Annotated in this window: 57 protein-coding genes, 1 other RNA gene and 1 pseudogene (1 of these 59 running past the window's edge); 34 read left to right on the top strand and 25 right to left on the bottom strand. The window is 34.2% G+C overall.

The features are described 5' to 3' along the window. The 3 genes from ES676_RS10370 to ES676_RS10380 form a co-directional block, all read left to right on the top strand. A partial coding sequence (locus tag ES676_RS10370) for a gliding motility-associated C-terminal domain-containing protein (RefSeq protein WP_148370262.1) occupies positions 1-2,188 on the top strand: 2,188 nt, incomplete at its 5' end. Positions 2,189-2,198: 10 nt separating this feature from the next. Continuing rightward, positions 2,199-3,143, top strand: coding sequence for a PorP/SprF family type IX secretion system membrane protein (locus tag ES676_RS10375; protein WP_148370263.1), 945 nt, complete (start codon positions 2,199-2,201; stop codon positions 3,141-3,143). A 9-nt stretch (positions 3,144-3,152) separates the two neighbouring features. Beyond that, entirely contained in the window at positions 3,153-5,096 is a 1,944-nt protein-coding gene (locus tag ES676_RS10380; protein WP_148370264.1) for an OmpA family protein, read from the top strand. A gap of 609 nt (positions 5,097-5,705) precedes the next feature. On the opposite strand, the gene ES676_RS10385 is transcribed toward ES676_RS10380, so the two are convergent. From ES676_RS10385 to rpsA, 9 genes and pseudogenes are all read right to left on the bottom strand, one after another. After that, positions 5,706-6,200, bottom strand: coding sequence for a CAP domain-containing protein (locus ES676_RS10385; RefSeq protein ID WP_148370265.1), 495 nt, complete (start codon positions 6,198-6,200; stop codon positions 5,706-5,708). 211 nt (positions 6,201-6,411) lie between these two features. Further along, positions 6,412-7,057, bottom strand: a pseudogene (gene pdxH / locus ES676_RS10390) (pyridoxamine 5'-phosphate oxidase). 325 nt (positions 7,058-7,382) lie between these two features. Further along, positions 7,383-7,877 carry a CAP domain-containing protein gene (locus ES676_RS10395; protein ID WP_148370265.1) on the bottom strand — a complete coding sequence of 165 codons (495 nt, stop codon included), beginning with the start codon at positions 7,875-7,877 and terminating at the stop codon, positions 7,383-7,385. A 211-nt stretch (positions 7,878-8,088) separates the two neighbouring features. Continuing rightward, on the bottom strand, positions 8,089-8,736 hold the full coding sequence (pdxH, locus tag ES676_RS10400) for a pyridoxamine 5'-phosphate oxidase (RefSeq protein WP_148370266.1): 648 nt from the start codon (positions 8,734-8,736) through the stop codon (positions 8,089-8,091). Between the two features lie 40 nt (positions 8,737-8,776). Then, positions 8,777-9,682 (bottom strand): ribonuclease Z, encoded by a 906-nt coding sequence (locus tag ES676_RS10405; protein WP_148370267.1) that lies wholly within the window; start codon positions 9,680-9,682, stop codon positions 8,777-8,779. Between the two features lie 54 nt (positions 9,683-9,736). Next, positions 9,737-10,069: a ribonuclease Z gene (locus ES676_RS10410; RefSeq protein ID WP_148370268.1), complete on the bottom strand. Its 333-nt coding sequence runs from the start codon at positions 10,067-10,069 to the stop codon at positions 9,737-9,739. 4 nt (positions 10,070-10,073) lie between these two features. Next, on the bottom strand, positions 10,074-11,003 hold the full coding sequence (locus ES676_RS10415; protein WP_148370269.1) for an aspartate carbamoyltransferase catalytic subunit: 930 nt from the start codon (positions 11,001-11,003) through the stop codon (positions 10,074-10,076). Positions 11,004-11,067: 64 nt separating this feature from the next. Then, positions 11,068-11,607 (bottom strand): bifunctional pyr operon transcriptional regulator/uracil phosphoribosyltransferase PyrR, encoded by a 540-nt coding sequence (gene pyrR, locus ES676_RS10420; RefSeq protein ID WP_148370270.1) that lies wholly within the window; start codon positions 11,605-11,607, stop codon positions 11,068-11,070. A 123-nt stretch (positions 11,608-11,730) separates the two neighbouring features. Continuing rightward, entirely contained in the window at positions 11,731-13,563 is a 1,833-nt protein-coding gene (gene rpsA / locus ES676_RS10425; protein ID WP_148370271.1) for a 30S ribosomal protein S1, read from the bottom strand. Positions 13,564-13,829: 266 nt separating this feature from the next. On the opposite strand from rpsA, the gene ES676_RS10430 reads away from it, so the two are divergent. Beyond that, a complete protein-coding gene (locus ES676_RS10430) occupies positions 13,830-14,210 on the top strand; it encodes a LysM peptidoglycan-binding domain-containing protein (RefSeq protein WP_148370272.1) in 381 nt (126 codons plus the stop codon). A gap of 134 nt (positions 14,211-14,344) precedes the next feature. On the opposite strand, the gene cmk is transcribed toward ES676_RS10430, so the two are convergent. The 3 genes from cmk to lon all read right to left on the bottom strand — a co-directional run bounded on the left by cmk (position 14,345) and on the right by lon (position 18,772). Next, a complete protein-coding gene (gene cmk / locus ES676_RS10435; protein WP_148370273.1) occupies positions 14,345-15,031 on the bottom strand; it encodes a (d)CMP kinase in 687 nt (228 codons plus the stop codon). 54 nt (positions 15,032-15,085) lie between these two features. Then, on the bottom strand, positions 15,086-16,105 hold the full coding sequence (gene porQ, locus ES676_RS10440) for a type IX secretion system protein PorQ (RefSeq protein WP_148370274.1): 1,020 nt from the start codon (positions 16,103-16,105) through the stop codon (positions 15,086-15,088). 219 nt (positions 16,106-16,324) lie between these two features. Beyond that, positions 16,325-18,772, bottom strand: a complete 2,448-nt coding sequence (gene lon, locus ES676_RS10445) for an endopeptidase La (RefSeq protein WP_148370275.1) — start codon at positions 18,770-18,772, stop codon at positions 16,325-16,327. A 271-nt stretch (positions 18,773-19,043) separates the two neighbouring features. Here lon and ES676_RS10450 point away from each other — a divergent pair, with 271 nt between their 5' ends. The 4 genes from ES676_RS10450 to ES676_RS10465 all read left to right on the top strand — a co-directional run bounded on the left by ES676_RS10450 (position 19,044) and on the right by ES676_RS10465 (position 22,026). Then, positions 19,044-19,595, top strand: a complete 552-nt coding sequence (locus tag ES676_RS10450; RefSeq protein WP_148370276.1) for an RNA polymerase sigma factor — start codon at positions 19,044-19,046, stop codon at positions 19,593-19,595. Between the two features lie 11 nt (positions 19,596-19,606). Beyond that, positions 19,607-20,167 (top strand): hypothetical protein, encoded by a 561-nt coding sequence (locus ES676_RS10455; protein WP_148370277.1) that lies wholly within the window; start codon positions 19,607-19,609, stop codon positions 20,165-20,167. Next, complete coding sequence (locus ES676_RS10460; RefSeq protein ID WP_148370278.1) at positions 20,151-21,233, top strand: hypothetical protein; 1,083 nt, start codon at positions 20,151-20,153, stop codon at positions 21,231-21,233. The genes ES676_RS10455 and ES676_RS10460 overlap by 17 nt, the downstream gene beginning before the upstream one ends. A gap of 67 nt (positions 21,234-21,300) precedes the next feature. Beyond that, positions 21,301-22,026: a head GIN domain-containing protein gene (locus ES676_RS10465; RefSeq protein WP_148370279.1), complete on the top strand. Its 726-nt coding sequence runs from the start codon at positions 21,301-21,303 to the stop codon at positions 22,024-22,026. A 99-nt stretch (positions 22,027-22,125) separates the two neighbouring features. Here ES676_RS10465 and ES676_RS10470 read toward each other — a convergent pair whose 3' ends face one another. The 3 genes from ES676_RS10470 to ES676_RS10480 form a co-directional block, all read right to left on the bottom strand. Beyond that, positions 22,126-22,968: a hypothetical protein gene (locus ES676_RS10470; RefSeq protein WP_148370280.1), complete on the bottom strand. Its 843-nt coding sequence runs from the start codon at positions 22,966-22,968 to the stop codon at positions 22,126-22,128. Between the two features lie 49 nt (positions 22,969-23,017). Beyond that, positions 23,018-24,310 (bottom strand): MFS transporter, encoded by a 1,293-nt coding sequence (locus ES676_RS10475; RefSeq protein ID WP_148370281.1) that lies wholly within the window; start codon positions 24,308-24,310, stop codon positions 23,018-23,020. Positions 24,311-24,383: 73 nt separating this feature from the next. Beyond that, positions 24,384-25,214, bottom strand: a complete 831-nt coding sequence (locus ES676_RS10480) for a M48 family metallopeptidase (RefSeq protein ID WP_148370282.1) — start codon at positions 25,212-25,214, stop codon at positions 24,384-24,386. Positions 25,215-25,444: 230 nt separating this feature from the next. On the opposite strand from ES676_RS10480, the gene msrB (ES676_RS10485) reads away from it, so the two are divergent. The 19 genes from msrB (ES676_RS10485) to lpdA all read left to right on the top strand — a co-directional run bounded on the left by msrB (ES676_RS10485) (position 25,445) and on the right by lpdA (position 41,294). Beyond that, positions 25,445-25,927: a peptide-methionine (R)-S-oxide reductase MsrB gene (gene msrB / locus ES676_RS10485; protein ID WP_148370283.1), complete on the top strand. Its 483-nt coding sequence runs from the start codon at positions 25,445-25,447 to the stop codon at positions 25,925-25,927. Continuing rightward, positions 25,920-26,315 (top strand): peptide-methionine (R)-S-oxide reductase MsrB, encoded by a 396-nt coding sequence (msrB, locus tag ES676_RS10490; RefSeq protein WP_148370284.1) that lies wholly within the window; start codon positions 25,920-25,922, stop codon positions 26,313-26,315. Before msrB (ES676_RS10485) ends, msrB (ES676_RS10490) begins: the two co-directional genes overlap by 8 nt. 34 nt (positions 26,316-26,349) lie before the next feature. Beyond that, complete coding sequence (locus tag ES676_RS10495; protein WP_148370285.1) at positions 26,350-26,778, top strand: hypothetical protein; 429 nt, start codon at positions 26,350-26,352, stop codon at positions 26,776-26,778. Between the two features lie 313 nt (positions 26,779-27,091). After that, positions 27,092-27,499 carry a hypothetical protein gene (locus ES676_RS10500; protein ID WP_148370286.1) on the top strand — a complete coding sequence of 136 codons (408 nt, stop codon included), beginning with the start codon at positions 27,092-27,094 and terminating at the stop codon, positions 27,497-27,499. A gap of 156 nt (positions 27,500-27,655) precedes the next feature. Further along, positions 27,656-28,192, top strand: a complete 537-nt coding sequence (locus ES676_RS10505; protein ID WP_148370287.1) for a protein-disulfide reductase DsbD domain-containing protein — start codon at positions 27,656-27,658, stop codon at positions 28,190-28,192. Positions 28,193-28,195: 3 nt separating this feature from the next. Beyond that, a complete protein-coding gene (locus tag ES676_RS10510) occupies positions 28,196-29,002 on the top strand; it encodes an SDR family oxidoreductase (RefSeq protein ID WP_148370288.1) in 807 nt (268 codons plus the stop codon). Positions 29,003-29,038: 36 nt separating this feature from the next. Then, positions 29,039-29,803, top strand: a complete 765-nt coding sequence (locus ES676_RS10515) for a hypothetical protein (protein WP_148370289.1) — start codon at positions 29,039-29,041, stop codon at positions 29,801-29,803. A 149-nt stretch (positions 29,804-29,952) separates the two neighbouring features. Then, positions 29,953-30,453, top strand: a complete 501-nt coding sequence (locus ES676_RS10520; RefSeq protein WP_148370290.1) for a GreA/GreB family elongation factor — start codon at positions 29,953-29,955, stop codon at positions 30,451-30,453. Between the two features lie 152 nt (positions 30,454-30,605). Next, the gene (locus ES676_RS10525; RefSeq protein WP_148370291.1) at positions 30,606-31,166 is read left to right on the top strand and encodes a helix-turn-helix domain-containing protein; all 561 of its coding nucleotides are present in this window, start codon (positions 30,606-30,608) and stop codon (positions 31,164-31,166) included. 176 nt (positions 31,167-31,342) lie between these two features. Then, the gene (locus ES676_RS10530) at positions 31,343-31,876 is read left to right on the top strand and encodes a hypothetical protein (protein ID WP_148370292.1); all 534 of its coding nucleotides are present in this window, start codon (positions 31,343-31,345) and stop codon (positions 31,874-31,876) included. Between the two features lie 273 nt (positions 31,877-32,149). After that, on the top strand, positions 32,150-32,800 hold the full coding sequence (locus ES676_RS10535) for a hypothetical protein (RefSeq protein ID WP_148370293.1): 651 nt from the start codon (positions 32,150-32,152) through the stop codon (positions 32,798-32,800). A gap of 125 nt (positions 32,801-32,925) precedes the next feature. Beyond that, positions 32,926-33,762: a hypothetical protein gene (locus ES676_RS10540; RefSeq protein WP_148370294.1), complete on the top strand. Its 837-nt coding sequence runs from the start codon at positions 32,926-32,928 to the stop codon at positions 33,760-33,762. Positions 33,763-34,241: 479 nt separating this feature from the next. Continuing rightward, positions 34,242-34,847 (top strand): hypothetical protein, encoded by a 606-nt coding sequence (locus ES676_RS10545; RefSeq protein ID WP_148370295.1) that lies wholly within the window; start codon positions 34,242-34,244, stop codon positions 34,845-34,847. 60 nt (positions 34,848-34,907) lie between these two features. Next, positions 34,908-35,267, top strand: coding sequence for a lipocalin family protein (locus ES676_RS10550; protein ID WP_148370296.1), 360 nt, complete (start codon positions 34,908-34,910; stop codon positions 35,265-35,267). 148 nt (positions 35,268-35,415) lie between these two features. Then, a complete protein-coding gene (locus tag ES676_RS10555) occupies positions 35,416-35,892 on the top strand; it encodes a cytosolic carboxypeptidase N-terminal domain-containing protein (protein WP_148370297.1) in 477 nt (158 codons plus the stop codon). Next, positions 35,882-37,288 (top strand): golvesin C-terminal-like domain-containing protein, encoded by a 1,407-nt coding sequence (locus ES676_RS10560; RefSeq protein WP_148370298.1) that lies wholly within the window; start codon positions 35,882-35,884, stop codon positions 37,286-37,288. The genes ES676_RS10555 and ES676_RS10560 overlap by 11 nt, the downstream gene beginning before the upstream one ends. A gap of 503 nt (positions 37,289-37,791) precedes the next feature. Beyond that, positions 37,792-38,526 carry a flavodoxin family protein gene (locus ES676_RS10565; protein WP_148370299.1) on the top strand — a complete coding sequence of 245 codons (735 nt, stop codon included), beginning with the start codon at positions 37,792-37,794 and terminating at the stop codon, positions 38,524-38,526. 198 nt (positions 38,527-38,724) lie between these two features. Further along, entirely contained in the window at positions 38,725-39,519 is a 795-nt protein-coding gene (locus tag ES676_RS10570; protein ID WP_148370300.1) for a cation transporter, read from the top strand. Positions 39,520-39,917: 398 nt separating this feature from the next. Next, positions 39,918-41,294, top strand: a complete 1,377-nt coding sequence (gene lpdA / locus ES676_RS10575) for a dihydrolipoyl dehydrogenase (protein ID WP_148370301.1) — start codon at positions 39,918-39,920, stop codon at positions 41,292-41,294. A 281-nt stretch (positions 41,295-41,575) separates the two neighbouring features. On the opposite strand, the gene aroQ is transcribed toward lpdA, so the two are convergent. The 4 genes from aroQ to ES676_RS10595 all read right to left on the bottom strand — a co-directional run bounded on the left by aroQ (position 41,576) and on the right by ES676_RS10595 (position 44,397). Next, positions 41,576-41,992 (bottom strand): type II 3-dehydroquinate dehydratase, encoded by a 417-nt coding sequence (gene aroQ / locus ES676_RS10580; RefSeq protein WP_148370302.1) that lies wholly within the window; start codon positions 41,990-41,992, stop codon positions 41,576-41,578. Between the two features lie 125 nt (positions 41,993-42,117). Continuing rightward, a complete protein-coding gene (locus ES676_RS10585; protein ID WP_148370303.1) occupies positions 42,118-42,726 on the bottom strand; it encodes a porin family protein in 609 nt (202 codons plus the stop codon). A 332-nt stretch (positions 42,727-43,058) separates the two neighbouring features. Next, positions 43,059-43,703 carry a porin family protein gene (locus ES676_RS10590; protein ID WP_148370304.1) on the bottom strand — a complete coding sequence of 215 codons (645 nt, stop codon included), beginning with the start codon at positions 43,701-43,703 and terminating at the stop codon, positions 43,059-43,061. Between the two features lie 184 nt (positions 43,704-43,887). Further along, a complete protein-coding gene (locus ES676_RS10595; protein WP_148370305.1) occupies positions 43,888-44,397 on the bottom strand; it encodes an outer membrane beta-barrel protein in 510 nt (169 codons plus the stop codon). A gap of 178 nt (positions 44,398-44,575) precedes the next feature. Here ES676_RS10595 and xerD point away from each other — a divergent pair, with 178 nt between their 5' ends. Both xerD and ES676_RS10605 read left to right on the top strand, forming a co-directional pair. Further along, positions 44,576-45,472, top strand: coding sequence for a site-specific tyrosine recombinase XerD (xerD, locus tag ES676_RS10600; protein WP_148370378.1), 897 nt, complete (start codon positions 44,576-44,578; stop codon positions 45,470-45,472). Positions 45,473-45,609: 137 nt separating this feature from the next. Next, entirely contained in the window at positions 45,610-46,743 is a 1,134-nt protein-coding gene (locus ES676_RS10605; RefSeq protein ID WP_148370306.1) for a sensor histidine kinase, read from the top strand. 37 nt (positions 46,744-46,780) lie between these two features. Here ES676_RS10605 and rny read toward each other — a convergent pair whose 3' ends face one another. The 4 genes from rny to ES676_RS10625 all read right to left on the bottom strand — a co-directional run bounded on the left by rny (position 46,781) and on the right by ES676_RS10625 (position 49,195). Continuing rightward, positions 46,781-48,355 (bottom strand): ribonuclease Y, encoded by a 1,575-nt coding sequence (gene rny / locus ES676_RS10610; protein ID WP_148370307.1) that lies wholly within the window; start codon positions 48,353-48,355, stop codon positions 46,781-46,783. Between the two features lie 56 nt (positions 48,356-48,411). Next, positions 48,412-48,537, bottom strand: a non-coding RNA gene (gene ssrS / locus ES676_RS10615) — 6S RNA. A 55-nt stretch (positions 48,538-48,592) separates the two neighbouring features. Then, positions 48,593-48,886: a cell division protein ZapA gene (locus ES676_RS10620; protein ID WP_148370308.1), complete on the bottom strand. Its 294-nt coding sequence runs from the start codon at positions 48,884-48,886 to the stop codon at positions 48,593-48,595. 18 nt (positions 48,887-48,904) lie between these two features. Further along, entirely contained in the window at positions 48,905-49,195 is a 291-nt protein-coding gene (locus ES676_RS10625) for a hypothetical protein (RefSeq protein WP_148370309.1), read from the bottom strand. 177 nt (positions 49,196-49,372) lie between these two features. Between ES676_RS10625 and ES676_RS10630 the strand changes: the two genes are divergently transcribed. Beyond that, positions 49,373-51,058, top strand: a complete 1,686-nt coding sequence (locus ES676_RS10630; protein WP_148370310.1) for a M23 family metallopeptidase — start codon at positions 49,373-49,375, stop codon at positions 51,056-51,058. Positions 51,059-51,069: 11 nt separating this feature from the next. Then, complete coding sequence (locus ES676_RS10635) at positions 51,070-53,532, top strand: TonB-dependent receptor plug domain-containing protein (protein WP_148370311.1); 2,463 nt, start codon at positions 51,070-51,072, stop codon at positions 53,530-53,532. A gap of 93 nt (positions 53,533-53,625) precedes the next feature. Here ES676_RS10635 and ES676_RS10640 read toward each other — a convergent pair whose 3' ends face one another. Beyond that, positions 53,626-54,471: a DUF2911 domain-containing protein gene (locus ES676_RS10640; protein ID WP_148370312.1), complete on the bottom strand. Its 846-nt coding sequence runs from the start codon at positions 54,469-54,471 to the stop codon at positions 53,626-53,628. A 208-nt stretch (positions 54,472-54,679) separates the two neighbouring features. Between ES676_RS10640 and ES676_RS10645 the strand changes: the two genes are divergently transcribed. Genes ES676_RS10645 through ES676_RS10655 form a run of 3 tightly spaced genes read left to right on the top strand, consistent with a single transcriptional unit; the run spans position 54,680 to position 57,281 of the window. Then, positions 54,680-55,336 carry a TetR family transcriptional regulator C-terminal domain-containing protein gene (locus ES676_RS10645; RefSeq protein WP_148370313.1) on the top strand — a complete coding sequence of 219 codons (657 nt, stop codon included), beginning with the start codon at positions 54,680-54,682 and terminating at the stop codon, positions 55,334-55,336. A gap of 18 nt (positions 55,337-55,354) precedes the next feature. Further along, a complete protein-coding gene (locus ES676_RS10650; RefSeq protein WP_148370314.1) occupies positions 55,355-56,665 on the top strand; it encodes an ABC1 kinase family protein in 1,311 nt (436 codons plus the stop codon). A 1-nt stretch (position 56,666) separates the two neighbouring features. Further along, positions 56,667-57,281, top strand: a complete 615-nt coding sequence (locus ES676_RS10655) for a flavin reductase family protein (RefSeq protein ID WP_148370315.1) — start codon at positions 56,667-56,669, stop codon at positions 57,279-57,281. 37 nt (positions 57,282-57,318) lie between these two features. Here ES676_RS10655 and ES676_RS10660 read toward each other — a convergent pair whose 3' ends face one another. After that, a protein-coding gene (locus tag ES676_RS10660) for a 6-phosphogluconate dehydrogenase (protein ID WP_148370316.1) crosses the window boundary here: on the bottom strand, positions 57,319-57,671 show its 3' portion. Its footprint extends 34 nt past the window's final position; only the last 353 of its 387 coding nucleotides appear in the window; the start codon falls outside the window, past its right edge; it ends in the stop codon at positions 57,319-57,321.

Consider the following 57,671-nt stretch of genomic DNA (forward strand, 5'->3'; position numbering starts at 1 on the left):
TGGGTCTTGTGCTAACGAATCGTCTTTCATAAGAACTTGGACAGTAACCGATGCTTGTGGAAACGATAATACGCAAACACAAACCATAAACATCGAGGATACTACGGCGCCAACCTTTACGGTTCCTGCTGCAGTCACTTTAGAATGTGATCAAGATATTACCGACTTAACAGTAACTGGTGATGTTACCGATGAAGCTGATAACTGTGGAAACGCTGCTTTAGAAGCGACGTATTCTGATGGCGCTTCAACTGCTGGGGCTTGTGCTAACGCGTCTTCTTTCATTAGAACTTGGACAGTAACCGATGCTTGTGGAAACACAACAACTCAAGAACAGACAATTAATATCGAAGATACTACGGCGCCAACCTATACGGTTCCTACTGAAGTGACTTTAGAATGTGATCAAGATATTACCGACTTAACAGTAACTGGTGATGTTACCGATGAAGCTGATAACTGTGGAAACGCTGTTTTAGAAGCGACGTATTCTGATGGAACATCGACTGCCGGATCTTGTGCTAACGAATCTTCTTTCATAAGAACTTGGACAGTAACCGATGCTTGTGGAAACACAACAACTCAAGAACAGACAATTAATATCGAAGATACTACGGCGCCAACCTATACGGTTCCTACTGAAGTGACTTTAGAATGTGATGAAGATGTAAACGACTTAACGTTGACTGGTGATGTAACTGACGAAGCTGATAATTGTGATACTAACACATTAGAAGCGACGTATACTGATGGAACAATGACTGTTGGGTCTTGTGCTAACGCGTCTTCTTTCATTAGAACTTGGACAGTAACGGATGCTTGTGGAAATGATAATACGCAAACACAAACCATAAACATCGAGGATACTACGGCGCCAACCTTTACGGTTCCTGCTGCAGTTACTTTAGAATGTGATCAAGATGTAAACGACTTAACAGTAACTGGTGATGTTACCGATGAAGCTGATAATTGTGGAAACGCTTCTTTAGAAGCAACATACACGGATGGTGCTTCAACTGCTGGATCTTGTGCTAACGCGTCTTCTTTCATTAGAACTTGGACAGTAACCGATGCTTGTGGAAACACAACAACTCAAGAGCAGATAATCAATATTGAAGATACTACGGCGCCAACCTTTACGGTTCCTGCTGCAGTCACTTTAGAATGTGATCAAGATATTTCCGACTTAACAGTAACTGGTGATGTTTCTGATGAAGCTGATAATTGTGATACTAACACTTTAGAAGCAACATACACGGATGGCGCTTCAACTGCTGGATCTTGTGCCAACGCGTCTTCTTTTATTAGAACTTGGACGCTAACGGATGCTTGTGGAAATACTACAACTCAAGAGCAAATAATTAACATCGAAGATACTACTGCGCCTAATTTAGTAACAGATTTAGAAACAAGTATTACCGTAATCTGTTCTGATATACCAGGAGTTCCTAGTTTAGAATTTACAGATAATTGCTCTACAAATACAATAGACGTCACGTTTAATGAAACAAATTCATTTAATGGTGATGGTAACGATTATATTATTGTTAGAGAATGGACCGCTACAGACGATTGTGGTAACACTTCAATCTTTATACAAGAGATAAATATTATCAGCGAAAACTTTATAAACGTTATTACAGAGGAGCTTTGTACCGGTGATGGTGATATAAATCTATTCGATTTTTTAGAAGATGGTACAGATTTAAGTAGCACTTGGATTGCTCAGGATTCTGATGTTATCGTTGATAATTCAGGAGTTTTTGATCCTTCAACTTTAGCGTTAGAAGAATACATTTTTACGTATACCTTATCAAATAATGGATGTCTAGACACGAGTGAGGTTAGAATTAGATTAAATGACGACTGTATTGTATTACCTTGCGGTAACGGTGAAGGATTATCAATTTCTAAAGCAGTAACACCTAACGGAGATCGATACAACCAATTTTTCTCTATTGAAGGAACAAAAGAATGTAATTTCATTGTAGATGTTAAAATATTTAACCGTTACGGTGCAATTATTTTCGAGGCTAATGATTATCAAAATGATTGGAGTGCTATTTCACCAGACTCTTCAATTGGTAATAATGGGCAATTACCTAACGGAACTTATTACTACGTCGTAACACTTAGAGACAGTGGTTTGAAACCTATAACTGGACCATTTTATATTGGAACAAAATAATTAACTAAAAATGAAAGATTTATCTAAATATATTTTTGCTGTCGCTTTTATGTGCTTTTCAATATCATTTGCACAGCAACTACCCCAATTCTCGCAATATATGTTTAATACAATTTCTATTAATCCCGCTTACGCAGGAAGTAGAGAAACGTTAAGCATTGTGGGACTTCAAAGAAGTCAGTGGGTAGGTTTAGAAGGTGCTCCTAGTACACAAACGTTATCAATTCATACACCTCTAGAAAAAGAGAAAATAGGTATTGGTTTGTCTATTATTAATGATCAATTAGGGTATGAAAACTTTGTTTTTGCTTACGCCGATTTTTCATACACCATTAGACTAAATGAACGAACAAAACTTGCGTTTGGACTTAAAGGTGGGTTTACACACTATAGTTTAGATACTGTCGGATTCTTAGATCAAGAAGACGTTTACACCGATCCCTTTTTTGGTGATTTTACAAACCGATGGAACCCTAATGTAGGTGTTGGTCTATTTCTAGACACTAACAAATGGTATTTAGGTCTCTCTGCACCTAGAATTTTAAATACAAATTATAACGAAAGCCAACGAGACCCTAGCATTGATTATGTAGCTGTAGAGCGTATAGGTTATTATTTTACTGGAGGATATGTATTCGATCTTAGTGAAACTACAAAACTTAAACCTTCGTTTTTAGTAAAAGCAACAAACGGTGCACCTTTATCTATAGATGGAAACTTAAACTTTTTGTTTTTCGAAAAACTATGGTTAGGTGGTGGTTACCGTTACAATAAAGATACCGCTACTCTTGGTGCGCAAATTGACCTGCAAGTTTCTAGAGAGCTAAAAATAGGTTATACCTACGAACATTTCTTATCGGATTTAAGACCATACACTGGAGGTACTCACGAAATAGTATTAATGTACGAGGTGTTTAAACCTTCTCGTCGTATCAAATCACCAAGATACTTTTAATTAAAAATTATGAAAAATAAAATATTTTTAATACTTGGATTTATTGTGTGTTCTTTTATGAATGCCCAAGTAAAGCTAGCCGATAACTTTTTTAAAGATTATGCTTATAAACAAGCTACAGAACTATATTTAGAAGCTGTTAAAAAAGGAGATAGTAGCGAACACGTTCTTACTAGAATTGGAGATTGTTATTACAATAATTCTAATGTAAAAGAAGCAAATGTTTGGTATGAGAAAGCTGTAGAAAAGTACAACAAAGTTAATCCTGAATATATTTATAAGTATATTCAAACTTTGCGAAGTCTTAATGAATATGAAGAGGCTCATAAATGGACTGAAGTATTTAGAGACCGAAAAGGTAATGATAACCGTATTAAAGAAAATGAGGTTTTTAATATAGAAAACTTTAAATCTCTTGAAAACACAGACAAAGTATATATAGAATTTAGAAATTTAGATTTGAATACGCCTTATTCCGATTTTGGTGGTTTTGAGAGTGATAACTTATTTTATTTCGCATCCACTCGTGTTAAAGATTCAATTATAGATGAAGACAAATTATACCAATGGAATAAAGAACCCTTTTTAAATATTTATCAAGCTGAACTTACAGTTAAAAATTCACAAAAAGTAATTTCTAACGTTAGTCAAATCCAATCTGAAGCGATTAACTCTGAATTTCATGAAGCTTCTTTAACGATTACATCGGATGGACAAACGTTATATTTTACTAGAGATAATCTTAACAAAAAAAATAGTAGAGCTTCTTATGATAGAGGGGGGACTTCTAATTTAAGAATATTTAAAGCTAAATTAATAGATGGCGAATGGACAAATGTTGAAGATTTACCTTTTAATAGTAATGCGTTTTCTAACGGCTCCCCTACCCTAAGTCCCGATAATAAAACCTTATTTTTTGTTTCTGATAGAGAAGAAGGCTTCGGACAAACGGATATTTATAAAGTAGCCATAAACAACGACGGGACTTTTGGTGAACCGAAGAATTTAGGTAATATAATTAATACCGAAGGAAGAGAAAACTTCCCTTTCGTGGCTAAAGATTCTACGCTTTACTTCTCTTCTGATGCTAACATTAACCTTGGTCTTTTAGATATTTTCGAAACAAATATATTAAAAGTTAAAGTTAAAGATATCGATGTTAAAAATTTAGGCGCGCCCTTTAATAGTGGTTATGACGATTTTGCCTTCTTTATAGACTCTAAAACGAATACTGGTTACTTTTCATCTAACAGATTAAATGGTAAAGGTGGAGATGATATCTATGCCTTTGGGAAATTAGAATGCACACAGATTATTCAAGGTATTACAAGAAATAATATAAATAAGCTTCCGCTTTCTGAAGTGACCGTAAAGTTGATGGATGGTAGCGGAAAGGTTATTGAAACAATGGCATCTAATACTAACGGAGAATATGAATTCAATGAAGTTTCTTGCGATAAAAAATATATTGTACTCGCCGAAAAAGTAACGTATCGGTCAGACCGCAGAGAGTTTACGACTTCAGTCAATAATGATGAAGAAACGCAAATCGACTTATTTTTAAATCCGCTAATTATTGAAAGTGAAATTGTGATTAACCCTATTTTCTTCGACTTTAATAAATCTACTATTCGCCCTGATGCGGCCTACGAACTAGAGAATATTGTTGCGGTTATGAGAGAACATAACCAAATGGTTATCAAAATTGAATCACATACAGACAGTCGTGGTAAAGATAATTATAATATGAATCTTTCCGATAGAAGAGCTAAATCTACGAGAGATTATTTAATTTCAAGAGGTATCAACAAAGATCGAATTGAAAGTGCTATTGGTTATGGTGAGTCGCAATTAATTAATGAATGCGATAATAATACAAAATGTACCGAAGCAGAACATCAAAAAAATAGACGCTCAAAATTTATTATAACTATGGGCTACGAATTAGAATAAAGTATATTCTGAAGTAAAAAATGAAAAAGAACTGCTAAAAACAGTTCTTTTTTTTATTTATAAAATTGTCAGAAATCAGGCTAATTTATGTCATAATTATTTCTAATCTAATGATGTGGACTCTTTACAAAGGGTTGGAGGTACATTTAGTAAAGTTCGAAAATTTTATGACCTGCAAAGCAGATAGTTTAATACATTCGCTATTGTTAGCCCGCCTTTTGTTGCGCTCGAGATTAAAGCTGGCAGTGAGATTAGCATTTCTTTACTATTCATATCTTTAACGATCTTCCCCTTGTACGTTGTAGAGTTCACTAAAGGCATTTTAATCTTGTTTTATATTAGCTTTAGCGTAACCACCACAGGTGTCTAAAGACTACTTTTAAGATTGATACTATTTTCAACTTCACGTGCGAGTTACTTTATTCCTCTTTTATTGTAGGTTTTTTAATTAATTGTCCAGACTATTAAAACGGCTCTACTTAAAGTAGGGATCCATTAAACCTTATAGAAAAGATTTAATATAGTATTACTTTTAGAAGGTATGACTTAGACATAAAAAAAGAGCCGAATTATAAAACTCGGCTCTTCGACATATAAGTAAACTATTATTTATTTTTTTATAAAGATATTAGTGAAATACCATTTTCCTTGTTCATCTTTCTCTGCAGACACATCGAAATCGGTAAAATCTCCTTCAACATTACCTCTATGCCCATCACTATTTAACCACGCATTAACAACAGATTCTGCATTTGAATATCCATATGCCACATTTTCTGCTACTTGAACAGCATTTTCATAATCTTGCAAATAATACTTTCTAGAGTAGAAATTATCATGTGATACATTATTATTTACAATCATATAATCAGTATGAGAAAAGGCTTGTCCTTTTATTAATTCATTGTGATTAAGCGTGTTTAACCCTATTTTAATTCTATGGGCGTTTATAAGCTCCATAATAGTAATTTCGATAGTTTTTGCTTCTGGTATAGTGATGTTATCACTGTAAGTTGCTTCAAATTCCTCGCCATTGTCTGTTGAACATGATGTTGTAAAAGCTAATAGACAGGTTACAAATAGTAGGTTAAATAATTGTTTCATAATATATTATTTAGGTTCGGGGACTTAAATATACTATGAGCGTTACTTAAAATATGTTAATGGAATGTTAAAATCGATTAAAAACACGTGTTTCATCCGATTTTTTGGTCAAACACCGTTTAAATGTACTTAGTGACGACCTATTCGGGTGTTTTGACTGATTTAATATGTCGTTCGTCGTTGTTTTTTAAATTGTACTAATCCTTTTTTACTATGGCGCTAATTGGCTCTTATTCCACTCATAATTCTCACCTAAAACATAATCTACACGATCGTGTAATCTATTAGGTCTGCCTTGCCAGAATTCTATTACGTTAGGTTTTATAATATAACCACCCCAATAGACTGACGCGTTAAAGTTTTACCCTCGTATTGCTTTTCTAAAGCGTCTACTTTACTTTTCAAGCTTTCTCTTGATACAATCACCTGGCTTTGATTGGAGGCCATCGCTCCCAGTTGGCTGCCTCTTGGGCGCGTATTAAAGTAGGCATCACTTTCAGCATCCGATACTTTTTCAGCTATACCCCGAATTATCACTTGCCGCTCTGCTCCTTCCCAGAAAAAAGACACACTTACTTTCGGGTTTTTAGCAATCGCCTTTCCTTTAGTACTTTCATAATTAGTATAAAACACAAAACCATCCACTGTAAACTTTTTCAATAAAACAATTCTGTTTTTGGATATCCATCGACACCTATTGTCGAGAGCGTCATAGCATTGGTTTCGTGATCTGGAAAACACAGATCTACATCGTTAAACCATTCTTTAAATAATTGAAATGGATTGTCTGGTGTGTTTTCAATTAAGAGTTCACTTTTTGTATAGGCCTTTCTATAGTGTCCTAAATCTTTTTCCATTGGTTTTGTATCGTGTTGAATTACAAATAGAAGGCATTTTAATCTTGTTTTATATTAGCTTTAGCGTAACCACCACAGGTGTCTAAAGACTACTTTTAAGATTGATACTATTTTCAACTTCACGTGCGAGTTACGTTATTCCTCTTTTATTGTAAGTTTTTTAATTAATTTTTCAGACTATTAAAACGGCTCTACTTAAAGTAGGGATCCATTAAACCTTATAGAAAAGATTTAATATAGTATTACTTTTAGAAGGTATGACTTAGACATAAAAAAAGAGCCGAATTATAAAACTCGGCTCTTCGACATATAAGTAAACTATTATTTATTTTTTTATAAAGATATTAGTGAAATACCATTTTCCTTGTTCATCTTTCTCTGCAGACACATCGAAATCGGTAAAATCTCCTTCAACATTACCTCTATGCCCATCACTATTTAACCACGCATTAACAACAGATTCTGCATTTGAATATCCATATGCCACATTTTCTGCTACTTGAACAGCATTTTCATAATCTTGCAAATAATACTTTCTAGAGTAGAAATTATCATGTGATACATTATTATTTACAATCATATAATCAGTATGAGAAAAGGCTTGTCCTTTTATTAATTCATTGTGATTAAGCGTGTTTAACCCTATTTTAATTCTATGGGCGTTTATAAGCTCCATAATAGTAATTTCGATAGTTTTTGCTTCTGGTATAGTGATGTTATCACTGTAAGTTGCTTCAAATTCCTCGCCATTGTCTGTTGAACATGATGTTGTAAAAGCTAATAGACAGGTTACAAATAGTAGGTTAAATAATTGTTTCATAATATATTATTTAGGTTCGGGAACTTAAATATACTATGAGCGTTACTTAAAATATGTTAACGGAATGTTAAAATCGATTAAAAACACGTATTTCATCCGATTTTTTGGTCAAACACCGTTTAAATGTACTTAGCGACGACCTATTCGGGTGTTTTGACTGATTTAATATGTCGTTCGTCGTTGTTTTTTAAATTGTACTAATCCTTTTTTACTATGGCGCTAATTGGCTCTTATTCCACTCATAATTCTCACCTAAAACATAATCTACACGATCGTGTAATCTATTAGGTCTGCCTTGCCAGAATTCTATTACGTTAGGTTTTATAATATAACCACCCCAATAGACTGGACGCGTTAAAGTTTTACCCTCGTATTGCTTTTCTAAAGCGTCTACTTTACTTTTCAAGCTTTCTCTTGATACAATCACCTGGCTTTGATTGGAGGCCATCGCTCCCAGTTGGCTGCCTCTTGGGCGCGTATTAAAGTAGGCATCACTTTCAGCATCCGATACTTTTTCAGCTATACCCCGAATTATCACTTGCCGCTCTGCTCCTTCCCAGAAAAAAGACACACTTACTTTCGGGTTTTTAGCAATCGCCTTTCCTTTAGTACTTTCATAATTAGTATAAAACACAAAACCATCCACTGTAAACTTTTTCAATAAAACAATTCTGTTTTTTGGATATCCATCGACACCTATTGTCGAGAGCGTCATAGCATTGGTTTCGTGATCTGGAAAACACAGATCTACATCGTTAAACCATTCTTTAAATAATTGAAATGGATTGTCTGGTGTGTTTTCAATTAAGAGTTCACTTTTTGTATAGGCCTTTCTATAGTGTCCTAAATCTTTTTCCATTGGTTTTGTATTTTATTAATAGGTTATGTGACGTGTTGATTTACAACTCAAAGACTTTACCGTCATTCGCTAACTCTACAGTACCAAAACACGTCTCAGCTTCAGTTTTAAATGCATTTAAATCGTCGTAACGCGTGGAGTAATGTCCTAATATCAAAGTTCCAACATTAGCCATCTTAGCAATCTTGGCAGCCTCTATAGCTGTACTATGCTTAGTTTTAGGTGCTAACTTAGCGTGTTTTTCTAAAAACGTGGACTCGTGGTACAACACGGTAACGTCTTTTATAATGGGCACAATTGCTTCATTATAGGCCGTATCACTACAAAAGGCATAACTTTTTGGAGTGGGCCCTGCGTGCGTAACGGTTTCGTTTTTAATAGTAATACCGTCTTCATTAACCACATCGAACCCCTGTTTTAATTTACGATAGTAAGCAATATCAATATTTGTGTTTAATACAGCATTCATATCTAACTTGCGCTCGTGTTCTTTCTCTTTAAAAAGGAAGCCGTTAGTATACACGCGGTGATCTAAAGGAATGGTATGCACTTCAACTTTTTCGTCTTCAAAAATAATTTCGGAAGACGTATTTGTCAGCTCGTGAAAAATTAGTTGATAGTTGGTCCACGATTTACTCAGTTTTAACTGAAGGGTAATAATTTCTTTTAAACCTTTCGGTCCATAAATATGTAAATCGGCTTCGCGAGTAAGTAACCTGAAAGTTGAAATTAAACCGACCAAACCAAAAAAGTGATCGCCATGTAAGTGTGAAATAAACACGTGTTTGATACGATTAAACTTTATTTTATGCCTTCTAATTTCTACCTGAGTACCCTCGCCACAGTCGATTAAAAAAATATGATTGTTTATTTCAAGAACCTGCGCCGTAGGATTTGTAAAAGCACGCGGCGTAGCACTATAACAGCCTAATATATTTAGTTTCATTATAATGTGATTTTAGAGTTAGTTAATGTGCTGTTGGGGTGGAAGCAATAGTAACTATAATTCTAAATCGCGTTCCATTTCTTCCATTTCAATAATATCGAAAGCCTCTTTTACCGTTGGTACAACAACGATTTCTTCAGGAATTTCAGTACTACTAATTTTATCTGTGACCACAACAAAAGTTAATTTGGCTGCACGATGGTTATTAGATAAACGTAAGAATTCTATAACATCTTGAAGTGAAATAGAACCTAAAGAACTTAATTTAACGATAATATTATCGTTTTTAAATTTTGGATAAAGGGCTTCTATTTTTTTTACTAACTCTACAATCGTTGCCTTTTCTTGAGTGATGATTGATGTGTTTTGTTCTTTATCTATAATCATATTATTATTGTTTTAATTTTGAAGCTAATAAATAAATAACCGCCATCCTAACTGCTACGCCATTTTGTACTTGATCTAGTATAATGGCTTGTTTAGAATCGGCAACATCACTAGTAATTTCCACGCCGCGATTAATGGGGCCGGGATGCATAATCGTAATTTCTTTATCTAAAGAGTCTAAAAGCGCTTTATTAACACCAAATTGTTGTGTATATTCTCGTGTTGAAGGAAAGTAACTTATGTCCATTCTTTCGTTTTGTACGCGCAACATATTAGCGACATCACACCAATTTAATGCTTTACGCAAATCGGTTTCTACGGTAACGCCAAGTTTTTCGATATATTTTGGGAGTAATGTTTTTGGTCCGCAAACCTTAACATTAGCGCCTTGTAGTTTTAAAGCATAAATATTAGAAAGTGCCACGCGACTGTGCAAAATATCGCCGACAATAACCACATTTTTACCTGCAACTTCTCCTAATCTTTCTCGTATGGAATACGAATCTAACAACGCTTGAGTAGGGTGTTCGTGTGCGCCATCTCCTGCATTAATAATATTGGCGTTAATATGTTTAGATAAAAATACGCTGGCTCCAGGATTAGGGTGACGCATTACTACCATATCAACTTTCATCGATAATATATTGTTAACGGTATCTATTAAAGTTTCTCCTTTTTTTACTGAAGATTGCGCTGCTGAAAAATTAATTACATCTGCCGAGAGTCGCTTTTCAGCGAGTTCGAAAGAGAGTTTTGTTCGGGTAGAATTTTCAAAAAACAAATTAGCAATTGTAATATCTCTTAGTGATGGTACTTTTTTAATCGGCCTATTAATAACTTCTTTGAAGTGATCGGCGGTTTGAAAAATAAGTTCAACATCCTGTTTATTAAGATACTTTATCCCTAGCAAGTGGTTAACACTTAATTCACTCATTGTATTGATATGTTTCTGTAATTACTACTCTTTTATTTGAAATGAAAGCGGCTGAACCTGGGTTTTAGTTTCGCACTAAATAAACACAGTCTTCACCTTCATTTTCAATCCAATTTACTTTTACTTTTTCTTCGTTAATAGCATCTACTTGTCGGCCGCGATAATCCGGCTGAATAGGTAGATGTCTGCTAAATCGTCTATCTATTAACGTTAATAATTCTATATCATCTGGTCTCCCAAACGATTGTATTGCCGTTAAGGCCGAACGAATACTTCGCCCTGTATAGAGCACATCGTCTATAAAAACTACTTTTTTATTTTCTATTTCGAAGTCAATTTCTGTAGAATTCGCCGTCAAGGTTTTGTCGCCACGTCTAAAGTCGTCTCTATAGAATGTAATATCCAAAAGGCCTAACTTTAAATCTTTAATCTTATACTCTGTTTTAAGTAACTCGGCCAGTCGTTTCGCCAAAAATGAACCTCTTGGTTGTATACCTATTAAGACAGTGTTAGAAAAGTCATCGTGGTTTTCTATTAATTGACAAGCCAGTCTATGAAGTATAATATTAATGGCTGTGGCGTTAAGTAGCACTTTCTGACTCATAATGGGATTTCATCGGGTTTGTGTAACAAAGTTACTGTAAATAGTTAAGAGTTTAAAGATAATTTTGCGCATAAAAAAAGCCTTTCATTTCTGAAAGGCTTTTAAAAGTATTATGAGTGGTAATTATTGTTTACCGTCCATTTTATCTTTAAGCGCTTGTAAAGCATCATTTGCATCACCTAAAGTTGTTTTAGATTCAGCAGTTTGAGTTGTTTGTTTTTCAACAGCAGCTTTTACATTAGCCATTTCTTCAGCTTTAAAAATTGCAGTATGCGAAGCAACTACTCTTTTAAATTCTTTGTTAAATTCAATAATTTTGAATTCAGCTGAATCTCCTTTTCCTAATTTAGAACCGTCTTCTTTTTCAAGGTGACGAGAAGGAACAAAAGCAACGATATCCTCGTTAAATTCGATAGTTGCACCTTTATCTACAACCTCAGCAATTTGTGCTGTATGTGTTGTTGCTAAAGCAAACTCAGTTTCGTATTTATCCCACGGGTTAGTTGTTGTTTGTTTGTGACCCAAAGATAATTTACGTCCTTCAACATCTAACTCAAGTACTACTACTTCTAATTTGTCTCCAACGGCACAGAACTCAGATGGGTGCTTAATTTTCTTAGTCCAAGATAAATCAGAGATATAAATTAATCCGTCAATACCTTCTTCTAATTCAACAAAAACACCAAAGTTTGTAAAGTTACGTACAATACCAGTGTGCTTAGAAGCTACTGGATATTTTGTAGTAATATCTGTCCAAGGATCTTGCGATAATTGCTTAATACCTAAAGACATTTTACGATCTTCTCTATCTAAAGTTAAGATTTGTGCATCTATTTCGTCTCCTACAGAAACAAAATCGTTTGCAGAACGTAAGTGTGTAGACCAAGACATTTCTGAAACGTGAACTAAACCTTCAACACCTTCAGCAACTTCGATAAATGCACCGTAATCTGCGATTACAACAACTTTACCTTTTACTTTGTCTCCAACGCTTACTTCTTCACCTAAGGCATCCCAAGGGTGCTTAGATAATTGTTTAAGACCTAATTGGATTCTAGATTTATTTTCGTCAAAATCAAGAATTACAACATTTAATTTTTGATCTAACTCAACAATCTCATTTGGATGGTTAATTCTAGACCACGATAAATCTGTAATATGAACTAATCCGTCAACACCACCAAGATCGATAAATACACCGTAAGAAGTAATATTTTTAACAATACCTTCTAATACTTGACCTTTTTCTAATTGACCAATAATTTCTTTTTTCTGTACTTCGATATCAGCTTCGATAAGTGCTTTATGCGACACTACTACGTTTTTGAATTCGTGGTTAATTTTCACCACTTTAAATTCCATAGTTTTGTTTACATACTGATCGTAATCTCTAATTGGCTTAACGTCAATTTGAGAACCTGGTAAGAATGCTTCGATTCCGAAAACATCTACAATCATACCACCTTTCGTTCTACATTTTACGAAACCATTAACGATTTCTCCAGTTTCATGCGCATTATTAACACGCTCCCAAGCCTTAATAACACGAGCTTTTCTGTGAGATAATATTAATTGTCCAGTCGCGTCTTCACGAACGTCAATTAATACTTCCACTTTGTCTCCTACTGCTAAGTTAGGGTTGTAACGGAATTCGTTTAATGAAATAACACCTTCAGATTTAGCGTTGATGTCGATAATAGCGTCACGATCTGAGATGTGTACTACTTCTCCAGTTACAACTTCGTCATCTAATGTGTCTACGAAATTTTCTGATACTAATTTTTCAAATTCTTTTAATTGAGAATCTTCAACCTCATCAATACCTTCTTGGTAATTGTGCCAGTTAAAGTCTGCTAAGAATTGTTCAGGATTTGCTTGTGCTTCAGAGATTACTGGAGCCTCATTTGTTGCAGCGTTTGTTGCTTCAACTTCTGCTTGTTTTGCTTTGTCAGCCATTGCAGATAAGTTTTTGTATTCTGTATGTCTAGGAAGATTTAAACGTGTAACACACAGAAGTGTTAAATTAAAATTGTTTTATAGCCCTTTTATCTTTCCTATAAATCCGTTAAAAGGAGTGCAAAAATAATACTTTTTATGACTACAACCTAATCCCAACAAATAATTTTTAACGAACTGATTACAAAGTAAATAAATAATTGTTAAATGTAATTCGTATTTATGTTTTTTCTATCTTTAATAGATTATAAATTAGTAACTAAGAAATGGCTGTGAAATCGAAATACCAAGAGGTTTTAAATTTAGGGGAACAATTAAACATTAAAAATGGTGCTGTTTCTGAAGACAATGGCGACCTTCACGTTAAAGGTACCGCAGCAACCCAATACGAAAAAAACTTACTTTGGGATAAAATAAAATTAGCTGGTGGCGAAAATCCTAGCGATATTGTTGCCGATATTAAAGTTGCCGATACGAGCGTTTACCACAGGCACACCGTTAAAAGTGGAGAAACTTTAGGTGAAATTGCAAAGCAATATTATAACAACCCAGCTAAATACCAAGCTATATTTGCAGCAAATTCAGATATTTTAAAGAACCCAGATGTAATTTACCCAGATCAAGAATTAATAATTCCAAATTTGTAGGAGTTTAATAGCACCTTTGAAGCGCGTTTTTTAGATACAATAGTATAACGTTTGCTTTTATTTAAAGGCCTTACTTTTTAGTAAGGCTTTTTTTGTTTATTATTTAATACTATTCTATAACTTTTACACTTTTGTTATGCAAATCTTTGGTTTACCAAAAGAAGAACGCGCTCAAATTGTGTTATTAAATCTAAATTAGAATTGTCTAATTCTATAGCGTCTTCAGCTTTACGTAATGGTGAATCCTCTCGGTGCGAATCGATATAATCACGGTCTTCAACATTTTTTAAAACGTCTGCATACGTTACCTCATCCCCACGTTCAATAAGTTCATCAAACCGTCTTCTAGCTCTCTTTTCCGCCGAAGCAATCATAAACAATTTTAATTCAGCATCTGGAAAAACCACGGTTCCAATATCGCGGCCATCCATAACAACGCCTTTATCTTTACCCATTTGTTGTTGCTGTTGTACTAATTGAGAGCGCACCTCTGAAACCGCTGCAACTTGACTTACATAACGAGACACTTCCAACGTTCTAATTTCCTTTTCTATTTTTACACCGTTTAAATACACTTCGGCAAAACCGACTATATCATTAAATTTAAAACTAATGGTAATGGTGTTTAATGCAGCGACTAATTTAGAAGCTTCAAAATGGTGTGCATCTATAAAGCCGTGTTGCATAGCAAACCACGTTACCGCACGATACATTGCGCCGGTATCGACATAAATGTATCCTAAATGTTTAGCAAGTTGTTTGGCGACCGTACTTTTTCCTGTTGAAGAAAAACCGTCTATGGCTATCGTGATTTTTTTCACTTGTATTACGTTTTAATGGCTAAAATAAGGATAATTATAAGGTTTCAGATGGATTTATTGCAAATCTAGATGAAGTCCGAAAAAGTTAGAATTCCCTGCCGCTGTGTATTTGGCGTGTGTATAACTAAATCTTAATTTGTTAAGCCTAATAGAAAACCCAGCTGATAAGCCTGAGAAATTACGCTGATCTACAATTCTAAGTTCTTCCGCTCGTCTAAAATTATATCCTAAGCGAATATTAAACCCTTTATCTGGAAACAATTCCGCACCTAAAATAGTGTGCCTTATAACATTCGATAAAAAACCTACTTTCTCTGGTGTTTGATTACCTTCTAAATCGGTAGTGGCACGTGCTGGATTTGGTAGTCCAATTGGCCATTGCTGCAAATTCTCGAAGGTGATGTGCCAACGCAACGGAATATACTCTAAGGTTTGAGACAAGCCAAAAGCGACTTCTAGTGGTAACGATTCGTAACGTTCGTTATAAGCAGTAATTTGTGTTCCTAAATTTCTAACCACTAACGTCGCTTGAAATTCTAATTCTTCATCGCGGTACAGTAATCCTAAATCGGTGGCAACACCAAAGGAATTATACTGTTCTAAACTTGAGGTTATAAATTTTAAATTGGCTCCAAAATAAAAATTAGAATAGCCTAATTGCACGGCATATCCTACAGATAATGCGGCTTCCGAACCTGAAAACGAACCTGTAGCATTTCCATTTTCGTCATACCCATCAAAAGAACCATAATTTACGTAAGTGGCTCCAATATGAAAGGTTTGAGTTCTTCGGTCTAAAGTATAAGCATAAGCCACGGAACCGTAAGAAATATCGCCTAAGTAACTCGTGTAATTTAATGCCAATTGGTTATCCATATCGCCATTAATAGTCGCCGGATTGTATAAGGCTTGCGTAACATCGTAATCGACATTAGTAAGCACCTTACCTCCCAACGCTGCTTGACGTGGTGATGACACTAAGTTAAGAAATTGATAAGTAGACTGCCCACCCAGTTGTGCAAAACAAACGGCGGTAGAAAACAAACATAAAATGGGCAAATATTTTTTAAGCATAAAGCTGCAAAGTAACTAAATCTATTTTAAAACGCCTACAACTCTTTTTTATTTTTAAGAGCCTCTATATTATCCATAATTAGTGCCTTTTACAACATTTTTAAATTATGAATCTATAAGATATAGCACAATAAAATCGGCAATAATTTGACATAAAAAAAACCATAAACTGCTTCTATAACACAGTTTATGGTTTACAAATATAAGGTATTAAACCTATTAAAGGATTTTAGCGTTTTCTACTTTTTCTTTCGTTAATGCTACTTTTAAAACATCTTTCATATCACTAACATAATGAAAGGTTAATCCTTTTAAATAGTCTTGATTTATTTCTTCAATATCGCGTCTGTTCTCTTCGCATAATAAAATTTCTTTTATTCTAGCGCGTTTAGCAGCGAGTATTTTTTCTTTAACACCGCCTACAGGTAATACTTTACCTCTTAAGGTAATCTCACCAGTCATCGCCATATTCTTCTTTACTTTACGTTGTGTAAATAAAGAGACTAAAGACGTAAGCATAGTTACACCTGCACTCGGCCCGTCTTTAGGGGTTGCACCTTCTGGTACGTGAATATGGACATTGTACTTATCGAAAACGTCGGGATCTATACCAAATTCCTCTGCATTCGATTTTATGTATTCCAAAGCAATAGTTGCCGATTCTTTCATTACTTTTCCTAAGTTACCTGTAATGGAAAGCGTTCCTTTCCCTTTAGATAAAATAGACTCAATAAATAAGATATCACCTCCTACCGTAGTCCACGCTAAGCCTGTAACGACTCCAGCAACATTGTTATTTTCATATTTGTCGCGTTCTAATTTAGGACCGCCTAATATTTCAATAATATTTTCGTTAGAAATTTTTATATTATACTCTTCTTCCATTGCGATATTCATAGCCGCATAACGCACCATTTTGGCAATTTGCTTCTCTAAACCACGCACTCCAGATTCTCTAGTATATCCCTCAACAATTTTTTCTAATTGTGGTTTACCTATTTTTAAATGAGCGTCTTTTAACCCGTGCTCTTTTAATTGTTTTGGTAGTAAATGACGTTTTGCAATTTCAACTTTTTCTTCAATGGTGTAGCCCGATACGTTTATTATTTCCATACGATCGCGTAATGCAGGCTGGATGTTACCTAAATTATTTGAGGTGGCAATAAACATCACTTTAGATAAGTCGTAACCTAATTCCAAGAAATTATCGTGAAATTTGCTATTCTGCTCTGGATCTAAAACTTCTAATAATGCAGAAGAAGGATCTCCTTGATTAGAATTTGACAGCTTATCAATCTCATCCAGTACAAAAACAGGATTTGAAGTCCCTGCTTTTTTTAGATGCTGAAGAATTCGCCCCGGCATGGCACCAATATACGTTTTTCTATGTCCGCGAATCTCTGCTTCATCACGCAACCCCCCTAAAGACATACGCACATACTCGCGCCCTAAAGCTTCAGCAACAGATTTACCTAATGAAGTTTTACCCACACCTGGAGGGCCGTATAAGCATAAAATTGGCGACTTCATATCGTTACGCAATTTTAAAACCGCTAAGTATTCTATAATACGTTTCTTAACATCGTCTAATCCGTAATGATCGCGATCTAAAATCTTTTTAGCCCGTTTTAAATCGAATTTATCCTTGCTAAACTCATTCCACGGTAAATCTAAAAAGAACTCTAAATAGTTACGCTGAATCGAGTATTCTGCAACTTGCGGATTCATGCGTTTCATTTTGCTAATTTCTTTTTCAAAATGACTAGCAATGTCTTCACTCCACTTTTTTGTTTTTGCACGCTTCTGCATATCTTCGATCTCCTGCTCATTATTACTACCCAATTCTTCTTGAATAGTTTTCATTTGCTGGTGTAAGAAATACTCGCGTTGCTGTTGGTTCATATCACTTTGAACCTTCGATTGTATATCGTTACGCAACTCTAATTTCTGAAGTTCAAAATTCATAAACTTCAACGTTTCAAGCGCACGTTCTTTAAGATCGTTTTTCTCTAATAATGCTTGCTTATCCGATACCGATAAATTCAGATTTGACGACACAAAATTAATTAAGAACGAATCGCTTTCAATGTTTTTAATGGCAAAAGACGCCTCGCTAGGTATATTCGGACTGTCTTTAATAATTTGTAAAGCCAATTCTTTAATAGAATCTATAATCGCTTCAAACTCTTTATTCTGAAGTGCTGGTTTAGCTTCAGGCACCTCGCGAACCGTAGCATTCATATATGGATCTTCGGTAATGACTTCGGCAATACTAAAACGCTTTTTACCTTGAATAATTACCGTTGTATTTCCGTCAGGCATTTTTAATACCTTTAAAATACGCGCCACCGTACCTACCGTGTTTACATCGCCTGCTTTCGGGTCCTCTACCGTTTCATCTTTCTGAGACACCACTCCAATAACTTTACTCCCTTTGTTAGCATCGTTAATTAGCTTAATTGACTTATCTCTCCCTGCGGTAATTGGGATAACCACTCCGGGAAATAACACCGTATTTCTTAAGGATAAAATGGGTAAGGTTTCAGGAAGTTCTTCCTTGTTTATTTTCTCTTCATCTTCAGGCGTCATTAAAGGAATTAATTCTGAATTTTCATCAAAATCCTGTAATGACAAACTGTCGAGACTTATTAAATTAGATTTCTTCATATGTTATATTAGGTCATTATGTCACTTCAAAAGAAGCGTTCATAATTTATATCGTTTTACATTCTATTGAAACACTAATAATAGCACTGATTAACAATTAGTTACCCATAAACGCATTAGGTTTCACTTGTAAAAGTTCAATTAATATGCCGTTTTTAAAAAACAATCGTTTGCAGTAACTTTCAGCAAAAATTAAACTAACTTTTAAATTATTTTAAATAAGTGTAACACTTGGGTGAAAACCGCCTCTCTATAGTAATAATTATTTTTTTTGATACTAACTAAACAAAATACCGAAGCACTTATAGTACTCTGTAAAGCTAAAGACCACTCCGCACAATTGGAAATTTACAACAGATATTATAGCGCTATGTATAATACGGCATTCCGAATTGTTAAAGACAGTTTCAATGCCGAAGATATTATGCAAGATGCTTTTTTACTAGCTTTTACTAAGTTAGACACGCTAAAAGATTGCAACACTTTTGGAGCGTGGCTAAAACGCATTGTAATTAATAAAAGCATTTATCATTTTAATAAAAACAAAAAGGAAAACACAATACCACTAGACGATATACTTTATAAAACAGAAGACAATACGGGCATTACAAGCGATTATGAATACACCACTTTACAAGCACAACAGATTATAAAAGTAATGAATACCCTAAAAGACAATTACCGTATTGCGCTCTCTTTACATTTAATTGAGGGCTACGATTATGAAGAAATTAGCCAAATTATGAACATTACGTACGCCAATTGTAGAACCATAATTTCCAGAGCAAAAGAAAAATTACGCAAGAAAATACACGCTTTATAATTGAAATTATTATGAAAAACGACAATATAGAAACGCTGTTTAAAGATTTACATCAAGATTTTAATGTAGAAACGCCTAATACTGGCCATCACGCTCGGTTTTTAGAAAAGTTGGACACTCAAAACGCTTTGGGAGCATTGCCTATAAGCACTTCCAAACGCGAACTTTGGAAACCGATTACCGCTATTGCGGCGACCATTGTTTTATTGGTCGCACTAACGCTGACTTTAAAACCGAATAACCCCGTGAATGATCTGGCAAATGTATCTCCAGAAATGGCCAATACCCAGACCTTTTTCACCTCGGTTATTAATGAAAAACTAAACACTATTAACAATGCAAAATCGCCAGAAACGACCCTTTTAATTAAAGATGCTATGGTGCAAATGGAAATTCTTGAAAAGGAATACAACCAATTGAAAATAGATTTAACAGAAAGCGGAAACGATAAACGTGTCATTCACGCTATGATTAATAATTTTTGGAATCGCATAAACCTACTTAAAGAAGTCGTCGATACTATTGAAGGCTTAAAAACTATAAACTACAACACAGATGAAATTACGCTATAAACATTCTATACTCTTACTATTACTACCACTAGCACTATTTGCTACTAACGGTCAAGGCCGTTATAAAAAAGAAAAAACCATAACTAAATCGTTTAACGTTAACGAAAGTGCGACATTAAAAGTAGACAATAGTTACGGGAATCTAAACGTGGTGACTTGGGATAAAAACCGAATTGAATTCGAAATCACAATTACAACCACTGGAGACAGCGAGGATAAAGTACTACAGAAACTAAATGATATTACCGTTCATTTTAGTAATACCGATAATTATGTGTCGGCAATTACAAAGTTTAATAAAGAAAAATCGAGTGCGTGGTGGAAATGGAATTCTAATAACTCGGTAAATATGAAAGTGAATTATATTATAAAAATGCCTCTGACTAATAATGTGGATTTATCTAACGATTACGGAACCATTAACCTAGGAAAACTGAAAGGAAATGCAACATTAAATTGTGATTATGGAAAAATTATTACTAAAGAATTGCTTTCTGAGGCTAACAACATCACGTTTGATTATTCTAACAATTGCTATTTTGAATATATAAAAGGAGGAAAAATTAATGCCGATTATAGCGATTTTACCATTTCTAAAACCAACAAAATTCATATTATTGCAGATTATACCAAATCGACCATCGAGGTTGCAGAAGAGGTCTCCTATAATTGCGATTATGGTGGTATAACCATCGGGAAAGCGAATAATGTAAGCGGAGATGGTGATTACCTTACGGTAAAGTTGGGCGAAATTTACAAAGATGTAGCTATTGTTGCCGATTATGGTTCTATAAGTATTGATAAGCTCACTAAAAATGCCGGCTCCGTTAAAATAGATTCCGATTATGTAGGTATAAATATTGGCTACGACTCAGAATATGCCTTTAATTTTAATATTCAGTTGGATTATGGCAGCTTAAAAGATGCTGATAATGCGCTTCAATTCAATAAAAAACGAGACGACTCGTCTTCAAAATACTACTCTGGTTTTCATTTAAGAGAAAACAGCTCTAATACTATTCGTATTAATTCAGATTATGGTAGTGTATCATTCTATAAACAGTAGACGATCTACAATCAATTAACGTCGTTATCAATCTATTTAAAAACCATAAAAAAAACACCTTACTATTATGAAACTATTTTTCGCATTTATAACCGCTTTATTATTTATAACCACCACACACGCCCAATGGAGTAATAAGACCATAAAGGGCAATGGAAACATAATTACAATTACTCGCAGCACCTCAGATTATGCCGGTATTAAATGCGCCGGATCGTGGGACTTTGTTTTAGTAAAAGGGAAAGAAGGCACACTAACTATTGAAGGAGAAGAAAACCTCTTAGACTATATTATTACTGAAGTAAACGGTGATGATTTAATAATTAAAACCGAAAATAATATTAATTTAAGAACGAGTTTCAATAAAACAATTACCATTACCATTCCATTTAAAGATATTGATGACGTGTCGCTAGCAGGATCGGGAGATATAACGAGCAAACACACCATTATAAGCAACGATTTTGAAACCAAATTAGCCGGCTCTGGAGATATTATTTTAGATATTGAAGCTAAAGACACTACAGTAGTTGTTACTGGTTCTGGAGATATCACGCTCTCAGGAAACACCGATACTCTAGAAGCTTCGGTGACGGGATCTGGAGATATCCACGCCTTCAAATTAAATGCGTCTACGGCTAATGTAAAAGTAACAGGCTCTGGAGATATTGAATTGCTTTGTAAAAGCAGTTTAAAAGCTAAGGTTACAGGATCGGGTGATATCGTTTATAAAGGCAAGCCAAGCAATAAAAATAATAAGGTAAATGGTTCTGGAAGCATCCAACAGTTCTAATCGTTTAGAGCAAAATCACTTTTACTCGAAAACTAACAAAGCCTCAATCTTAAGATTGAGGCTTTGTTTTATATTCTACTTAATTACACCCATTAAGCTTTAATTTAAAGTATAATTGTTTATTTCCATAATAGAGACCGTTTCAACACCGTCTGCTTCATCGTTAGTATAAGATACTGTTTTAATAAGTCCAATATCTAAAGCGAAAAAATATTCTGATTCTGCGCTAATCACTTGAGCAGGAAAATCAGGACTAAATGAACTTAAAGTAGATCCCACTTTTATCACATCATTATAGGTTACTCCATTAAGATCTAAAGAGATTCCTTTTTCTAAAATTTCAAAATCGTACTCTAAATTTATTACCACATCTGGTATAGTTGGTAAACTAGGATCTTGAGAAGTATAACTGGTTACTGTTTGTGCCGAAGACGTCCACGTTGCTCCCGCATTTAAATAATCTTTTAGCATAATAACGCTATAACCATTTTGAGTTAGTGTAAACATACCATCTAAATAATCGGCTTGTAAATCTCCTATAGTCATGATATAGTCACCACCATTTTTTCTAGAATATGTTGAAATGTCAAGACCGTCAAACTCAGTTCCATCTGTTGCTGTACCACTTGGCATAAATTGTAAATATCTAAAAACCGAGTTGCCTTGGTAATCTACATTAGCATCAATTTCCATAACGTAATCGTCTTGCGCTTCATCGTCCACAGTATAATCGTAATTCCATACGTTATTAACCGCCATTGGCCAATAATCGCCAGTAGACTCACCACCCGAAGGGCCAGAACCATCGTCATTAACACCGTCGGCTACCGAACCATCAATATCAAAATTATAATCAGGATCTAAAGGTTCGTTTTCACACGAGAGTGTTGTCATTAAAAGCACGGAAAGTGTTAAAAAAGAAAGTAATTTTAGTTTTTTCATCTATTTTATTGATTAATTAGTTCAACAAACATACGTAAATAATTTAAATTCACATATTTCCTCGTGGCACTCTAAATAATAAAATGATTCCAATTAGGAAGAAAACAAACAGAAATAGTATCGCGTTTCGCATACTACCAGTAATCTGATCGATCGTTCCGTAAATAATCATACCAATAACGATTCCTATTTTTTCTGCAACATCAAAAAAACTAAAATAGGATGTGGTGTCAATCGTTTCGGGTAGAAATTTAGAGTAGGTGGAACGGGCTAACGATTGAATACCTCCCATTACTAACCCCACTAAACCGGCAGCAATATAAAACTGCGTTGGGGTTTCCATAAAATACGCATAGAAACAAAGTCCCATCCATATAATATTTACAGCAATTAATGTTTGTATGTTACCAAATTTAGCTGAAGCTCGAGAGGTTAAAATAGCACCAATAATGGCTACCATCTGAATAACTAATATACTGGCTATTAGCCCCATTGTTTTTCCATCTTCAGGCCACGCAATTTCTTCTTCACCAAAATAAACGGCCACAAGCATAATGGTTTGAACCGCCATACTAAACACAAAAAACGCAACTAAATAACGTTTTAGGCGTAAGTTTTGCTGTAGTTGTTGCCATACCAATTTCAACTCTTTAAAACCATTAAAAACGACGGAAGCCGTTACTTTATGACCTTTAGAGGTTCCTTTAGGTAGTATATAAAAGGTATATTGACTAAATCCAATCCACCATATTCCTACCATTAAAAACGAATAACGCATCATTTGCATTTTAGCTTCACCTGTTTCTTGGCTCATTACCATTGCTAAGTTTATTACTAATAGCAAAACACTTCCAATGTATCCCATAGAAAATCCTTTGGCACTAATCTTATCTTGTTGCTCCGAGAACGCGATATCTGGCAAATAGGAATTGTAGAACACCAAACTTCCCCAATACCCAATAAGACCCATAAAATAAAAGAGTAAGCTACTATAAATATGTTCTAAGCTAAACCAATACAAGCCAATACAACCGGCACCACCCACGTAGCAAAAAAACTTCATAAAGGTTTTCTTATTGCCAACATAATCGGCAATACCTGATAGTAAAGGGGAGGTAACCGCGACCACCAAAAAGGTAAATGCTGTTACGAAAATAATAAGCGCCGTACTTTTAAATTCGAAGCCGAAAGCGTACACTTTCTTAATTTCGTCTGCAAACAATGCCGAATAAAAAATGGGAAATATAGACGACGCAATAGTTAATGTGTATACCGAATTTGCCCAGTCGTAAAACGCCCAAGCATTCAATAATTTTTTACTTCCTTTTTCTAAATGTGCCATAAAATAAAAGCCACTCGGTTTTAAGAGTGGCTTCGAAAATAAGTAATTCTATAAAGTTATATACAAATTACTTTTAAAATTTATTGGTTACTCTAAAAGAAGTCACGCCAAATTTTTTCGCTTCGGCTTTGGCTGCCGGTGCTAGTTGCGTTAATTCGTTAATACGTGTTTGGTTTGCAGGGTGAGTACTTAAAAACTCAGGCGGTGCTTGTCCGCCACTCGCTTTCGCCATACGCCTCCATAAATTTGCAGCCTCATCTGGGTTGTACCCCGCAATTGCGGTGAGATACAGTCCAATTTTATCGGCTTCTGTTTCGTGACCTCTACTAAATGGTAACATCACTCCAACTTGAGAACCTACACCGTAGGCTTGGTTAAAAATATTTTTAGTGTTTTCATCTTTTATAGCAATGTTTCCTACCACTGCTCCAGCTTGTTGCACCAGTCCAGCACTCATACGTTGTTGTCCGTGATTTGCTAAAGCGTGTGCTACTTCATGTCCCATAATAGCTGCAATCGCTGCTTCATTTTCAGCAACGGGTAAAATCCCTGTGTAAAACACAATTTTTCCTCCTGGCATACACCACGCGTTTACTTGCTCGTCGTTTACTAAATTATATTCCCATTTGTAATCGGTTAAATACCCTTGGTAACCGTTCGCGTTTAACCAGCGTTCTGCTGCTACGGCAATACGTTGCCCCACACGGGTTATCATTTCGGCATCTTTGGTGCCTTTAATCACTTTATGTTCTCCTAAAAAATCATTGTATTGCGCAAATGCGGTAGGAAACAACTGAGAGTTGGGTACTAATGCCAATGTTTTACTTCCTGTAAATGGGTTTGTAGAACACGAGAAAAACATGGTTAGTGTTACTACGGTTAGTATAGCTGATTTAAGTTTCATTGTTTTAAGAGTTATTTTTAGATTATAAAATTACATAAAGTTCGTTTTAAAAAAGTATACATTTAATTAATCACTTTTTTTGCTAGTTTAGACTGAATCAAATTTCAGGCCAATCACCACTAACTTCCTTTTAAAGATATAAAAAAAAATTAAGGTAAAATTAAAAATAGTTTGTAATACAATCCTTATTATTACGACTATTATAAAAAACTTATTAAATGATGATAGCTATGAAAAACGCCCTTATATTGTTATTTACCGTCTTTTTATTTAATTGTAACGGTAATGCACAACAGAAAAAACAAGACAAAGAAACCTTTGAAGTGACTAAAACGGAAGCCGAGTGGCAACAGGAATTATCACCAATGGCTTATAAAGTATTAAGAAAAGCAGCAACCGAACGCCCCTTTTCTAGTCCGTTAGACAAAGAATATAGCAACGGAACGTATGTTTGTGTAGCTTGCGATACGCCACTATTTAAAGGAAAAGACAAATTTGATTCGGGAACGGGATGGCCAAGTTTCGATAGAGTAATTAAAGGTAACGTATCGTTTTCTGTAGATTACGATTTAGGCCAAGCGCGTACTGAAGAACATTGCGCTACTTGTGGCGGACATCTTGGTCACGTCTTTAACGACGGCCCAAGTGAAACCACAGGAAAAAGACATTGTGTAAACGGAGTAGCATTAAAATTTATACCAGAAAATGAGTAAATATAAAGTAAACAAGACGGAAGCCGAATGGAAAGCTCAGCTTACAGACGCAGAATATAAAATTTTAAGAGAAAAAGGAACAGAAAGACCTAACACGGGAACCTACAATTTAGTGTTCGATGATGGCACCTATAAATGCGCAGCTTGCAGTCAGCAATTATTTGAAAGTTCCAGTAAATTTGATGCCCATTGCGGATGGCCAAGTTTTGACGAATCTATAAAAGGAAGCGTTGACTATATCGAAGATAAAACTATCGGCATGCTGCGTACCGAAATTGTATGCTCTAATTGTGGTAGTCATTTAGGACACGTATTTAATGATGGCCCAACCGAAACTGGAACGCGTTACTGCGTAAACTCGGTGAGTGTTGCCTTAGATAAAAAATAAATAGTATTTTATTATGAACTAACGAGAACACCTTATGAAATTCACAATTTCTGTCTTATTTCTATTCTTTGCTTTGCATACCACCGCACAGCCAAGTACCTTAGCGGGCACGTATAGGCTCAGTATTGGTAAAGATTTTGCCCATAGTATAGATTACAACTTAACGCTTAATACGGACAGCACCTTTGTATTTCATTCATTTTCTAATGCAGTTAAAGGCATCCCGCCTGAAGTGCACATTTATGGTAAAGGACATTGGAAGGCGGTAAAAAACATAATTAGTTTCTCTACTAATACGGATAATGATATTAGCGCGAAATACTCTTTAGATTTTAATACTACCAAGGGGCGGTACATTACAAAGTCCCTAAGAGATAAATCGGATCGTGAAGTAAATACAAGACTTCAGATTTATGAATCTAAAACCCGATTTTTACACGGTACAGAATTGGTAAAGCAATAAGCACAGATTATATATTATAAAAACACCCCGTTTTCTCATTTGAAAACGGGGTGTTTTTTTTGTTATATGTTTTTTATAACTATGAATTGTTTTAGAAAATGATAATCTAATCTACTTTTACCTGGAATCATTAGATTAACTCCCCAATATAGTTGAAACTTAACACACGATTTTTTAATTTTTCTAAGCGTTACTTTACTATTTAACTAACGCATTAGGGTTCTTCAGGAGTTATATTTATTAAATTATGGAAACCCGTAATAACAATATAAACTTTAATTAGATATTGGTAATTAATTTTAAAACTTAAAAAATGAGAAAAATCACTCCATTACTAGCAATTTTATTCTTTCTATTATTTAATTGTTCATCTGATGATGACAATGCTTCTAATAACTCCAACATACAAATTAATCCTCCTAATTGGATACAAGGAAAATGGCTGCTAGAAGATTCTAGTTTAGGCGAAATGGGTTGGGAATTCACTTCAAATGATTTAATTATAATTAATATGAGCAATGAAATAAGTCATAGAGGACAATTACAATTTTATATTGATGCTGAACAAGAAGTCTCAACTCAAGAGGAAATAACGAGTAACACTTATAAACTTACATCTAATTATACCGCAGGACAAACAACGGTTTACAGTTTTACTAAAATTTCTGAAACAGAAATTTCCTGGGACATTATAGAAAACTCAACGTATGAGAAACAATAATTTATAAAAACCAGAATTCTATTATTAGTTCTGGTTTTTTTATTTAATTTTAAACTCTACGGATAAAAAACTTACGACTATTTGAAATAACTATGATAATAACCAATGCTCTAGCGTAAGTATATAATAAATTAAGTTTTCAAAACATAACCAACAATGAAAAATATAACCGTAATTCTAGTACTTTTTATTTTTATAAGCTGCAAAAACGAAGACAAGAAACCGAATGGTAGTAGTGATGTAATGGGTACAGAAAAGCAAATTCCAGCAGCCATTAAAACTATTAAAACAACGGTTACTCCGCTTAAAATTATTGAACCTGTAAAATGGGTTACAGACACCAGAAAACTATCGAAAACCGAATACGAACTAATAATCGTGGCTAACATTGAAGACAAGTACCATTTATACTCGCAAACTGTTCTTAACAACGGACCAGAACCTACTGTGTTTATTTTTGAAAAGAGTGATCATTATACATTAATAGGAAATACTTCAGAAGAAAAAGGACATACTGTTTACGATTCTATTTTTAAACTAGATATAAAGTCCTTTAGTACGCAAACCACTTTCAAACAAAAAATTAAAATCACAAACACCACTACTTTTAAAATTAATGCAGAGATAGAATTTATGTCTTGCAACAATACAACTTGTTTGATGGGATATAGTGCTATTAAATTTCAGATTTAAACAATGAAAAAACTTAAAGGAAAAACAGTATTAATTACAGGCGGAGGCTCTGGAATTGGGAAAATAATGGTGCGTTTATGTTTAGAACGCAATGCTAAAGTCATTATTTGGGATATCAATCAGAAAAATATCGATGCTACGATTTTGGAATATTCTAATATAGGTATGGTCACTGGTTTTAATGTAGATGTTTCTAATAGTGAACACGTACAAGAAACAGCGAATAAAGTAAAACAGGATATAGGGTCAGTAGATGTCTTAATTAATAATGCAGGAATTGTTGTTGGTAAATTTTTCAGCGCGCATTCGGTAACAGATATTTCGAAGACAATGGCTATTAATGCCAACGGGCCAATGTATGTTACACTGGCGTTTTTAAACGAAATGATGCATCGCAATTCTGGCCATATCTGTAATATCGCATCCTCTGGCGGCTTGATTTCGAACCCTAAAATGTCTGTGTATGCGGCGAGTAAATGGGCATTAATTGGCTGGTCTGATAGTTTACGCTTGGAAATGAAGCAAATGAATAAAAGCGTGAATGTTACCACCATACTCCCCTATTACATTAAAACGGGTATGTTTGATGGCGTACAATCTAAGATACCTATTCTCGACCCTGAAGCTTCTGCCTTAACCATTATAAAAGCCATTGAAAACAACAAAAAAATGATAACTATTCCTGGCTACATTTACAGGTTTACACGCTTAGGCCAAGCTATACTATCTATAAATGGATTTGATTGGTTTGCTGGTAAAGCATTAGGCATCTATAAAACGATGGAACATTTTACAGGCCGAATTAAATAAGAATTACCTAACCGACAAGAAAAACACCTCAAAACGATGACACTACTATCTGCACTTTTTATGTTATGCTCTACACTTTGTTTTTCGCAACAACAGTATGAATTTGATTATTTATTAGAATATAAAATAATCATTTACAAAGATTCTTTTACAGTCCAGAGTAGCTCATCCAACGAAAAAAACGAGACGTTTAAAAAGTATTACTTGACGAACTCAAAGAAAAATAACTATTCTGCAATAATAACCGATTTGGATAGTCTGCATTATTCTATGATTTTTAAAGATGAAAACGGAATCTCATCGCGCACAACATTTTTAAAAACCGATTTAAATAACGCAGAATTTATAAATATAGAGTGTAAAGATGTCTATAAATATCGAAATGATTTTAAATACCGAACAGAAGAATACGATTTTTTTAAACTTAACGACACCTTAATTAAAGGAAAAACATATGGTAAATATAAGTTTGCATCAATAAAACCAAAAAAGGAAAAAAGACATAAACTCGCAAGTAAGTACTACATTATTGACAGAGCAACAGCATTTCATTTACCTCTATTTGAATTATCGACCCCTTACGAAAAATGGAAATTACAAAAGACGTTACCTAGTGGACTATTTTATGAAAAGTATCGTATCGATTACTATGGAAAGTTAAATTATAAAGAAACTTTAATCAACTACTGGAAAATTGATAAGAAAATAATGATTAATACGGATTGCGATTATACAAAAAAGACATCAAAAAAAAACCGTATTCCGGCTTCTAAGGTTCACACCTCGCATCAGATGAATTAAAAAAGTAAATGCCTTATATTATCGTCAACGCGCTTAGCCTCAATACTTGTAATAACACTAACATATTTCAGTTTCATTTTGACTAGTCATTTAATTGTTTTAAATTTATGAAGGACAGAAGTAAATAACACTTAAAAATGAACTAAATAATGAGTAGAGGATTTGTTAAGGAAGAGGACCAAGAAGAAGTACCAATGGTGCCGCCAAGAGCGGATTTACCTGACGGCGTTATAAATTACGTCACCCAAGTGGGAATGAATGCGCTTTTAGAGGAAAGAGAAGCCTTAACCACCGAAAGAGAACATTTAGAAATCACCAACGAGAAAGAACGACGTATTGCAGTCAACCATATTAATGCAAAATTACAACTCTTAAACAACCGTATTGCTACAGCAAAAATTGTAGACCTTAAAAAACAACCTCAAAACGAAGTGCGATTTGGCGCATTAGTCGCTCTTAAAATTGGTAATGCTATGACAGTAAAAAACTATCAGATAGTGGGCGTTGATGAAGCTGATATTGCTAAAGGTAAAATAGCATTTATTTCGCCTATCGCTAAAATATTAGTCAATAAAAAAGTAGGCGACAAAGCCACCTTAAAACTCCCAACCGAAGAGCGTGTTTTTGAAATAAAAGAGATTGCGTATTAATGCGTTCTTAACTTACAGTACCGTTGTAAACCAATTGATAGCAATTTCACGACATTGAATGACACTGTAAATGTCGTATAAAAGTCGCACCACAACCGTTATCAATTATTAACCTAATCATTACTTTTAGAATAAATTAAAAGTATAATCAAATGAATTTTATTGCAAAAAAAATTAGTGAGACTCGAAAAGTTAAAGGTCTTTCTCAAGAAGAATTAGCAGAATTATCCAAAATAAATTTAAGAACAATTCAACGGATTGAAAATAGCGAAAATGAACCCAGAGGAAAAACACTAAACCTAATTTGTAACGTATTGGAAATTGATATAAAAGAATTGTTTTCGAATAACAATTCGCTAAAAGAAAAAAATATCGGAACTAAATTGGTAAACGGCCTTTTTCTATTAGCACTCAATCTAGTTTTAATGGGCGTCATCGGATTTTTAACATTAGATTCAAATGCTAATATGAACAGTTTATTTGGTGGCATTTTATTGAGTTTCTTTATTCCCTTTTTTATAGTTTTTTTGACACAAAACATAAATGGAATGGAACGTATGCTAAAATTTGGATGTGGATATTTTGCTTATTTTATTTTTGTGATTTTCAAACTCGGATTTCCAACTGGTTTCGTGTCAGGATTATTTCCTTGTCTTTTAATTAGTGTATCTGTTCTCTATTTTGGCAATGCACTTATTAACAATAAAGAATAAACCACATTACCCAATATAATACAAAATTACTTATATTTAGGACTTCAACAACCATAATTGCGCATTTGTAACTCCTAATTAAATTGAGAAATAAAACCGCTGTACAGCGTCTGTTTTAGTTTAACTCTGTAACAAAACCTGAAGATCTTATTAATAAACACCTCTCAATAACACATATGAAAACGCTTATTCTCCTACTAACATTAATTGTACTCTGTCTATCTTGTAGTTCTCAAAAGCGTAACTCAAAAAAAAATAATTTTGAAATATTCGATTCTATTACGTTTAAATTTAACAAAACCGATTCATTACTAGTTCACGAAATGGCATTTACGCCAAAATACGAGGCAACAGACTTGCAACGTTTTATGTTTAGTACCTACGGAAAGTGGAATAACACGATTCAAACGGAAGATAAACTACGCTATTTAGTTTGGAAAAACATAAAACTATTGGACCACAAAGATGCCTTATTTACGGTTGCTGTCGGTGGAAAGGAAAAAAAAACTGAACTTTTGAAGGTGAATGGAAAACCAAAATATGGACGCATATTTTATTGCTCGGCAATCGTTTTTAACGTCAATAATTATGATTGTTTTAATCCCGAGTCACTTTTAAAAGAAGCATTAGCCAACTATTTTATTAACGGAGTAAAAACTAATAAAAAAGGTAATAAGGCGTTTGAGAAAGAAATAAAAATCGATTACTAATAAAAGAGTATTCACAATAGCACCTCTAAAACTACTGCATTTATACTTAAGTCATACTGTAGTTTTTGGCTCTATTTTTGCCTCTTCATAATACATCGTCACTCATTTAAAACCACTGTAATCTAAACTATATAAGTGATTCGTTTTTTTTTAAGTCAGCTCCTTCACTAAAAACACCCCATAAAAACACCTATTTTACCATGAATACGGATAACCGTAAGGTTACCAACACACAATTGATGATTTTAGCACGACATAGTAAATACTACCATAATGAAAAAAACACTGATAGCTTTGTCGCTAATAGGGGTTTTAATATCCTGCTCAAGTCCTTTAGACAAAAAATATAATGAAGATACCTTGGTAGAAGACACCAAAGACATTAAAGAAACTAGTGATATTAGTGAAGAAGATACAGAATTAATGGCGGGCTGGATTATGAGAGCTAAATGGATCGACGCAACTCTCGATGATAAAACTTACGGTGAAATTATTGAAGAAGCTAAAAATTACAAAAAAGAACAAAAAAAACGCGCAGAAAAAAAGAAACTAGAAGGAGAGCATAAAAGACAAAAACTGGATGCAGCACTCACTGTAGCAATGTACGATAAGGGGTATGAAGAATACAACTATCAGAAATATTTAACATATAGCTTTGCATTTGAAAATAAGACAGATAAAACCATAAGGACTTTTAAAGGCGCAGTATCTATTCGAGATTTATTCGACACAGAGATTAAGTCTATTAATTTGACAATTGACGATCCCATTACAACTGGAGAAACGTTTAAAGGCACTTATTCGACAGCATACAACCAATTTAGAACAGAAGACTCCCGACTAAAAGGTAAAGATATGGAGGCTCTAAAAGTGGTTTGGATCCCTGAAAAAATAATATTTATGGATGGTTCAACACTAGAATAAAGGGTGCCTTCAAAGTGCCTCTCAATGACCTACTATTTGTACCTTATTTTGAAAAAACCGGACTACTATCAAGGTCACAATTAATCAATATAAAATATTATAAATCACTATAAATCAATTAAGAAATGAAATTTAAAAATCTATGTATTCTAGTAGTAACGACGGTGCTATTTTCGTCTTGCGCTTCAAACTCATTTTATCAACTATATAATGTAAAACCCGTTACAAAATCAATTACAGATGCCGATAAGTTCTTCTTTGAAGATGACAACTGCAAAATAACCTATCATTTATGGGCAAATGGCGGAAACATTGGTTTTGATTTCTACAATAAAACAGACACTACTATATATGTTAAACTAAACGAAAGTCATTTTATATTAAATGATTTTGCTTACGATTATTTTAAAAACAGAACCTTTACGACCTCAGAAGGCAATTCTACGACATCATCAAAAACAAAAACTGCTACCGTGGCCGTCACAGGATTAAATCTGTTTAACTTATTACAAACAAACCAAGCACAAAGTTCAAGCACTTCTAATTTAAGTTCTTTGGTAGGTTATTCCGTCTCCATAAAAGAAAACACACGTATTGCTATTCCTTCAAAAACTTCCAAAATAATTTCGGAATATGATATTAGTGATGCGCTTGTAAGACATTGTGATTTATTGAAATACCCAAATAAAAGAGAAATAAGCACCAAGTCTTATACCGCAGATAAAAGCCCAATTGTCTTTAGCAATAGAATTGCATACCAGATAAAAGAAAACTCAAAAGTTGTGGACAATGAGTTTTTTGTTTCAGCCGTCACCAACTATCCAGAATCAGAGTTTTTAGAATCTAGATATGACGCGTATTGCGACCAAAAAAGTGTTTTAAAGAGTAAGCATTTTAAATTTTATGATTCGAATAAGTTTTATATAAAATACTCAAAAAATGCTGACAATTGGAAACATTAGAACACCTATTTTAACCAGATAACAAATGCCGCACTTACAAGATTATTTACAACTATAATTTTTAATTGCGGCATTTTTAATAAGCAATGCGTTAGTTAAACAACCGACTATAAAAAAGTACCTCTTTTTCTATTTTTACCATTCTCAAGTTTATCTATCGGACAAAGGCCCGAAGATGTAAACCGTAATAAAATAGGATAATTCTTTACGTAAAACACTGTACTAATAAAGCCTGTCTCTTCCCTTAAAAAAGTCGCCTAACATTATTTTTTCAATAAAATAACGATTAAAAAACTTCTCACAATACTATATTATTTATATTGTATATCTTGTTGCCGTTATCAAATAATCAATTTAAAACAATTACACGGGTTTTACTCCAATTGATAAAGCATAAATAATTTTAATAAGAAAACAAAATAGTATTCCTTGGGCCTATAAAATAGGTTAAACTGAAATGTGTAATCACCAACAAGTAAATGAAAAAACTAATAATAATTTTTGCTTTAAGCTTCTCCTTTTTTTCTTGTGACAAAGATGATACAGAAATTCTGGAAGAGGATTACGCTTCTTTTTTAGAAAAAACCACACCTCAATTTTCTGCTCACCTTGGCAATGAGGTCTTAAACTGGAGATATGGTTTTGCAGCCTATCAATCTAGTATAGGATATCTTTATCCCGATGGCGACCAAACCGACCCACATCGCTATTTACGATTTATTTTAAATGAAGAGAATGGTGATAATCAGTTTTTAATAAGAGCGCCATTATACGACACTTCTTCAGAAACGGAATTTACTACCGTTTTTGGTCAAGGAATAAAGACCATCGGTAAATCAAATGATGACTTTTATATCAGTATAAAAAACAACAATTATAATTATGCTATTTGTAATTCAGATGCCAAGTTTCAACTTGAAATCCTTAAAACAGAAGAAATAACAAACGAATATTCTAGCCAAAAAGAGTTATTCGTTTGGATTAAGATTGAAAAGATAAATTTAAACGATTGTAATTTCAACTATAATAAGAGCCTAAACAACGGACTTATTTTAGCCAAATTTTATGGTCATAAATTCGAGTAATTAAAGTACAATAATTATTTAGAGCACACCTGAAAATACCCTAATAATATAAATAACAGTATGAAAAAATTAATTATAGCCGTCTTCTCTTTACTACTTTTTAACTGTGACAATACAGAAAATTACAAGAATATTACCGGTGAGTGGACGTGTACGGAATGGATTACTGAATCTACAGGAAAAAACAGATGTAATAATAACGTCTATTTCAATTTTAAGGAGGATAAAACATATACTTCTAAAATTGATACGCAAGAGCAATCTGGGGTTTATAAAATAGCTAACGGTTTACTTTACTCAACACCAAAAGGAAAATTGGAAATTGGTGTTGAAATTAAGACGTTAAATAACGATACTTTACAATTTATTATGAGTAGATCTGGAGAAAAAGAAATTTTAACCTTATTAAAAAAGGATTAAAATAGCTTACAGATTTTGTTTCAAAATGCCACACTGCTCTAACATAATCAAGAAACTTAAGCTTAAATAAAAGAAAGATTCTTATCTATACTCAACTGTTTAAAAATTAAAAAAGCACGCACATTCACTAATTGATAAACCTATGGAAATGAAAAGATGCATACGACTAAAAAGTGCAATAACTTTCTTAATATTTATTCTTTCATCTACCAGTTTATTGTTTGCACAAATTACTGTAAACTCTAATTTTGAAGGTGGTAATGGTATTGCAGCGTTTACCGATACCGATGAAAATGAGGTACATATCGTTTCAGAATTAAAGGGCGGAGACACCAAAAACATAAGTTATTACGTAGAAATCTCTGGCCTAAACCCTGCTCTACCTTTAACTTTAGAAGTCAGTGCACATTGGAGTGGCCCTACTATTGTTTATAGTTACGACAACATAAATTGGGAAAAAACCACGCTTACAAACCTTAACAATTTCACAATTCCACTACAATCATCTTCCGTTTATGTCGCACATTCATATCCATATACCTATTCTAATATGATTACGGATGTGAGTAATATTTCTGATTTAAGTTATGTTACTGTATCAGACTTGGCAATAAGTGAAGAGTGAAGGTGGTCGTGCCGTTAAATTAGTAAAAATTACGGACGATTGTGTTAATGATAACGAGAAAGAATTGATTTGGATGCTTGGAAGAATGCACGCCTTTGAAAATCCTGGAAACTATTCCTTAATGGGAATGCTGGACTTTTTTGCCTCTAACCACCCAAGTGCGATTCGACTGCGTGAAGAAGCTATCATTTATATCGTTCCTATTATGGACGTTGATCACGCTTATAATGGCGGATCGGGAAAAGACCAAACTCCTGTAGATTTTAACAGAGACTGGCATTCTTTAAGTAGCCAATCGCATTGGAATGCAGTAAATGCTGCTAAAAGTTGGATTGACTCTACGGCACAACTTAATAATTTTAGTGTCTTTGTAGACTCACACTCTCCACCTCCATCGGGTCAAAGCCTGTTCTATTACATTTATGATTCAGATCATCATTATATAAATACACGATTTGTTACAGAAACCGTTAAGCATATAGGGAACTACCAAGGTACCGAAGAGATATATTACAGCCTCTACAATGCCATTTCACAAGATTATATTGTAACAAATTACGATAACGCGAAACACTATAATGTTACCATAGAAACGGGGTTTAATAATCGTACAGATGGTGTAGAATGGACTAAAGATTTGTATCTTTTAAATGGTCAATATCACGGTCAAGCCATTAGCGATTACATCCACGGTCAGGCAAATACAAACGATATAATAATAATAATAATAATAATAATAGATAATAACGACGCCACTAATGTGGTTTTAAACGGGAATTGGCTGCCTAGCACCAATATATTAGGGTATTATGGCGATAACTATCTCTCTGCAGACACCACAACCCCGTCCAGTGCTGTGTTTAACGCTACAATAAACACAGCTGGTACCTACGAGATCTTTACACGCTGGGTTAGTAAACCTAATTTCGCAACAAATGCCCTGGCAAGTTTCACCCATTCTGGGGTTACCGATAATTTTAGTATCGATATGTCACTTAGAAGGGGAAATTGGGTCTCGCTAGAGACATATTATTTAGAAGCCGGAGAACAAGTGAGTTTAGCAATAAGTAATACAAATGCTAACGAAACTGTTATAGCAGATGGCCTAAGAATTAGTGAAATTGTAGATTGTGAATCGTTATCTATTTTAGACATTCAACAAGAGGATTTTCCTTTCAGTAGTAAACTGTATCCCAACCCGACAAAAAAGCAATTTACTATTCAACTAGAAAACAATACAACATTAGAAACCGTTAAGGTTTATGATATGCTTGGTCATTTATTTTTAACCACAAATAAATACAAAGTCGATACCAATTCCTTAGGAGAAGGTCTCTATACCGTTGAAATAAAAACGAACAAAGGTAGAGGTATCAAAAAGCTAGTGATACGATAAAAAAAATGTCAATTACAATTTGGCGATAGTTTGTTACAATTTATTATGAGCAAATATGGAGAAAAAGAAAGTTTAACCTTAATAAAAAAGGATTAAAACAGCTTATAAAATAGTCTATCTGAAAGAGCATTCACTCCTATTAATTTGAGTACTTTTTTTTTATTTATGAGTGTAATGAGAGCTCTAAAAATAGCAACAACTTACCTAAATAGCTTTAGTACTTACACCTATAATTTTAAAAACAAACAGCATAAATCGCTTAGTAATACCAGCTTTGGTACTTTTAATACTCCTAATTTATTTTATTAAGTATAACGAAAAAAAATATAAAGAAAAACGGCGTTCAATTAGTAGCTGCGCTAAGAAGCAAGCTATTTTAGCCCAACCACAAAAACTCTCACGCCTACGAACTCCATTATTCCTTTCATCTTTTTTTACTAAATTAGAGTATTAATAACACAACCATCTACCTTACTGTAAGTTGCATCAATTAAAAAACTAATATGGAGAAGATTGACTTTAGCCCTTTACGCGTTGTTTACATTAATTGTACTTTAAAAAAATCACCTGAAACGAGCCATACAGCATCCTTAATGGCGGTTTCTAAAGCCATTATGATTAAGGAAAAGGTCCAGATTGACGACATTCGTTTAATAGACCACGAGGTGGCTAGTGGTGTCTACCCCAATATGAGGGAACACGGCTGGGAAACGGACGAATGGCCATCGTTATTCGAAAGAGTATTTAAAGCAGATATATTGATAATGGGAACTCCCATTTGGCTTGGTGAAAAGTCTTCTGTGGCTCAAAAACTAATTGAAAGATTATACGCTATGAGTGGCAAAACCAACGATAAAGGGCAATACCTTTTTTATGGTAAAGTAGCGGGCTGTGTTATTACTGGAAATGAAGATGGAATAAAACATTGTGCAATGGGTATTTTATATGCGCTGCAACACGTGGGGTACTCCATTCCGCCACAAGCAGATTCAGGATGGATTGGCAAAGTTGGGCCGGGACCAAGTTATGGTGATACGGATTGTAAAGGTAAAAAATTAAAGACCCCTATTGGGTTTGATAGTGATTTCACCAATAGAAACATAACATTTATGACCTATAACCTACTCCACTTAGCCGCTCTGCTTAAAGCCAACAATGGTTATCCCAATTACGGAAACTCTCGGGAAAAATGGGATAACGGTGAACGTTGGAATTTTGAAAACCCAGAATACAGGTAACATTAAACCGCCCATAAACTACTATTTCTAAACGTAACAAAAGTCCGTTATATTTGTATTCTTCCAGTGGTAATTCTAAAAGATAAAAGTATGTGTAACATTAATCAGACTAAAAAGAGTATCTACGCCAATGGGGTTGCCTCTTTTTATTATTCGTAATTTTGGACTCGTCGATACAAATTAAAATGTAAAAGGGGAATGAAGAAATCTGTTTTCAAAATTACTAAAATGGACTGTCCTTCGGAAGAAAATCTTATCCGAATGAAATTAGATGGTCTTTCTGGGGTTAAAAATTTAGATTTCGATATTCCAAATCGGCAACTCACTGTGTATCACAGCCGCGAGGTAACAGACATTGAAGCTTCCATTAGTGGACTAAATTTAGGAGGACACAGAATCTCTACCGAAGCTACCACTCAAACAGATTTTGAGGAAAACACTAATCAGAAAACGCTGTTATGGTCTGTATTAGTTATTAATTTTGTGTTTTTTATTATAGAAATGACAACGGGGTTAATTTCTAAATCGATGGGTCTTGTTGCCGATAGTTTAGATATGCTCGCCGATAGTTTTGTTTATGGAATTAGCTTATTTGCGGTAGGCGGATCACTTATTAAAAAAAAACGCATTGCTAAAATTGCTGGATACTTTCAAATTACGCTTGCTATTATAGGGTTTTTAGAGGTTTTAAGACGCTTTTTTGGTACAGAAACACTTCCTGATTTTTCGACAATGATTATTGTGTCCATTTTTGCACTTTTGGCGAATGGAATTTGCCTGTATATCTTACAAAAATCGAAAAGCAAAGATGATGCACACATGAAAGCGAGTCTTATTTTTACCTCTAACGACGTTATTATTAATCTGGGCGTAATCACTGCAGGAGTTATGGTGCATTGGTTGGGCTCTAACAAACCCGATTTAATTATTGGTATTATTGTTTTTGTTTTAGTAATTCAAGGGGCACTCAGAATTCTAAAACTAAGCAAATAAGCCACCTTATTTTTGCAATATATTGTTTGCCATTTTGAAGAAATAATAGTTTCTAAAAAATTAATCTTGAAAAACTGTTTATAGGATTACTCGTGCCGTGTGTAGTAAAAGAGGAGTAAAAATAAGCACTAACAAATAAATTGCGGATTGTAATACGATGAAATACGGCGCTATAAATACTACTGTAAATCTCAGTAAAACATCTTTAAAATTGAATAGTACACCAAGTTCTAGTTGCGTGAGTGATTGCAGCGGCATCCTTTTTATTTTTTCGATAAAAAGATAGAGCGTAAAGCACGACCTTTAGGGCACGCCCAAATAAATGTAGACGTACAATTTAATATTAGCGCTTAGTTTTGTAAATTCGTAGCTTCTTTAAACAAATTAAAAAATTACCAATGAGTAAATACGATATTATTGTTCTTGGAAGTGGTCCTGGAGGCTATGTTACTGCCATTAGAGCATCGCAATTAGGTTTAAAAACCGCTGTCATTGAAAAGGAAAGCCTTGGTGGCGTTTGCCTTAACTGGGGATGTATCCCAACAAAAGCTTTATTAAAATCTGCGCAAGTTTTTGAATACTTAAAGCACGCTAACGATTATGGTTTAGTGGTTAAAGAGTACGATAAAGATTTTGACGCTGTTGTTAACCGTAGCCGTAATGTGGCACAAGGGATGAGCAAAGGGGTTGAGTTTTTAATGAAAAAGAATAAAATTGACGTTATAAAGGGGTTTGGGAAACTAAAACCTGGTAAAAAAGTAGACGTTGATGGTAAAGAATATAGTGCCGACCATATTATTGTAGCTACTGGAGCACGTTCTCGTGAGTTGCCAAACTTACCACAGGATGGAAAAAAAATAATTGGATACCGCGAAGCAATGACCTTGAAGAAACAGCCTAAGAAAATGATTGTTGTAGGTTCTGGTGCGATTGGTGTTGAGTTCGCTTACTTCTATAACGCTATGGGAACAGAGGTTACCGTTGTAGAATATTTACCAAACATTGTTCCGGTTGAAGATATTGATATATCTAAGCAATTAGAAAAATCATTTAAGAAAAGTGGTATAAAAATAATGACAAGCGCCGAAGTGACAAATGTTGATACTTCTGGCGATGGCGTTAAAGCAACTGTAAAAACTAAAAAAGGCGAAGAGGTTTTAGAAGCCGATATCGTACTTAGTGCCGTTGGTATTAAAACAAATATTGAAGGTATTGGTTTAGAAGACGTTGGCATTGCTGTAGATAGAGATAAAATATTGGTTAACGATTACTACCAAACAAATATTCCTGGCTATTATGCTATTGGTGATGTGACTCCGGGACAAGCCCTGGCTCACGTAGCAAGTGCTGAAGGTATTTTATGTGTTGAAAAAATTGCTGGACAACATGTTGAAGCTTTAGATTACGGAAACATTCCAGGATGTACGTATGCGTCTCCTGAAATTGCTAGTGTTGGTTTAACCGAAAAACAAGCAAAAGAAAAAGGATTAGATATTAAAGTTGGAAAATTCCCTTTCTCGGCCTCTGGAAAAGCAAGTGCTGCAGGAACGAAAGACGGATTTGTAAAAGTAATTTTTGATGCTAAATACGGTGAGTGGCTAGGTTGCCATATGATTGGTGCTGGTGTTACCGATATGATTGCGGAAGCGGTTTTAGGGAGAAAACTAGAAACTACTGGTCATGAAGTATTAAAAACGGTTCACCCTCACCCTACAATGAGTGAAGCGGTTATGGAAGCGGTAGCAGATGCTTACGGCGAAGTAATACATTTATAACATTATCGTGTAATTCACGGCCTTTAAATACTAAAAAATGCGATTGGAAACAATCGCATTTTTTTTGTTTGTATACTTTATAGTTTTGCTGCAAGTTAAAATAAAACAGAAATTGAGATAGCCATTTTAATTAACTATTTTGGTCGCTAATAAGATAGTCGTTTTTAAGGATTATTACACTCTAACATAAGTGCTTAACAAAACGGTGCTAATGCCCTTTCGAATAACTTATAGTAGATCACCTTTTGGTAATTCTAGAGGCTACAAGAGCATCTAGCTACTTACATAAAGCTTTCTATAGCGAGCTCGTACCCTTGCAATCCAAAACCTAGAATAACGCCCTTGGCATTTGGCGATACAAACGACTGATGTCTAAATTCCTCGCGACCAAAAGTATTAGAGATATGCACTTCTACCACTGGTGTTTCTATTGCTTTTACGGCATCGCCAATACCTACCGATGTGTGTGTGTACGCTGCAGCATTTAAAATAATACCGTCGTACGTAAAGCCACATTCTTGTAGTTTTGTAATAAGCTCCCCCTCTATATTAGATTGAAAATGTTCTATAGCTAAATTTGGGTACCTTTTTTGTACAGCGTCAAAAAAATCGGTGAACGATAAACTACCGTAAACATTGGGTTCGCGTTTGCCTAATAGATTTAAATTCGGGCCGTTTATTATAATTAGTTTTTTCATAGCTGCTATTAATTTATAATCTGTGGTTAGATATTATGCGTCTAACCAAAAATACAAAAGTTATGGTACAAAAAAAGCCGAAGTATTTAAACTTCGGCTTTCTATAATAAATAGTTTGATACTAATTAGAATTTGTAAACAAGCCCTAAGTTAATGTCTCCTAAATCTAAACCAGCATTAAAACGATCTCTAGACTCCGCGCCATCAACATCAACTTTATCAGAGTTGTAGCTAATTAAACCGTAAGAGGCTTCTAAAGCAAAGTTATTAGAGATAAAGTAGCTAACTCCTGGAGCGAATGCTACGTTAAAACCATCTGCTTTAATTTCTGGATCACCAGTCTCTTCATATTTAGAGTGAACATACCCCGCACCCAGCTCTGTAAAAATAGAGAATTGGCTAGCAGGTGTAAAATAGTAACGTCCAAAAACACCAGCTTCGATAGCTGTCACTTCAGTTTCTTGTGTTGTTGCGAAACCTTCATCTTCTTCTTTAGACGAAGTATACCCTAATTTTGCTCCTAAAGCAATGTTATCAGAGATAAAGTAAGCCGCTCTAGGTGCTACTGTAAAACCTTTTAATGATGTGTCACCTTGAGAATCACTTTCAAATCCTACACTTCCAGACATAAAAACATCTCCTTTTGCAAAACCTTTAGTTCCTTCTTCGTCCTGAGCACTCGCTGTATTGAATGCAAATCCTGCTAATAAAGCAGCAAAAAATAATTTTTTCATAATATGTTTATTTTATTTTGAAGTTGCAAAGTTAGAGCATATTCAAGGTCGTAGAATAATTTTTAACACCCAAAATCACTAAATTAACAGACTTTTAAGACCGTGTTAAGTCGCGCTATGTCTAACAACTTAAGATTCAAATTGTTAATAAGCGTAAGAATTAAGTGCTAAAAAACACCAGAGCCTTATGCTAGATTTTTTTAACAATTGAACACGTTTTGTATCTATTATCGGTAAAAACAAAAAAAACCTGAACAGTAAAAGTACTGTTCAGGTTTAAACGTAATTAGCGTTATAAAACTATAGATATCGTTTTAAAAGTGATAATGGTCTTAAAACATAAAGCCAAGACCTACTTGTGCCACTGCATTTTTAGCATCCACGTTTTTTAAGATAGAATCATCATCAAAAAGATTCGTTAATCCATAAGTATATCTACCAGATATAAAGAATCCATTAGTAAATTTATAGCTTAACCCACCAGTTATACTAGTTTCAAAATCTTTTACAGAAGAATTCTCATTACTTATATCAGTATCTCCACCGTCTGAGTTTGGTTGACTATCGATTTCTTCATTAATTTTAAATCCGAATTGCGGACCGGCTTCAATACTTAACCCTTCAACTAAATAAAACTTAGCTAAAATTGGTACTTGTATATAATCTAGTTGGTATTCTATATTTTGATCTGTATCAAAAACATTGTCTTGATCTATTTCTTTAATGTCAAAACCTTGTCCCGAATAGAATACTTCTGGCTGAATTGAAAATCGTTCTGTTATAGGTATTTCTGCAACCAAACCGGCATTAAAACTTGTTCTAGAATCTAGATCATCAAAATTATCTCCGGTTATAGTAGAAAAGTTAACTCCACCCTTAACTCCAAATTGTACATCTCTTGTTGGATTGGTATTCTGTGCCGTAACACTAAATAAACTAGAAGCCGTAATTACCACAGCCATACATAAATTTTTCATAATATCTGTTTTAAGTTGTTCGATACAAAGCAACAAATTAATAAAGATATTCAGATATGCTTTAAACTTTTGTTAACACAGATTTACCGAAAATTTAAGAATTTCTTAGTTAGTATTAACAAATGGAAAATACAAAAAAACCGAAGCGGTAGACTTCGGTTTTAATATTAATTTACAATGTTTCTTAGAAAGATAACTCTACTCCTAGTCCAACACTGTTTAAGGAGTTGCCATCGTTAGAGATTCCTGTATATGACAAGTTAACTCCAATCATTTCAGTAAAATTATAACCTACACGTGGACGGTAATAAAGACCACCTTCTCCTTCACTATCTACGGCGATTGCGTATCCTAAATCTGCACCAACATAAAAATTATCTGATGCCATAAATCTAGCAGCAGCGGCTAATGGTACAAATTGAGCGTCTTCAGCTTCAGCTGTAACAGTAAATTCTCCAAAAGTAGTTTCTAAATCTTCTCCAAAAACATTCATAAAACCGGTCGCAGCACCCACTTTAAACTGGTCTGACACGTCTACTAAGTAAGCGACATCTAAACCTGCACTTAATGAGTAAAAGTCACTAAAATCACCTACTGGTAATCCTATATTAGCACCTACTTTAAATTGTCCTTGTGCGCTAACACTTAAAAATCCAAATACTGCTACTGCAGCACATAAAATAATTTTTTTCATAATATTATTATTTTTTAATTGATTAAACTAACGCAAAATAAGTAAAAATTATCATAATTTTAACGATTTATTCTTAGTTATTAACATAGTTACTAACCGTTACCCACTTAAGCCTTTATAATCAAGTAGTTATAAATTAATTTGAATTAATTCTTAATTAATGAATACCTTTGATTTTATGAAATGGGAACACGCCTTAAAAGACTACTGTTTATACCTACAAATAGAAAGAGGATTGTCTGAGAACACTATTAATAATTACCGTCTCGATGTTACTAAGCTTAGTAAATATTTACAAAATAATGAGATAACAATATCTCCTATTCAAATTTCTAAAAGCACCGTACAAGATTGTATTTATGCTATTGCAAAAACGGTTAATCCGCGTTCTCAATCGAGAATTATATCAGGTTTAAAAGGCTTTTTTAATTATTTAATTTTTGAAGGGTATCGAGAAACGAATCCCTTAGATACTATCGACTCCCCTAAAATAGGCCGTAGACTCCCCGATACTTTAAGTGAAACCGATATAGACCGACTTATAGCGGCTATAGATTTAAGTACTCCGCAAGGCGAACGTAACCGTGCCATTTTAGAAGTTTTATATGGCTGTGGTTTGCGGGTTAGCGAATTGACGCATCTTAATATCTCTGATTTATATTTTGAAGAAGGCTTTATTAAAGTGACAGGTAAAGGCAATAAACAACGTTTTGTGCCCATTGTAGATTCTACTGTTAAATACATCGCTATATATAAGGATGGTATTCGAAATCATCAAACCATTGCCGACGATCAACGCGATATTTTATTTTTAAACAGAAATGGCAAACAATTAACCAGAGCAATGATTTTTACTATAATTAAGCAGTTGGCCATAAAAATTAATTTAAACAAGAAAATTTCTCCACATACCTTTAGACATTCTTTTGCTACTCACTTATTAGAGAATGGAGCAGATTTGAGAGCTATACAATTAATGTTAGGACACGAAAGCATTACAAGTACAGAAATCTATACGCACATCGATAGAAAGCACCTTACCACCGTAATGAAGAGTTTTCACCCTAGACCATAAACTACCTTGTATTTATTACCTTTAATGTCAAAAAAACATCTTTTAGCCGATTATATTGGGTTTACGTTAATTATTTTGTTAAATTATTGTAATATTTAATAATTGTGCAGGAAATAATTATTAGTTAAACAACCTCAATGCACCAGAAAACAAACCATAAAACAAACCATTTTGACGCTATAAAATGGGAAATTGCTTTAAGTATTTCCAAAATTGGAATGTGGGTATATAACGCTAAAACAAATAGCTTCTTTTTTTCAGATTCCTCAAAAGATATTTTGGGGTGCTTGGACGACCCCCATTTTGGTGAGGATATTAATGATTGGAACGATTTAATTCATCCAGATGACCGCTATAAATACCACAAAGATTTCAACGATCACATACAAGGTCTAAAACCGTATTATGTAAGCAAGCATAGAATTAAATGTAAAAATGGCGCTTATAAATGGATTCTAGATAAAGGCCAGGTGGTAGAGCGCGATGCTGACGGTAATTACGTTCGTTTTATTGGTACACATATCGATATCACCGATCAGGTAGAAACAGAAATTAAAATAAATGATGCGCTTAATATCGCCACCGAGCAAAACACAAAACTTAAAAATTTCGCGCATATTGTAACGCATAACTTAAAAGAACACGCTGCAAACTTCGAAAGCTTATTAGGTTTTTATGACGAAGCGGAAGACGATACCGAAAAAAACGAGGTTATTAATCATCTCAATCAAGTTGCTGGTTCATTAAACAATACGATTACAAACCTCAAACAGATTGTGTCCGTACAATCTAAAAAAGAAACGAATACAGAATGTTTAAACCTCAATGACTTTATAGAAGAAAGTTTAAAGCTCTTGGATGTTATTATAATTAAGAATAAGGCAAAAATATACAACCGAGTTAGTAAAAACGTTCATATCTATTACAATTCTGCGTACTTAGAAAGTATTATTCAAAATTTATTATCGAATGCTATTAAATACAAACATCCCGATAGAGATCCCATAATTAGAATACAGTCCTTTACCAAAAAAGACTGTATAATAATTAAAGTTTCTGATAACGGTTTAGGAATTGATTTGGATAAATTTGGGAACGATGTTTTTAAATTATACAAAACGTTTCATACCAATAAAAATTCTGAAGGCGTCGGCTTATATCTTATTAAAAATCAAGTTGAAGCTTTTGGTGGTACCATTGAAATAGGTAGTAAAGTAAATGTAGGAACTGTATTTACTATAATAATACCAAGCAAAAAAAATCCAACTTAAAGAAGTTGGATTTTTTTTTTAATAATGAGTATGTACATTACTTTGCAATATTAACAGCTCTCGTTTCTCTAATCACGGTAACCTTTACCTGCCCAGGATATGTCATATCCGTTTGAATTTTTTGCGAAATACTAAATGATAATTCCGAAGCTCTTAGATCGTTAACCTTTTCACTTTCAACTATTACACGAAGTTCTCTACCCGCTTGAATAGCATATGCTTTTTTAACACCGCCAAATCCAAGGGCTACCTCTTCTAAGTCTTTTAAACGTTGTATATAAGAATCTAATACTTGACGTCTTGCGCCAGGTCTCGCTCCAGATATAGCATCGCAAACCTGTACGATCGGCGATAATAATGAGGTCATTTCTATTTCGTCGTGGTGTGCTCCAATAGCATTACATACTTCTTCTTTTTCACCATACTTTTCTGCCCATTGCTTACCTAAAATAGCGTGTGGTGTTTCCATATCGGCTTCCGCATCTGGCACTTTACCAATATCGTGTAGTAAACCAGCTCGTTTCGCTAATTTTGGATTTAACCCTAATTCGGCCGCCATAACACCACATAGTTTAGCCACTTCACGCGAGTGCTGTAGTAAATTTTGCCCGTAAGATGAACGGTATTTCATACGACCTACCATTTTTATTAATTCAGGATGTAAACCATTAATTCCTAAATCGATAACCGTACGCTTACCTACTTCTATAATTTCTTGTTCTATTTGTTTTTGCGTTTTCTTAACGACTTCTTCAATACGTGCTGGATGTATACGTCCATCGGTGACTAATTTGTGTAACGATAGTCTCGCAATCTCACGACGTACAGAATCGAAGCACGATAAAATAATAGCTTCCGGAGTATCATCAACAATAATTTCGACACCTGTAGCTGCTTCAATAGCACGAATATTACGACCTTCTCGTCCAATAATTCGTCCTTTAACATCATCAGACTCTATATTAAATACAGACACACAATTATCTACGGCCTCTTCTGTACCAATACGTTGAATAGTATTAATAATTATTTTTTTAGCATCTTGCTGAGCGGTTAATTTAGCCTCTTCCATTTTATCTTGAATGTAAGCCATAGCATCGCTTTTAGCTTCATTACGTAAGGAATCGACTAATTGTGCTTTAGCTTCCTCAGCCGTTAAACTAGAAATCACTTCTAATTGCTCAATTTTACTTTTATGTATTTTATTAACCTCGTCTTGTTTCTTTTCTAAAGACTCTAATTTAGAGTTGTACTCTTTTATTTTAAACTCTACATCTGAGTTTATTTTTTTTGTTTTTGAAAGTTCGTTAGATATCTGCGACTCTTTATCTCGTGTTCTTTTCTCTATGTCCGTTATCTTTTTATCTCTAGAAAAGATAACCTTTTCGTGTTCTGTTTTAAGCTCGATGAACTTCTCTTTTGCTTGAAGAATTTTATCCTTTTTAATGCTATCCCCTTTACTTTTAGCATCTCTTAAGATATTTGCGGCCGTTTTTTTCGCGCCTTTAATAAGCTTAGAAGCATTATTACGTTCCAGTATTTTTGCAATAATAAACCCTATTAAGGATCCAACTGCAACACCTGTAACAATTATTAAAATTGTATTATCCATTAGTTATTTAGTGTTAGTATATATAAAAAAAGCCTACACTAATTTCGATTTTGTATAAACTCCTTAAAAACAAGTTTAGGGCTAACAAGCTGATCAAGTATCTGCTCGAGTCCTAAATAAATAGTACTAGCAGCTCGCTTTTACAACTTAAACTCACCCTTTTTAAAGAATTAACGTTGAGTTTATCAAAAAAATAATTAATGTAGGCAGTAACCTAGTTTTATTTGTAAGAACGTTTTAAGAACTTAAATGCGAATCTAATATAGTGTTTAAACCTTCCAGTTTATCCTCTATATGCTCACTTATATGTTCATTATCTAAAGTTTTCTGTTCTACTTGAGATGCAAATTGCAAGGCACACATTGCCAAAACATCTTGTTTATCTCTTACAGAATAACTTTGCTCAAATTGCGATATCATAGCGTCAATTTTTTTAGCTGCAATGCGCAATCCCTCTTCCTGACTCGGTAAAATAGTCAAAGGATACACTCTATTCGCTATCGAAAGCTTTATTTTTAGCTTTTCAGCCATATATTTCGCTATGTTGCATTATTCAGAAAGCTGACCAATACAATGATCTATTTCCCGTATTAATGCATTTATTTTGAGTTTTGTTTCTCTTTTATCATCTTCACTGCCTAATATTGTATTTGCCATTTTGAGTGTCTCATACTCCTCTTGCCAATTTAGCAATTGCTTATTTTGACTTTGAATGGTGCTTTGAGAGCTTTTTAGTGCTTCAGATAATTTTAAATTGTCTTGCTGTAAAGTGTCTAACTTATGCAAGATTTTCCCAATTTTGTCTTCTAAAGCATCTACTATATCTTCAATATTACTCATTCACAAATTTCAATACTTATTATTACAAAGTTAATAAACTAGATATATTTTGCAATTGTTTTTTCATAAATTTTAAAAAAAAATAGTAAAGCCCAAAACTAACTTAGGGCCTCCTATTTTAATTTATGTTTGATAATCGGATTCTAATTTCTATTTTAGCCATAACAATTCCTTTTTATGAGAATATTTTTATTATTTTTCCTATTTACCGCTACTGTTTTTAGTCAAAATCCCTATCCTCAAGATTATTTTAGTTCCCCTTTAGCGATACCTATTATTTTGTCGGGTACATTTGCCGAATTACGTTCTAATCACTTTCATTCTGGATTAGATATTAAAACGAAACAAGTACAAGGACAAAAGGTGTTAGCTATTGCCGACGGATATATTAGTCGGATTAAAATTGCACATTATGGTTACGGAAAAGCACTATATATAACGCATCCCAACGGTTACACATCGGTATACGCCCATTTACAAAATTTTAGTCCTGAGATTGAAGCCTACATAAAAAAATTACAATACGAGCGTGAGTCTTTCGAAATTCAAGTCTTCCCTACCCCCACTGAATTACCTATTATAAATACTCAACTTATCGCCTATTCTGGAAATACAGGAAGTTCGGGGGGGCCTCATTTACATTTCGAAATTAGAGACAACAACGAGCGCCCAATAAATCCCTTACTTTTTGGCATTGATGTGCAAGACAACACAAAACCATTAGTGAGCAATGTGTACGCTTACCCAATAAGTGATGATGCGCACATTAACGGCTCTGTGAAAAAGCAAAAACTGCGTATAATTCCTCAAAAAGATGGTGATTATAAAGTGGAAAACATAACCGCTTTTGGAAAAATAGGATTCGCTGTAGAAACCATTGACAGACAAGATCTGGCTGCCAATAAAAATGGCGTCTACAATATACAATCCTTCTTTAACGGTGCACAGCATTTCGAAATTGATTTTAGACGCTTTTCGTTTGCCGAAACCAATCACATTAATCGTTTGGTAGATTACGAAGTGTATAAAAATGAAAAAGACAAGCTTCAGAAATTATTTATTGAATCTAATAATCCATTAAGTTTATATACTAACAGTATTGACGATGGTTACGTAACCATAGCAGATAGTACCGCTTCTATTTATAAAATTGAAATTAGAGATTTTAAGAACAATATTACCGCGGTGAATTTAGAAATTAAGGGCTTAGACACGGTGCCTACTGATTCTTTAGACCTTAAAATTACACCACATTACATTTTAGCCAACCAAGAGAATATTCTTGAAAAAGATAATATTAAAGTCGAATTCCCTCGTGAATCATTTTACGACAGCTTCTTTATAGATTTTAAAGTTGAAAATGACACGCTTATTCTTCACGAACCCATTATTCCATTAAAAAAATATTTTAGCATTACTTATAATCTAGAGCAATATAAAGCTGAAGATCTTAAGCAATTATACATTGCGAGACTTGTGGGCTGGAATGATTTTCCAAGCTATTCTAACACCATAAAAAAGGGGACCACGTTTACCACGCGCACTAAAAACTTAGGTACTTACGTTATTGCTATAGACGACGATGCACCAACAATTGCACCTATTCGTTTTAAAGATGGTGCTTGGCTAAGTAAGTACCGTTATTTAAAACTAAAAATAAACGATAAAACTACAGGCATTTCTAATTACCGCGCCACCATTAACGACCACTGGGTTTTAATGGAGTACGACTATAAAACCAAACTATTAACCTACGACTTTAACGATGCCGTAAGTAAAGCAACCAAAAATAATTTAAAAGTAATTGTTACAGATAACGTAGGAAATAGTACTACATTTGAAGCTACATTTTACAGAAAATAAAACCCAACATATTGACAACTAAAGCCAACTTACTACAACTGCTCGTTTTTTTATTACCTGTTTTTGCCTTGGCACAAACCGCAACTATAACTGGTATTATTTTAAACTCAGAGGAATCCCCAATAGAAAACGTAAATATAAAAACCTTTATCAATGGGACTAAAACAAACGAAAATGGCTTTTACGAACTCAAAATACCTGCAAATATAGATGTAGATATTGAGTTCACTCATATTTCTCACAAAAAAGTGAAAGCTACTTTAAATTTGAATAACGGTGAAGTTTTAGAGTTTAATCCCATTTTAAACGTCAGCATCGAGCAAATCTCTACGGTTGTAATTAGCGGTAAAAAACGAAAAGATATTGAAGGTATTATCACCATTTCACCAGCTGTAATTAGAAAAATTCCTGGAGCGAATGCCGGTGTCGAGAACTTATTAAAAACCTTACCAGGCGTTAGTGGTAATAATGAATTAAGTACGCAATACTCGGTACGTGGTGGAAATTTCGACGAAAATTTAGTGTACGTTAACGGCATTGAAGTCTACCGCCCGTTTTTGGTGCGAAGTGGTCAGCAAGAAGGCTTAAGCTTTGTAAATAGTGATTTAGTAGAGAACATCGCGTTTTCTGCGGGTGGATTCCAAGCAAAATATGGCGACAAATTATCGTCGGTTTTAGATATTACATACAAAAAACCAACCCAGTTTGGGGTGTCTGCCGATTTAAGTCTACTTGGTGGAAGTCTCGCTTTAGAAACCGCAAGCAAAGACTCGAAATTTACAGGTATTGTTGGTGTGCGTTACCGTGATAATAGTTTACTAGTAAAAGCAAAGGAAACGGAAACCAATTACGACCCGAAATTTGCCGATGTGCAAAGTTATTTCACCTATCAAGTGAATGATAAATTAGAATTGCGCTTTTTAGGAAATGCCTCTTTAAACAAATACAATTACGAACCACAAACGCGACAAACAAATTTTGGAACATTAGCCGATCCGTTAGCTTTATTAGTGTATTATGAAGGCCAAGAGCACGATTCGTACCAAACCTTATTTGGAGCGCTTCAAGGAAGCTATGACGTTAATGAGCATCTTAATTTAAACTTGGTCGCTTCTACCTATCATACCACCGAAGAAGAGCATTTTGATATTTTAGCACAATACCGATTAGGGCAGGTCAATACTAATATTGGCGATGAAGATTTAGGTGAAGTGGAATTTTCTGAAGGTATTGGCGGACAATTAAACCACGGAAGAAACGATTTGGATGCCTTAATCACCACTTTAGAACACAAAGGAACATATACCAAAAACGACAACGATTTTAAATGGTCTATTAAATATACCAATGAAGATATTAGAGACCGGTTAATTGAATGGGAAGTAATTGACTCGGCAGGTTTTTCTATAAATCCACCAACTGTCGATGCGTTTAATGACCAACCCTATACGCCTTACGAAGGGCCTTTAGCGGCTTTTCAGAATGTAAATGCTAGAAATAGCACACAAATTAACCGGTTACAATCTTATGTGCAATGGAGTAAAAAATCTAGTATCGGTGAACACGATGTATGGTACAATGCTGGTGTGAGATCGCATAGTTGGACGGTAAAAGGCGACGACATTACTTCGCAATCGCAAACCGTATTTAGTCCACGAGCGCAATTTGCATTACAACCGAATTGGAGTGCTGATATGTTATTTAGAATCAGCGGCGGATTTTATTACCAACCGCCATTTTATAAAGAGTTACGTAATGCCAATGGCGTGGTGCAACCTAACGTTAAAGCACAACAATCTATTCATTTAGTAGTAGGAAACGATTATAGCTTTAATATATGGGAGCGTCCCTTTAAACTTACAAGTGAGGTGTATTACAAAAAACTGTCGGATGTAAATCCATATTCAGTTGAAAACGTTCGCATCAGGTATCGCGCTAACAATTCCGCGGAAGCGTATGCCTACGGATTGGACTTACGCTTAAACGGAGAATTCGTTCCCGGAACAGAAAGTTGGTTTAGTTTTGGGTTTTTAAAAACCGAAGAAAACATAGATAATCGCGGTTATATTGCCCGTCCAACAGACCAACGCTTAAAATTTGCTGCTTTATTTCAAGATTACGTGCCCAATTTACCAAACTTTAAAATGTATTTAAACGTAGTTTACAATACCGGTTTGCCGGGAGGTTCACCCAGTTACGCCGATCCGTACCAATACCAAAGCCGATTACCAGATTACAAACGTGCAGATATTGGGTTTCAGTTTGTAGTAGTCGATGCCAAGAAGCAGTTTACTAGCGGATGGAAAAAACCTTTTAAAGAATTGTCTTTAGGTTTCGAAATTTTTAACGTGTTCGACAATCAGAACTCCATAACCAATACGTGGGTAAGAGATGTTTATAGTAAGCGCCAATACGCGATTCCAAACTACTTAACGCCACGTGTATTTAACGTGAAAACGTCAATGCGTTTTTAAACTTCATTATCACGTTTCAATCACTACATCTCATAAAAAAAGCGAACCTTTAAAAGTTCGCTTTTTTAGTATAATTCTATTTAATAATGTAGCTTATAAAGCGCCCCACTCTTTTAAAGAATCTTCATTCATTTTAACGTAATCCATATTCCCTGCTTCTTTAGATTTTGCTAAAGACATTTTTGCTGTTTTAATCGCGTTTTTCTTATCGCCAACAGCTGCATAGATTAAAGATTGTTTTCTTAGTTGATAAAACTGAGGATCTTTCATCATAGAAATAGCTTTCTGCATCCACTCATTAGCTTTTTTAGCGTCTTTACCTTCTTCTAGGTAATACGTTGCAGCCGAATAGTAATCGCTAGCCGATGGCCCGTTTAACGCCTTATCTATAGATGTAGATACTGTTTTATCAGTATATACAGTAAAAGGAAGACCTACGTAAATATCTGACCACATAATACCTAATAGCGCCGAGCTACTGGTTAAATCATCGAAACCCATTGTAAATGTTTCTATCTGCATTGGCAATTTGTAAGCTTCAGCTTTTACGGTCGCTACTACTTTAGAAACGTCCCATTTTTCTGGAAGTCCCCAATTTTGGGTAGTAGAATACAAATAAATCTCCCAAGAATCTACATTAGGCTTTGTATAAATTGCGTAAGAACCCGCTTTAACATCGCTACCACCAACCATCACATCTTCACTAAATGTAATTTTAGAATTTATATTCGCTCCTGTTCTCCATACTTTTCCATAAGGTACTAAGTTCCCAAAAACCTCACGATCTCTCATTCCAGGTCTTGAATATTCTAAAGTTACATCGGTTAATCCTACCTTCTGCTCTACTTTAGAAAATGGACTAGGTTGTGGTATTTCAATCTGCGCCTTCATTGCGAAAGAGGCAGAGAAAACAACAGCTAGTAAAAGTAATTTTTTCATAATAGTGTTTTTTATTAAGGTTATTAACCTGTAAATTTAAGCATTAAGAACCTTTAGTCCGTTAACAAAATCTTAAATAAAAGGCGGTGTATAATATCAATGGGAAAGTTTACTCTATTATAGAAAACTTAATTTAACATTTTATTCTGTTTAACATTAATTAGAAATAGTTAAACATTTTGTATCTTTATACTTTAAAACAATAACAATGGCAAAAAAGAAAAATACTACAGAGCAAGACCTTATAGCATTTTATATGGACTACGTTTTAGAACATAGCGAGCAGCCTAAGTCTGTTTATGCTTTTTCTAAAATGAACAATTTTGAAGAATCTAAGTTTTATGAACACTTTAGCACATTCGAAACTTTAGAGAAAGGCGTGTTTAAAGCATTTTTGACTAATACTCTTTTGGTGTTGGAAGCAAATGAAGATTACCAGAAATTTGATCCTCGAGATAAACTACTCAGTTTCTACTTCACTTTTTTCGAAAACTTAACAGCCAATAGAAGTTATGTAGTTTATGCCTTAAAACAGCACAAAGGCAGTTTAAAATCTTTAACCGTTCTCACCGATTTAAAAGCAGGGTTCTGTAATTATATAGAGCATTTAGATATTGAAACGTTAGATATTAAAGAAGATCGACTAGAGAAATTACAACAGCGCTCTTTACGAGAAACAGCTTGGCTTCAGTTACTATTAACTATGAAGTTTTGGCTTGATGACACCTCTGCTTCTTTTATGAAAACAGATATCTTTATTGAAAAAGCGGTTAATACAAGCTTCGATCTATTAGATATAAAACCTTTAAAAAGTCTTATAGACTTTGGTAAATTTATATATAAGGAAAAATTTAGTAGCCACTAATTTAACATCTCACAACTATTGAAAACTATAGACAAAATACCGACTTCGAAAATACAAAGAGCTTCAAAATTAGTATCTACAGGTGCTAAAGTCGGCGTTAATTATTTAAAATATTACGGCGATAAGCTAACAAAAACAGAAATAGAAGCTAAAGAACGTTTAAATAAAAATAATGCGGAAGATATTTACGACAGCTTAAAACAACTTAAGGGAAGTGCTTTAAAAGTCGCACAAATGTTAAGTATGGAAAAAAGCTTATTACCGCAAGCTTATGTCGAAAAATTCTCGCTAGCACAGTTTTCTGTCCCCCCTTTGTCGGCACCACTGGTTGCAAAAACGTTTAAGCAATACTTCGGGAAAACGCCTAGTGATATGTTCGACACTTTTAACTTAGAATCGGTAAATGCTGCGAGTATTGGTCAGGTGCATTTAGCCGAAAAAGATGGCAAGAGATTGGCTGTTAAAATTCAGTACCCAGGCGTTGCTGATAGTATTTCAACGGATTTAGCTTTGGTAAAGCCAATCGCTATGAAAATGTTTAATATTAAAGGAAAAGACTCTGACAAATATTTTAAAGAGGTCGAAAACAAATTAATTGAGGAAACAAATTACATCTTAGAATTGCAGCAAAGTATGGCAGTTGTTAAAGCGTGCAAGCACATCCCTAATTTAAAATTCCCTAATTATTACGAAGCCCTTTCTTCGGAACGTATCATTACAATGGACTGGATGGATGGCGAACATTTATCTGAGTTTACTAAAAGAAATACCGATCAAGAAACAGCAAATAAATTAGGTCAGGCGTTATGGGATTTTTATATGTACCAAATGCACGTGCTAAGAAAAGTACACGCAGATCCGCATCCAGGAAATTTTATGGTTTCTAAAGACCACGATTTAATTGCCATAGATTTTGGATGTATGAAAGAGGTTCCGGACGATTTTTATGTACCCTACTTTGAGTTAGCGAAAAAAGAAAACATTGACGATCCAGAAGTATTTAAGGAAAAAATGTACACGTTAGAGATTTTACGTCCTGAAGATACTAAAGTGGAATTAGACTTTTTTACAGACTTATTTTATGGTATGCTAAGTTTGTTTACAAAACCATTTCACGACGAAACTTTCGACTTCTCAGATCCCTCATTTTTTAAGTCTATTGCAGATTTTGGAGAACGTTTTAGTAAAAGTACAGAATTGAGAAAAATGAACGGAAACCGTGGTTCGAAACATTTTATTTATATTAATAGAACCTTTTTCGGACTCTATAATTTAATGTTCGATTTAAAAGCTCAAAATATTAAAATTAACAATTATAAGACCTTGTAATATGGCTTACTTTAGTAATAAAGACATAAACAACTTACACCATCTTTATAAAATAAACCTGATTAATAGTTGTTCTGGTTTTAAATCTGCTAACTTAATAGGAACAAAATCTGAAACGGGCGTCGAAAATGTAGCCGTTTTCAGTTCGGTGACGCACATAGGGTCTCACCCCCCGTTATTAGGGTTTTTCTGTCGACCAACCACTGCTACACGAGACACTTACAATAACATTAAAGCCACAGGTTTTTATACAATTAATCATATCACTGAAGACAATTTTGAAGCCGCGCACCATACCTCGGCAAAATACGACGAGGATATTTCAGAATTTGACAAAACAGAACTCACTTCTGAATATAAAAGTAAGTGCTTTGCTCCTTTTGTAAAATACGCTCCAGTACAGTTAGAAATGAAGTTTGTTGAAGAATATCATATTAAAGCAAATAATACTATTTTAGTTCTTGGAGAAATACAAAGTTTGTATTTAAATGACGACTTATTAGAAAATGACGGCTTCATTAATCTTGCGAAAGCCAAAATCGCGGCTATAAATGGCTTGGACGCCTACACGATTCCAGTATTAGAAAAACGATTACACTATCAACGACCAAAATAAGTGCTTAATCGAGCGCTCACGCTATAGTTTTATCAATTTATTTAGGAACAGTAGCCCTAAGTGTTGGAGAATGTGGTGATTTTTCCAATGCAACAGACGTTATAAAGTGATTAGTATCACCTAACCAAAAGAAAGAGCCGTAGCGTTCAAGATAGGATACCTTAACATATTTACCTTGAAATTCTTGTAAATCTTTAATAACATCTATCTTGTCTTGTTCAACAGAAAACGAAAATATTTGCGCACCAGAAATTCCTTGGCTAATTTCTCCTTCCCACGTTTTTATGATCAGTCCTCGATTACTAAATTTAATTAATTCACCCGAGCGTGTCCCCTCGCTAAAAGGAACATAGTATATAAAAGTGTAATACCCAGCCGTAATTAAAATTA

The sequence above is a fragment of the Bizionia saleffrena genome (genome assembly GCF_008086175.1).
GTDB lineage: Bacteria > Bacteroidota > Bacteroidia > Flavobacteriales > Flavobacteriaceae > Bizionia > Bizionia saleffrena.

Coding starts and splice junctions, on each gene's coding strand:
- ES676_RS10375 (WP_148370263.1), top strand. CDS start 2,199: ATGAAAGATTTATCTAAATATATTTTTGCTGTCGCTTTTATGTGCTTT.
- ES676_RS10380 (WP_148370264.1), top strand. CDS start 3,153: ATGAAAAATAAAATATTTTTAATACTTGGATTTATTGTGTGTTCTTTT.
- ES676_RS10385 (WP_148370265.1), bottom strand. CDS start 6,200: ATGAAACAATTATTTAACCTACTATTTGTAACCTGTCTATTAGCTTTT.
- ES676_RS10395 (WP_148370265.1), bottom strand. CDS start 7,877: ATGAAACAATTATTTAACCTACTATTTGTAACCTGTCTATTAGCTTTT.
- pdxH (WP_148370266.1), bottom strand. CDS start 8,736: ATGGAAAAAGATTTAGGACACTATAGAAAGGCCTATACAAAAAGTGAA.
- ES676_RS10405 (WP_148370267.1), bottom strand. CDS start 9,682: ATGAAACTAAATATATTAGGCTGTTATAGTGCTACGCCGCGTGCTTTT.
- ES676_RS10410 (WP_148370268.1), bottom strand. CDS start 10,069: ATGATTATAGATAAAGAACAAAACACATCAATCATCACTCAAGAAAAG.
- ES676_RS10415 (WP_148370269.1), bottom strand. CDS start 11,003: ATGAGTGAATTAAGTGTTAACCACTTGCTAGGGATAAAGTATCTTAAT.
- pyrR (WP_148370270.1), bottom strand. CDS start 11,607: ATGAGTCAGAAAGTGCTACTTAACGCCACAGCCATTAATATTATACTT.
- rpsA (WP_148370271.1), bottom strand. CDS start 13,563: ATGGCTGACAAAGCAAAACAAGCAGAAGTTGAAGCAACAAACGCTGCA.
- ES676_RS10430 (WP_148370272.1), top strand. CDS start 13,830: ATGGCTGTGAAATCGAAATACCAAGAGGTTTTAAATTTAGGGGAACAA.
- porQ (WP_148370274.1), bottom strand. CDS start 16,105: ATGCTTAAAAAATATTTGCCCATTTTATGTTTGTTTTCTACCGCCGTT.
- lon (WP_148370275.1), bottom strand. CDS start 18,772: ATGAAGAAATCTAATTTAATAAGTCTCGACAGTTTGTCATTACAGGAT.
- ES676_RS10455 (WP_148370277.1), top strand. CDS start 19,607: ATGAAAAACGACAATATAGAAACGCTGTTTAAAGATTTACATCAAGAT.
- ES676_RS10460 (WP_148370278.1), top strand. CDS start 20,151: ATGAAATTACGCTATAAACATTCTATACTCTTACTATTACTACCACTA.
- ES676_RS10465 (WP_148370279.1), top strand. CDS start 21,301: ATGAAACTATTTTTCGCATTTATAACCGCTTTATTATTTATAACCACC.
- ES676_RS10470 (WP_148370280.1), bottom strand. CDS start 22,968: ATGAAAAAACTAAAATTACTTTCTTTTTTAACACTTTCCGTGCTTTTA.
- ES676_RS10475 (WP_148370281.1), bottom strand. CDS start 24,310: ATGGCACATTTAGAAAAAGGAAGTAAAAAATTATTGAATGCTTGGGCG.
- ES676_RS10480 (WP_148370282.1), bottom strand. CDS start 25,214: ATGAAACTTAAATCAGCTATACTAACCGTAGTAACACTAACCATGTTT.
- msrB (WP_148370283.1), top strand. CDS start 25,445: ATGAAAAACGCCCTTATATTGTTATTTACCGTCTTTTTATTTAATTGT.
- msrB (WP_148370284.1), top strand. CDS start 25,920: ATGAGTAAATATAAAGTAAACAAGACGGAAGCCGAATGGAAAGCTCAG.
- ES676_RS10495 (WP_148370285.1), top strand. CDS start 26,350: ATGAAATTCACAATTTCTGTCTTATTTCTATTCTTTGCTTTGCATACC.
- ES676_RS10500 (WP_148370286.1), top strand. CDS start 27,092: ATGAGAAAAATCACTCCATTACTAGCAATTTTATTCTTTCTATTATTT.
- ES676_RS10505 (WP_148370287.1), top strand. CDS start 27,656: ATGAAAAATATAACCGTAATTCTAGTACTTTTTATTTTTATAAGCTGC.
- ES676_RS10510 (WP_148370288.1), top strand. CDS start 28,196: ATGAAAAAACTTAAAGGAAAAACAGTATTAATTACAGGCGGAGGCTCT.
- ES676_RS10515 (WP_148370289.1), top strand. CDS start 29,039: ATGACACTACTATCTGCACTTTTTATGTTATGCTCTACACTTTGTTTT.
- ES676_RS10520 (WP_148370290.1), top strand. CDS start 29,953: ATGAGTAGAGGATTTGTTAAGGAAGAGGACCAAGAAGAAGTACCAATG.
- ES676_RS10525 (WP_148370291.1), top strand. CDS start 30,606: ATGAATTTTATTGCAAAAAAAATTAGTGAGACTCGAAAAGTTAAAGGT.
- ES676_RS10530 (WP_148370292.1), top strand. CDS start 31,343: ATGAAAACGCTTATTCTCCTACTAACATTAATTGTACTCTGTCTATCT.
- ES676_RS10535 (WP_148370293.1), top strand. CDS start 32,150: ATGAAAAAAACACTGATAGCTTTGTCGCTAATAGGGGTTTTAATATCC.
- ES676_RS10540 (WP_148370294.1), top strand. CDS start 32,926: ATGAAATTTAAAAATCTATGTATTCTAGTAGTAACGACGGTGCTATTT.
- ES676_RS10545 (WP_148370295.1), top strand. CDS start 34,242: ATGAAAAAACTAATAATAATTTTTGCTTTAAGCTTCTCCTTTTTTTCT.
- ES676_RS10550 (WP_148370296.1), top strand. CDS start 34,908: ATGAAAAAATTAATTATAGCCGTCTTCTCTTTACTACTTTTTAACTGT.
- ES676_RS10555 (WP_148370297.1), top strand. CDS start 35,416: ATGAAAAGATGCATACGACTAAAAAGTGCAATAACTTTCTTAATATTT.
- ES676_RS10565 (WP_148370299.1), top strand. CDS start 37,792: ATGGAGAAGATTGACTTTAGCCCTTTACGCGTTGTTTACATTAATTGT.
- ES676_RS10570 (WP_148370300.1), top strand. CDS start 38,725: ATGAAGAAATCTGTTTTCAAAATTACTAAAATGGACTGTCCTTCGGAA.
- lpdA (WP_148370301.1), top strand. CDS start 39,918: ATGAGTAAATACGATATTATTGTTCTTGGAAGTGGTCCTGGAGGCTAT.
- aroQ (WP_148370302.1), bottom strand. CDS start 41,992: ATGAAAAAACTAATTATAATAAACGGCCCGAATTTAAATCTATTAGGC.
- ES676_RS10585 (WP_148370303.1), bottom strand. CDS start 42,726: ATGAAAAAATTATTTTTTGCTGCTTTATTAGCAGGATTTGCATTCAAT.
- ES676_RS10590 (WP_148370304.1), bottom strand. CDS start 43,703: ATGAAAAATTTATGTATGGCTGTGGTAATTACGGCTTCTAGTTTATTT.
- ES676_RS10595 (WP_148370305.1), bottom strand. CDS start 44,397: ATGAAAAAAATTATTTTATGTGCTGCAGTAGCAGTATTTGGATTTTTA.
- xerD (WP_148370378.1), top strand. CDS start 44,576: ATGAAATGGGAACACGCCTTAAAAGACTACTGTTTATACCTACAAATA.
- ES676_RS10605 (WP_148370306.1), top strand. CDS start 45,610: ATGCACCAGAAAACAAACCATAAAACAAACCATTTTGACGCTATAAAA.
- rny (WP_148370307.1), bottom strand. CDS start 48,355: ATGGATAATACAATTTTAATAATTGTTACAGGTGTTGCAGTTGGATCC.
- ES676_RS10620 (WP_148370308.1), bottom strand. CDS start 48,886: ATGGCTGAAAAGCTAAAAATAAAGCTTTCGATAGCGAATAGAGTGTAT.
- ES676_RS10625 (WP_148370309.1), bottom strand. CDS start 49,195: ATGAGTAATATTGAAGATATAGTAGATGCTTTAGAAGACAAAATTGGG.
- ES676_RS10630 (WP_148370310.1), top strand. CDS start 49,373: ATGAGAATATTTTTATTATTTTTCCTATTTACCGCTACTGTTTTTAGT.
- ES676_RS10640 (WP_148370312.1), bottom strand. CDS start 54,471: ATGAAAAAATTACTTTTACTAGCTGTTGTTTTCTCTGCCTCTTTCGCA.
- ES676_RS10645 (WP_148370313.1), top strand. CDS start 54,680: ATGGCAAAAAAGAAAAATACTACAGAGCAAGACCTTATAGCATTTTAT.
- ES676_RS10655 (WP_148370315.1), top strand. CDS start 56,667: ATGGCTTACTTTAGTAATAAAGACATAAACAACTTACACCATCTTTAT.